The sequence below is a fragment of the Pseudonocardia sp. NPDC049154 genome (assembly GCF_040648315.1).
In the GTDB taxonomy this organism is placed as follows: Bacteria; Actinomycetota; Actinomycetes; order Mycobacteriales; family Pseudonocardiaceae; genus Pseudonocardia.
In genome coordinates this window covers 1-55,796 of sequence record NZ_JBEZDN010000040.1, presented here as the reverse complement: position 1 = coordinate 55,796, position 55,796 = coordinate 1, and the positions used below count along the sequence as shown (strand labels likewise).

Genomic DNA, 55,796 nt, shown 5'->3' with positions numbered 1-55,796 from the left:
GGAGCACCTCGTTGACGTCAGCTCCCGGTGGCCTCGACGCCCGAGGAGGACGCCGACGTCGTCCTCCTCGCCCGCGCCGCCCTCCGCGAGCCCGGGCCGCTGCGCGCCGCCCACGAGCTCGGCGTCCCGTACTCCGCCGCCCCGTACCCGGTGCAGTACGCCCGGGGCGCCTGGCGCTGACTCACCCCACGTGCACCGCGGGCCGCCTACGGAGGTCGGGCTCGGCCTCGCGGAGGATCTCGCGGGTCACCGGGGCCACCTCGCCCTGGCCGGTGAACAGGTAGCGCAGCAGGTGCAGGACGGGGTTGCCCTCGGTCCAGTCGAAGTAGACGTGCGGCGGCGTCCCGGTGAGGTCGCGGATCGTCATGAGGAGGGCAGCTATCGCGTTCGGCGCGGAGGGGGCCTCGGTGCACAGGACGCGGTACGGCCCGCGCTGCTCGCCGACGACGCTGAGCGACGTCTCGAACTCCGACGGGTCGGTGATCCGGACCTCGACCAGCAGCACCTTGTCGGGGTCGGGGATGTTGTGGTCCTCGCGCTCCTCGGCGAGCTTCTCCCGGTACTCCTCGTCGCGGGCGGGGCTGGAGGCCTCCCCCGGTCGCGGTTCGTGCGCGACGAGCCGGACCGGGCCCGGGGCGCACGAGTCGAGGAAGCCGCGGGCGGCGTCGTCGAGCTCGACGTCGGTCACGCGCAGCTCGAAGGCGCGGACCACCCGCGAGGCGAACGAGACCACGAGGATCCCGACGATGAAGCAGGCCGCGATCTTCACGCCCTCCGGCCGCTCGGCGATGTTCAGGACCGTCGTGTAGACGAAGACGAGCGACACCACCGCGAAGCCCGCGAAGATCCTCCGGCTGCTCCTGCGCCGCGCCGAGAGCGTCACCGCGATCGCCGCCGAGGTCATGAGGACCAGGACGCCGGTGGCGTACGCGCCGCCCTGGGCGTCGACGTCCGCGTCGAACAGCACGGTGACCAGGAACGCGATCGCGGTGACCACGAGCACGAGCGGCCGCACCGCCCGCGCCCAGTGCGGCGCCATGCCGTAGCGCGGCAGGTAGCGCGGCACGAGGTTCAGCAGGCCGGCCATCGCCGAGGCGCCGGCGAACCAGAGGATCACGATCGTCGACAGGTCGTACACCGTGCCGAACACGGGTCCGAGGTCCTCGTGTGCGAGGTAGGCCAGGGCACGGCCGTTCGCGGGGCCGCCGGGCGCGAGCTCGGGGGCGGGAACGAGGAGCGTCACGACCACGCTCGACGTCACCAGGAACGTGCTCATGATCAGCGCGGCGGTCGTGAGCAGCTTCCGCGCCCCGGCGATCCGGCCCGCGGGGCGCTGCTCGGTGTCGTCGGGCCCGCCCTTGATCAGCGGCATCACCGAGACGCCGGTCTCGAAGCCGGACAGGCCCAGCGCGAGCTTCGGGAACACGACCAGCGCCACCGCGACGGCCAGGAACGGGTTCGGGTACTGCACCTCCAGCAACCGCGTCCAGTCGGCGACGACGTTCGGCTCGGTCGCGATGCGCCGCAGCCCGTCGACGATCACCACGGCGTTGAGCCCCAGGTAGACCGCCACCAGCACGACGGCGATCCGGATCGCCTCGCCGAATCCGGCCAGGAAGACCGCGGCCAGCAGGGCGAGCAGGAAGAGCGTGATCCCGACGTTGTGGCCGTCGAACAGCTGCGGGACCAGCGGGTTCTCGATGACGTGCGCCGTGGCGTCGGCGGCCGAGAGTGTCATCGTGATGAGGAAGTCCGTAGCGGCGAAGCCGAGCAGGACCAGCACGAACACCTTGCCGCGCCAGAAGGGCAGCAGCCGCTCGAGCATGGCGATCGAGCCCTCGCCGCGCGGGCTCTCGCGCGCCACGCGGCGGTAGACGGGCAGGGCGCCGAGCAGCGTGACCAGCACGAGGACGACGGTCGCCAGCGGGCTCAGCACGCCGGCCGCCAGCGCCGCGATGCCCGGCTGGTAGCCCAGGGTGCTGAAGTAGTCGACGCCGGTGAGGCACATGACCCGCCACCACGGGTGCCGCTTCTCCGGCTCGGGCGGGTGGCTGTGCGGACCCTGCCGCGAGCGCCGGCCCTCGCCCTGCAGCAGCCAGCCCCCGACCCGGTGCCTGCGGCTCTCGATCACGCCCACGGCGGCAGCATCCCCCTGATCGCGGCCCCGAGCCAGGTGGTCGGCGTTTCGTCCCGTTCGTGTGGAGCTCGCCGGAGTGGCCGTCGGACGACGGCCACGGAGCAGGGCACCCTTCGGCCGGTACGTCAGAACGGTGGTCGGGTGCCGGCCACCTCGTACGCGGCGACGTCCGCGTGGCGGAACTCGATGCCGGTGTCCGACGCGTGGGCTCGCGGGCGCCATGCCTCGATCACGTCCTACGTTTCCGACGACTCCAGTACTGGACCTTGAGCTGCGACTTTACCTTGTGTTCGAACATGCGTTCGAGTACGATCGGGTCATGCTCCCCAGCCCGGTCGCCGACGCGCGGCGGCTGCTCGACGAGGCCGTCGAGGCGCTCGCGGCCGCCGCCGGGCAGGGCGCGGCGGCGGAGTGGGTGGAGACGTTGCGGGCCGGCGAGGCGGTGGGCCGGCGGCTGGACCAGATCAGCGGGCAAGCGGTCGCGGCTCTGGACCGGCAGGGCAGCTTCGCCGAGCACGGCTACGCCTCCCCGACCCGGGCGCTGCAGGATCTGCTGCGCCTCGACCGCGGCGTGGCCGCGCAGCGGGTCGCGGTGGCCGAGGCGGTCGGCCCGCGGAGCGGGCTCGACGGCGCGGTGCTGCCCGCGCGGCTGCCGGCCACCGCGGACGTGTTCGCCGCCGGGGACACCTCCCTCGCCCACGTCGCGGTGATCGTGCGGCTGCTCGCCACCCCACCGGCCGGGCGGCTGCCCCCGGAGACCTGGGCCGGCCCCGAGGCCCAGCTGGCCGACGCCGCCGCGCTGTACACCCCCCGCGAGCTGCAGCAGTGGGGCACCGCGCTGCGCGACGCGTTGGACGCCGACGGCCCCGAACCCGACGACACCCCACCACCACAGGTCAACGAACTGCGCCTGACCCGGTTCGCGTCCAAGCCCGGTGGCCGACTGACCGGCCGCTACGACGACGCGGCGCTGTTCGCGGCGATCGCCACCGTCCTCGACGCCCAAGCCGCCCCGCTCACCGCCGACGACGACCGCAGCAGTGCCGAGCGCCACGCGGAGGCGTTGGCCGAGGTGTGCGAGTGGGTGCTTGAGCACGGCGAGCTGCCCGCGGTCGGCGGGCGTCGGCCCGTGCTCACCGTGCAGATCCGGCTCGAGGACCTGGAGACCCGCGCCCGCGCCGGGATGCTGGAGTTCGCCGGGCAGCTCAGCCCGACCGCGCTACGCCAGTTGGCCTGCGACTGCGGCGGGGTGCCGATGGTCCTCGACGGGCACGGCCAACCCCTCGACGTCGGCCGGCTCACCCGGTCGATCCCCGACGGGCTGCGCCGCGCGGTGACCTCCCGGGACGGCGGCTGCGCGCACCCCGGCTGCGACCGGCCCCCGCCCTGGTGCGAAATCCATCACGTCATCCCTTGGGAACACGGAGGCCCGACGGCCCTGGGCAACCTGGTGATGCTCTGCAAGGCCCACCACCGCCAGATCCACTCCACCGACTGGGTCGTGCGCCTGCGCGACGGGATCCCGGAGTTCATCCCGCCCGCCTGGATCGACCCCGAGCAGAGACCACGACGACGCCCCCGAACCTGGGAGCTCGCAGAAGCCCGCGACGGACCGGCCCGGATCGCCGAGTTCGCCTGATGCAGCCGGTGAGCCGCACGCTCCGCCGCACACGGCCTCGGGCACCATGAACCCGTGACCGAGGGCGCCGCGTGAACCGCACCGCGGCGACCCTGCTGTCGCTCCTGCTCGTCGGCGTGCTCGTGGTGGGCGGCGTGATCTGGTGGTCGAGCACGCGTCCGGAACCGGGATGCGTGGTGACGGCGGCGGGGCGGTCGGTGTCGCTGACCGTCCGGCAGGCGGGGTACGCCGCGACGGTCGGCGGGGTCGGGTACGCGGAGGGCCTGCCGGACCACGCCGTGACAGTCGCGATCGCGACCGCCCTGCAGGAGTCCCGGCTGGAGAACCTCCCGGGCGGCGACCGCGACTCGGCCGGGCTGTTCCAGCAGCGACCGAGCCAGGGCTGGGGCACGTACGCGCAGGTCACCGACCCCGTGTACGCCGCCCAGGCGTTCTACCGGGCGTTGAAGAAGCTCCCGGACTGGCAGGACGTGTCCGTGACCGAGGCCGCCCAGCTGGTCCAGCGCTCGGCCGCGCCGGACGCCTACGCGCAGTGGGAGCCGCAGGCGCAGGCGATCGCCGTCGCGCTGACCGGCCAGGCGCCCGCGGCGCTGCGCTGCCAGGACCTGACGCCGCAGACCCCGCCCGACGACGTCGCCGCGGTCGCCGCGCAGGAGCTCGGCGCGGCGCGGCTCAGCGGGCCGCAGCCGGCGCAGCGCGGCTGGGCGATCGCGAGCTGGCTCGTGGCGCACGCCGCCCGGTTCGGCCTCTCCGAGGTGACCTACGACGGCCGCACATGGTCGGCCGAGGAGGGCACGTGGACCTCCGCCGGGCCCGCCGACGGCCGGCTGTCGATGGTCCGCGCCCAGCCCTGACCGATCGACCCGCGCGGTCGTCAGGGGCAGGCCGGGGCCGCACGCCGGGCCGCGCGGGCGAGCGCCAGGCGCAGGACCAGCGCGGTGGCGGTGAGCGCCACGATGACCAGCGCGTACACCTCGGCGGTGATCCGCAGGCCGAACGCGGTGCCGGCGAACCCGGCGACCACGGCCGGGACGCTGAAGGCCACGTAGGAGATCACGAACGCCACCGCGAACAGCGCCCCGCGCTCGTGCGGCGCGGCGATCCGGGCGAACGTGCCGAAGGTCGCCAGCGCCGCGGCCCCGAACCCGACGCCCGCGACGACGGTCCCGAGCGCCGCGACGGCGATCAGCCCGGTCGTCACGCCGAGCAGGGTGACGAGGGTGCCGAGGCCGAGGAGCGCGGCGGCGGGGGCCAACAACCGGACGGCCGGCCGGTTCCGCAGCAGGAAGGCGGTCGCCGCGCCGGTGCCGCACAGCAGCGTCACGACGAACCCGCCGACGAGGTGGTTGCGCAGGTCGAACAGCCCCGCCGTGACCGACGGCCCGAGCGAGAGGTAGAGCCCGCCGAGCGCCCAGCTGGCGATCATCACCGGCACCACCGGGACGACGTCGGCGCGCAGCCGGGCCGGGACGCCCACGTTGGGTCGCAACGACGCCAGCGCGCCCGGCCGGCGGGCGGACGTCTCGGGCATGAGCGCGACGATCACCGCGGCCAGCCCCATCCCGGCCAGCAGCAGCGCGTACACGAACCGGGTCGGTGCGGGCCCGAACTCGACGAGCGCCCCGCAGCCCAGCGCGCCCAGCGCGAGCCCGGTCGTCGGGGCCACGGAGTTGACCACGCCCGCACGGCCCGGGGCGCCCGGGGACTCCAGGTCGACCAGGGCGGCGCCCAGCGTCGTCATCGCGACACCCGTCGCCACGCCCTGCAGGAACCGCGCCACCGACAGCACGAGCACGTCCCCGGCCAGCACGAACAGCACCAGCGCGACGATCTCCAGCAGGATCGCGCCGAAGAGGACCGGGCGGCGGCCCACGTGGTCGGACAGCGCGCCCACGACCAGCAGCGAGGCCAGCAGGCCGACCACGTAGACGGCGAACACCACCGTGAGCACGGTCGGCGTGAAGCCCCACAGCTGCTGGTAGACGACGTAGAGGGGGGACGGCGCGCTCGACGCGGCCAGGAACAACATGATCATCGCGGTCACCCCCGCGAAGTACGGCCCCCGCAACCGGATGCGCTCGGCCGTCGCCCCGGCTGCCTCTGTCGTGACCGTCATGCTCGCCTCGCAAGTTCGTGCAGCGATCTGTGCGTTAACGCTGTCGACGGTAGCACGAACGCACAAATCGTTGCGTTAGCTTGTCGCAGCGATCGGTGCCATAATCGCCCGCATGGCTGCATCCACGCCGGTCACGCGCCCTGTTCGCCGTCGAGCGCGAGGAGCGCCTGCGCCGCGCCGAGGGCCGCGGTGGCCGCGGCGGCCTCCGGCTCCGCCCCGCCGCTGCGCCCGGTCAGCTGGGCCGCGACCACCGGCCAGGCCGGATCGAGGTCGCCCCGGCCCAGCTCGACGCACCGCAGGCACGGCGAGCGCCCGACCAGGACCAGCGGTCCCACCACCCCGATCCCCTCGCGGACGAGCACCGGCAGGTGGTCGGTCGCGGCCGCCGCGAGCTCGGTGACGACCTCCGGCTCGGGAACCACCGCGTCGGTGAGCACCACCAGATCGGGGCTCCGGCCGGGCGGCAGGGCACTCGTGGCAGTGCCGGCCCGGACCCGTTCGACCGCTTCGGCCGCCGCGTCGGCCCGAGGCCTGCCCACCGACTCCTCCCCGTACCCGCAGCCGACGTCGGCGCTCGCGACGTGCCCCCGTGCCAGCACCTGCACCGCACCGACACCGGCTCGCGCGAGCGCCATCGCCACCCCGACGGCCAGCGGCCCGTCTCCCCGCACCTGCACCGCGCTCGCCGCCCGGAGCTCGACCCGCCGCTCGCCCCCGGCCGGGTCGACCAGCGCGCCGCGCGCCACGAGGCCGCGCAGCACGGCCTCCGCGAACTCCACCCCGACCCCGCGGGCGGCTGCCTCGGCGACCCAGTCCAGCGCGACCGCCGGGGCACGCAGTCGCTCGAGCAGGGGCAGCAGCGCGGCCGGCAGGCCGTCCACCACGACGTTGCCCCGCGGCGCCAGCCCGACCTGGCGCGCGCGGGCACCGCGGGCGAGCAGGGGCCGGTGCGGGGCGAGGACCAGCCGGCGGGGAAGGGAGGTGAGTGCGCGGATCACGGGACCGAGCATGGTCGGCGGGCGGCGGTCCCGCGAACGGTTGTCCACAGGTACGCGGATCTGTGGACAACCCGGGCGCCCGAGGTCCTCCGCTCCCGCCCGCCCGTCGCGGGGCCTAGGGTGGAGGAATGGCGAGCCCCGCGGTCGTCGAGGTGAGACGGAGTCAACGGCGGCGTCGGATGGTCAGCGCGCGGCGCGAGGGTGACACGGTGATCGTGTTCATCCCGGGCTGGATGAGCGAGGCCGAGGAACGGCGCTGGGTGGACGAGATGGTCAACCGGCTCGAGAAGAGCGAGGCGAAGCGCCGCTCACCGGGCCGGCACGGCGACGGGGCACTGCTCGACCGCTGCCTCGAACTGTCGAAGCGGTACCTGGGCGGCCGGGCCACACCGGCGTCGGTCCGGTGGGTGCCGCCGATGCGCACCCGCTGGGCCTCGTGCACCCCGCAGGACCGCACCATCCGGATCAGCGAGCGGCTGCGCGAGGCGCCCGGGTGGGTGGTCGACTACGTGCTGGTGCACGAGCTGGCGCACCTGCTCGCCCCCGGGCACGACGACTACTTCTGGTCGCTCGTGCACCACTACCCGCGCACCGAGCGCGCCATCGGCTACCTGGAGGGGCTGTCCGCGGCCGCGGGTCTGGGCCTGGTCGGCACGGACGGCGAGGACCTGCCGGATGCGGAGGACGAGGGCGCCGCGGACCCGGACGAGGCGGCCGCCAGCATCGGCTGACCAGGGGCCATCTCCCACCGAGCGCCGGCCTACGGTCCGGACACCCGCCCGACCCGGCACACCCCGCGCCACACCCGTGAGGTGCGCCGCACACATCGTCGACGAGGTGTGCGGCGACCGTCGGGGTATGGGAGCAGGGGCGCGGTGTCGGGCCCCCGCAGCGCCCGGCCTCCGCCCGCCAACCGGTCGTCGGGATGCGCGGTGCCATCCCGGACGGACGGCCGCTCGAGGGAGACGGCATCCTCCGTGCCGGAGCAGCCCATCGCCACCGCGGACGGTCAGAGTGGGCCTTGAGCACCGTGATCACCGACTGCGGTGTGTCCCGGCCACCAGCGGTCGCCAGGTACCGCACGCGGTGATCGTGGATCCCCGCGCGGAGGTCAGGCCTTCGGGCCCGACCCGCTCTCGTCCCCCTTGCCGGACTCGTCGTCCGGACCGTCAGTGGCGTCGGAGGCGTCGGAGGCGTCGGAGGCGTCGGAGGCGTCGGGGGCGTCGGGGGTCTCCGGCTCCTCCGGCTTCTCCTGCTCCGCGGCCTCGGCGGCCTCCGCGGCGAACTGCTTCTCCAGCTCAGCGATCGGGTCGGCGGTGTCGCGGTGCTGCACGAAGCCGGCGGGGTCGTCGAGGTCGTCCGAGTCCGGCAGCAGGTCCGGGTGGGCCCACACCGCGTCCCGGCCCTCGATCCCGCGCTCCTCGCCGAGCAGCTTCCACAGCTCGGATGCGGCGCGGAGCTTCCGCGGCCGCAGCTCGAGCCCGACGATGCTGGCGAAGGCCTGCTCGGCCGGACCGCCGGAGGCGCGGCGGCGACGCAGCGTCTCGCGCAGCGCGCCCGCCCCGGGCAGCCGCTCGCCGACGCCCTCGGCCACGACGGTGTCCACCCAGCCCTCGATCAGGGCGAGCAACGTCTCGAGCCGGGCCAGCGCCGCCTTCTGCTCGGGCGTGGTCTGCGGCTCGAACATGCCGGACTGCATGGCCTCCTGGATCGAGGCCGGGTTCGACGGGTCGATCTGGCGGGCCATGTCCTCGATGCGCGAGGTGTCGACGGTGATGCCGCGGGCGTAGTCCTCCACCGCGCCGAGCAGCCGCTCCCGCAGCCACGGGACGTGCGCGAACAGCCGGTGGTGCGCCGCCTCGCGGGCGGCCAGGTAGATCATGACCTCGCTGGCCGGGCGGTCGAGGCCCGCGGTGAACTTCTCGATCGCCTCGGGCAGCAGGGCCGCGGTGCGCTCGGGCCCGACCGGGAAGCCGACCTCGGTGCCCGTGAGCACCTCGGCCGCGAGCTGGCCGAGGCCGCTGCCGAGCTGGCTGCCGAAGGCGAGCCCGCCCATCTGGCCGATCATCGCGAGCATCGGGCCGGCGGCGCTGCGGATCTCCTCGGGCAGGCCCTCCACCCACGCGCCGGACACGCGCTGGGCGACGGGGTCGCACAGCCGCTTCCAGGTGGGCATGCTCGCCTTCACCCAGTCCGTCGGCGTCCAGGCCACCGTCTCGGTCGCGCCGGCGGGGAACTCCGTCGCCGGGTCGAGCCAGAGCTCCGCCAGCTTGAGCGCGTCGGCCACCGCGGTGCGCTGCGCGTCCGTGAGCGACGAGGTCTTCTGTGCGAGCTGCTGGACGGCCATCTGCGCGGCCAGGTCGTAGTTGACCGGGCCGCCACCGCCGCCGGTCTGGCTCGCGCTGGACAGCATCTGCCCGAGCTGGCTCAGCATCTGGCCGAGCTGGCCGACGTCGAAACCGCCCGGGCCGCCGCCGGGCATGCCGGGCATGCCGGGCATCCCCGGGAGGCCGGGGAACTGACCGCCGCCGGGCAGGTTGCCGAAGCCGAAGGGGTCCTTCGGGCCCTCGTTGCCGCCCTCGCCCTCGCCCTCGTCCCGTCTGCGGTCGCGGTCCGGGTCGCGGTCGGAGGGGCCGAATCCGAACGGGACGTCACTCATACCGACCACGGTACGCGGCCCCCGGGGGCCGCGGCGTAGGTTCGCTCTCCGTGAGCCGCCGGACGTCGACGCTGGTCGCCGCCGTGCTCCTGGTGATGGTGGTGGTGGGCGTCGGGACCGTCGTCCGCGTGCCCTTCGTCGCCCTGGGGCCGGGACCGACCTACGACACGCTGGGCGCCGTGGACGGGACGCAGGTCGTCGCCGTCGACGGGGCGCCCACCTACCCCACCTCGGGGCACCTCAACATGACCACGGTCTCGGTCAACGACGGCGTGACCGGCCTGCAGGCCCTCGGGTTCTGGCTGGCGCCGGACCGGCGGCTGGTGCCGCGGGACACGGTGTTCCCGCCCGGGCGGTCGACCGAGGAGGTCGACCAGGAGAACGCGGAGCAGTTCACGGCGTCGGAGACGAACGCCGAGATGGCCGCGCTGTCCGAGCTGAAGCTGCCCACCCGGGCCACCGTGGCCGACGTCGTGCCCGGCTCGCCCGCCGAGGGCGTGCTGCAGCAGGGCGACACGATCGTCGCGGTGCGCGGGACCCCGGTCGCGACCCCGCAGGCCGTGGCCGACGCGCTGAACGGCACGCGGCCGGGCGAGCCCGTCGTCGTCACCTACCGGCGCGGCGACGCCCAGCAGGACGCCACCATCACGCTCGGCTCCAGCCCGGACCGGGAGCAGGGGATGCTCGGCGTGCGGCCGGGCGTCCAGCCCGCCGCGGGGACCATCACCATCAGCCTCGGCGACATCGGCGGTCCGTCGGCCGGGCTGATGTTCGCGCTCGCGGTCGTCGACAAGCTGACGCCGGGGGAGCTGAACGGCGGGCAGTTCGTCGCGGGCACCGGCACCATCACCGCGGACGGGACGGTCGGGCCGATCGGCGGCATCCCGTTCAAGATGCGCGCGGCCCGGGACGCGGGTGCGGTCACCTTCCTCGTGCCCGGCGACAACTGCGCCGAGGCCGTGCAGAACGCGCCCGACGGGCTGCGCCTGGTCCGGGTGACCACGCTCGCCTCCGCGGTCGACGCGCTGGAGACGCTCGACAGCGGCGGGCAGGCTCCGCTGTGCACCCCCTGACGAGTGGCTGAGCTGGGCGGATCCGCACTGTCGGGCGGACGCGGTACGGTCGCCCGCGAGCGGACACGGAACGGACGAACCGTACGAACGGTGCGGGCACACGGGACACACGGGAACTCCACACCCCGTCCGTAGAGTTGACGCACCAGAACCGACCCTCGAGGAGTTGCCGTGGCCATGCGGCCCCCGGCGGGAGCACCGTCGTTGTCCCGCCGTACGCGGATACTGCTGATCGCGGCCGCGGTCCTGGTGGTGGTGCTGCTGGGCGGATCCCGGCTGGTCGACTTCTACGTCGACTGGCTCTGGTTCGGCGAGACCGGTTACCGCGGCGTGCTCGGCACCGTGATCGGCACCCGGATCGTCCAGTTCGTGATCGGCGGGCTGCTGCTCGGCGGCGCGGTCTGGCTCACGCTGTGGCTCGCCTACCGGTTCCGCCCGGTCTTCGTGCCGGTCAACGGGCCGGAGGACCCGATCGCCCGGTACCGCACCGTGATCATCTCGCGGCTGCGGCTGTTCGGGATCGGCATCCCGGTGATCGTCGGCATCATCGCCGGCCTGGCCGCGCAGGGCGACTGGCAGACCACCCAGATGTTCCTGAACGGCACGCCGTTCGGGCAGACCGATCCCGAGTTCGGCAACGACATCGGCTTCTACGCCTTCACGCTGCCGTTCATCCGGATGCTGCTGAACTGGCTGTTCGTCACGGTCGCGATCTGCTTCGTGGTCGCACTGATCGCGCACTACGTCTTCGGCGGGATCCGGCTGGCCGGCCGCTCGGGCCAGGTCTCGGCGGCCGCGCGGGCGCAGCTGGCGATCCTCGCGGGCGTGTTCGTGCTGCTCAAGGCGGTGGCGTACTACCTCGACCGGTACGAGCTGCTCTACTCCGACCGCAACCAGAACTTCTTCGGCGCCACGTACACGGACCTCAACGCCGTGATGCCGGCCAAGATCATCCTGCTGGTCATCTCGATCATCTGCGCCGCGGCGTTCTTCGCGGCGGTGTTCCGGCGGAACCTGCAGCTCCCGGCCATCGCGGTGGTGCTGCTGGTGCTGTCGAGCGTGCTGGTCGGGGCCGCGTGGCCGGCCGTGCTGCAGCAGTTCGTCGTCGCGCCCAACGCGAACGAGCGCGAGGCGCCGTCGATCGAGCGCAACATCGCCGCCACCCGGCAGGCCTTCGGGCTCACGGACGACACGGTCACGATCGAGCCCTACTCGGGCACGTCGTCCGCCACGTCGGCGCAGGTCCGGGCGGACACGGACACGATCCCGAACATCCGCCTGCTCGACCCGGGCAAGCTCACCAAGACCTTCACCCAGCTCCAGCAGCGGCGGAACTTCTACGGCTTCCCCGAGAAGCTGGACATCGACCGCTACACGGTCAACGGGCAGAAGCAGGACTACGTGGTGGCCGCTCGTGAGCTCGACTCGAGCGCGCTCGTCGGCAACCAGCAGGACTGGATCAACCGGCACCTCGTCTACACCCACGGCAACGGCTTCGTCGCCGCGCCGGCCAACCAGGTCAACGCCGCGCTCGAGGACACCGGCGGCCAGGGCGGCCTGCCGAAGTTCACCGTCAGCGACACCACGACCGAGGGGCAGATCCCGGTCTCCGAGCCGCGGATCTACTACGGCGAGCTGATCACGGACTACTCGATCGTCGGCGCCGAGGAGGGTGCCGCGCCGCGCGAGTACGACACCGACAGCGCCCAGTACACCTACACGGGCAAGGGCGGCGTCTCGCTCGGCAACCTGTTCAACCGGCTGGTCTTCTCGCTCTACTACGGCGAGCGGAACATCCTGTTCAACAGCTCGATCAACGACAGCTCGAGGATCATGTACGACCGGGACCCGCGGGACCGCGTCGAGAAGGTCGCCCCGTGGCTGACCGTCGACAACGACCCGTACCCGGCGGTCGTCGACGGGCGCATCCAGTGGATCGTCGACGGCTACACCACGCTGCGGAACTACCCGTACGCGGAGCAGGTGCCGCTGGGCGACACCACGCAGGACAGCCAGCTCGGCCTGCAGGGCCAGCGCCTCCCGAACGACACCATCAGCTACCTGCGCAACTCCGTGAAGGCGACCGTCGACGCCTACGACGGCACCGTCACCCTCTACGCGTTCGACGACAAGGACCCGGTCCTGCAGACCTGGATGAAGACGTTCCCGGGCACGGTCAAACCGGCGTCGGACATCAGCGACCAGCTGCGCGAGCACTTCCGGTACCCGGAGGACCAGTTCAAGGTCCAGCGCGAGCTGCTGACCCGCTACCACGTCGACAACCCGGGCGAGTTCTTCTCCACGGTCTCGTTCTGGGACGTCCCGTCGGACCCGACGGTCCAGGGCAACACCGGCGCCTCGCAGGACGCGCAGCCGCCGTACTACATGCTCACGGGCCTCCCGGGGCAGAGCGGCTCGAGCTTCCAGCTCACCAGCGCCCTCGTGAGCCTGCGGCGCCAGTTCATGGCCTCGTACATGTCGGCGAGCTCGGAACCGGACACCTACGGCAAGATCACCGTGCTCCAGCTGCCGGCGGACACGCAGACGCTCGGCCCGCAGCAGGTCCAGGCGCAGTTCCTCGGCTCGCCGAACGTGTCGTCGGAGCTGAACCTGCTGAGACAGAACCAGACCACGATCGACTACGGGAACCTGCTGACGCTGCCCGTGGCGGGTGGGCTGCTGTACGTCGAACCCGTGTACATCGAGCGGGCCGGGCAGGACTCCTCCTATCCGCAGCTCGCCCGCGTGCTGGTGAGCTTCGGAGGGCGCGTCGGCTACGACGCGAACCTCGCGACGGCGCTGGACCAGGTGTTCGGGGCGGGTGCCGGTGCCGGCGCCGCGGCCACGACACCGACCCAGGGCACCACGCCGCAGGCGCCGTCGGCGGGGTCGCCGACACCGAACACCGGGGCGAGCCCCGAGCTGGCCTCCGCGGCGAACGAGATCTCGGCGGCCCTGGCCCAGCTCAAGTCCGCGCAGCAGTCGGGCGACTTCACGGCACAGGGTGAGGCGCTCGCCGCCCTCGACGCGGCGGTGAAGAAGTTCCAGGCGGCCCAGAGCGCCGCCCCGGCGCCCTCGGCCACCCCGGCCCCCTCGCCGGGCGGCTGAAACCCGCACAGCGCCGCAGACGGGCGGTCCCGGTCACCGGGGCCGCCCGTCGGCCTTCTCGGAGCAGGCACAGCGGGCCGAGGGATGTGAGCAGGCTTACCGGATCCGGTCCGCGGCCCGCTGACCGGCGAGAACGCCTCAGCGCGGGCAAGAGCGCGGCGTCGTTGCAGGTCAGAGGGCCGGAGGTCGAAACCGACCCCCCGTGCACATGCCGTTCGCGAGCGTGTAATGTTCTGGGCACAACAGCAACACAGCAGTGCGAAGCCCGGAAGGGCAGACCACAGCGACGCGGGGTGGAGCAGCTCGGTAGCTCGCTGGGCTCATAACCCAGAGGTCGCAGGTTCGAATCCTGCCCCCGCTACCACGTCGAAGGCCCCCAGGCGATCTGCCTGGGGGCCTTCGCCATGTCGGGCCGGTTCAGGGGCGGGGCGGCGCCGGCTCCCGTCCCCGGCGCAGGCGCCACCAGATCGAGGGCCGCGGCCTGTCGAGGGGCGGGACGAGGCGGATCTCGGCCCAGTCGTGGTCGGAGAAGTAGGCGGCGCGGCGCCGCCGCCACTCGTCGGCGAGCTCGCGCAGGTCGTCGAGGGGGAGCGCGGGTTCCCGGAGCCGGCGCACGGCCGCGGAGAACCAGCGCACCAGCTCGTGGCAGAGGGGTTCCGGCACGTCGGCGTAGGTGCACTCGAGGTGGAGCACCGCGGCGTCGCAGCCGATGCGGTACGCCAGCTCGGCCTGGTCGGCCTCGGGGTGCCGGGGCCGGTCGGCGGCGGTCCTCACGACCCGGCCCGGTGCGGGCGCGGGACCAGCGCCTCCACCTGTGACCGCGCTCCGGAGTTGGCGGCCCGCACGAGGTCGACGACGATCTCGTGGTCCGGCGAGAGGTGGCAGACCGGGTCCGTGCGGGCGGCGTCGCCGGTGAGCTGGAACGCCTGGCAGCGGCAGCCGCCGAAGTCGATCTCGCGCCGGTCGCAGCTCCGGCAGGGCTCCGGCATCCAGTCGGTGCCGCGGAACCGCCGGAACACCGGCGAGTCCGTCCAGATCCGCTCGAGGGAGTCCTCGCGGACGTTCGCGCGGGGGAGCGGCAGCGTCTGGGCAGCGGGGCAGGGCAGGGCGTCGCCGTTGGGGGCCACGGTGAGCTGCCGCGCGCCCCAGCCGCCCATGCAGGGCTTGGGATAGCGCTCGTAGTAGTCCGGGAGCACGTAGACGACGTCCATCCGGCCGGCCAGCCGCGCGGCGGCCTCGGCGACCACCTTCTCGGCCCGGTCGAGCTGCTCGGCGGTGGGCAGGAGCGCGGCGCGGTTGCGCAACGCCCAGCCGTAGTACTGGGTGTTGGCCAGCTCGACGCGGTCGGCGCGCAGCTCCTCGGCCAGCCCGACGATGGCGGTGAGTCCGTCGATGTTCTGCCGGTGCAGCACGACGTTGACCGTGAGCGGCCAGCCGAGCTCCTTCACGATCCGCGCCGCGGCGATCTTGCGCGCGAACGACGGCGTCCCGGCGATCCGGTCCGACGCGCCGGGCTCGTCGGCCTGGATGCTGATCTGCACGTGGTCGAGACCCGCCTCGTGCAGCTCCTCCGCCCGGCGCCGGGAGAACCCGACGGCGCTGGTCACCAGGTTCGTGTAGAGGCCCAGCCCGGTGGCGTGCCGGACGAGGTCCACGAGGTCCCGGCGCAGCAACGGCTCGCCGCCGGAGAGGTGGCACTGCAGCACGCCCAGGTCCCGGGCCTCGTCGAACACCCGGAGCCACTCCGCGGTGCCCAGTTCGTCCCGGTACCCGGCGAGGTCGAGCGGGTTGGAGCAGTACGGGCAGGCCAGCGGGCAGCGGTAGGTCAGCTCGGCCAGCAGCCCGAAGGGCCTATTCATCGTCGCCTCCGGGTCGATCACCACGCCGCCGGTCGACCCCATCGGTCCCCTCCACCTCGATCACCACGCAGCGCCGCTCGACGAGGCCGTCGAGGAAGCGCTGCACGTCGGCCTCGTCGACCCGGTCGTAGCGGCCCCGCAGCTCCTCGACGATCCCGGCGACCGTCCGCTCGCCGTCGCACAGGCCGAGGATCGCCGCCCCCGTGTCGTTGAGGACGACCACGGCCTCCGGGCGCAGCAGGACGTGCCGCTCCCGCGTCCGGTCGAAGGTCAGCCGGACGTGCCGGGCGAGCCGCGGCCGCCCGGAGGGGGACACCGCGCCGGTCACCACGGCGTCGGGCGAGCTCATCGGCGCCTCACTCGGGGTAGGCCCGGTCGACGGCGTCCATCAGGCTCCAGAGCACGTCGCACTTGAACGACAGCGCGTCGACCGCGCGCTCCTGCTCCTCGGGGGTGCGGCAGTGCGTGGTCACCACCTGCAGGGCGTGCTCGGAGTCCCGGGGCGCCTGGTGCAGCCGGTTCCGGAAGTAGGTCAGGCCGTCCCGGTCGATCCACGGGTAGTATCGCTCGAACGCCGCGAGCCGCTCGGCCATCAGGTCCGGCGCGAAGAGCTCGGTGAGCGACGACGCCACGGCCTCCACCCACGGCCGGGTGCGGGCGAAGGTCACGTAGGCGTCGACGGCGAACCGGACCCCGGGGGCCAGGTGCCGGTGGTCGAGGACCTCCTCGCGGGTCAGCCCCACGGCCTCGGCGAGGCGCAGCCAGGCCTCGATGCCGCCCTCGGTGCCGGTCGTGCCGTCGTGGTCGACGATGCGCCGGATCCACCGCCGCCGGACCTCGAGGTCGGGGCAGTTGGCGAGGATCGCCGCGTCCTTGCGAGGGATGTTCTCCTGGTAGCAGAAGCGGTTGGCCACCCAGCCCCGGATCTGCCGGGGGCTCAGCAGGCCGGCGTTCATCCGCACGTGGAAGGGGTGCTGGTCGTGGTAGCGGTGCGACCGCGCCCGCAGCGCGTCGACGAAGCCCTCCGTGGTCCCGGTCCTGTCGGTCGTGGCCGTCATGGCACCCCCTAGACCTCCACCTCGAGGCCGTCCGTGGCGATCTCCGCCCCGTGCCGCTCGACGGCCCGGCGTTCCGGGGAGTCGTCCAGCAGCACGGGGTTGGTGTTGTTCAGGTGGACGTAGATCGTCCGTGCGACGGGCAGCGCCGCGACCTGCGCGAGGCTGCCGCCGGGACCGTCCATCGGGACGTGCCCCATGTCGCGCGCGGTCTTCGACGCGAGGCCCAGCCGGACCATCTCGTCGTCGCTCCAGCACGTGCCGTCGAGGAGCAGGCAGGCGCAGTCCTGCAGCTGCGCGAGCACGCCGGCGCTGATCTCCTGCACCCCCGGCAGGTACACCGCGGCACGGCTGGTGCGGGTGTCGGTCAGCCGGTACCCGACGACGCGGCCCTCGGCCCGCCCGGGACCGAAACGCGCCGCCTTCCTCGTGGGGACGTCGAAGGCGCGGTAGGAGAGCCCGTCGCCGAGCGCGACGTCGGCGCCCGGGACGACCGGGCGCCAGTCGACCGCGCAGTAGCGCTCGAGGGTCCGGAGCAGCGCGGACCCCTCGCACAACGTCTCGCGTACCGCGGGGGTGGCGTGCAGCTCCAGCGCGCGCGCCTCGCGCAGGAGCAGGAGGCCGAGCGTGTGGTCGAGCTCGGCGTCCGTGAGCAGCACGGCCCGCAGCGGCGTCGCCCGGCCCGCGTGCGGGTGCAGGGCGGGGAACGCCTCGATCTGCGCCCGGACGTCGGGCGAGGCGTTGAGCAGGTACCAGGAACGCCGGTCCGCGCTCACCGCGACCGAGGACTGCGTGCGGGGCACGCACGGCCGCGAGCCGTCGCGCACCGCCCGGCATCCCGGGCAGCCGCAGTTCCACTGCGGGAACCCGCCGCCCGCGGCCGCTCCGAGCACCCGCAGCCACATCCGGCACCTCCACGAAGGGGAGAGGTGCGCCGGGCGGACCCGGCGCACCTCTCGATCCCGTCAGTCCTCCTTCCGGGCGACGTACATCGTCACCTCGGGGGCGACGCCGATCTCGTCGAACTCCGGTGGCTCCCACTCGGTGAGCTGGGACTCCATGGATTCACCTCCCCTCTGCGCCCGATGTGCGGCACAGGAACGGCACGGGACCTACTGGGTCTGGGACTGCTCCGGCAGGGCGAAGGCGATCAGCGCGCTGCCGTGACCGGCGCCGAGCATGCCGGGGAGGAACCCCTCGGCCCAGCCACCCCAGCCGACCGGCACGACGACGTACTGCCGGCCGTCGACCGAGTAGGTGGTCGGGCTGCTGTGGTGGCCGCTGCCGCACTGGAACTGCCAGAGCTGCTCACCGGTGCGGGCGTCGAGCGCGTTGAACTCGCCCGACGGCGTGCCGGCGAACACCAGACCACCGGCGGTGGCCAGCACCGACGCGCACATCGGCAGTTCGTTGCGCCAGCGCCACTTCTCCTCGCCGTTGGCGTCGAACGCGCTGACGTAGCCCGCCATGTCCTCGATGTCGACCTGAACGCCCGCGCCCCAGTAGGGGATGCTCTCCTTGAACTCACGGCGGCGCCGGGTGGCCGTGGCGCCGACGTCCTGGATCGGTACGTAGAACAGCTCGGTCTCCGGGCTGTAGGCCGCGTGCGTCCACTCCTTCGCGCCGGCCGGACCGGGGTAGAAGTGGACCGGGTCGCCCTCCTTGTCGGGGTACCGCGCGGGGGTCACCTTGCCGTCGCGGGTGATGTTGCCCCAGTCGATCCGGTCCACGAACGGCGTGATCTGGACCAGCTCGCCGTTCGTCCGGTCGACGACGAAGAAGTAGCCGTTCTTGTCGAAGTGCCCGAGCAGCTTGCGCCCCTCGTGCTCGAACAGGATGCACTCGGCAATGCTGTCGTAGTCCCAGACGTCGTGCGGGGTGCACTGGTAGTGCCAGCGGATCTGCCCGCTGTCCGCGTCGACGGCGACGATGCTGTCGGTGAACAGGTTGTCGCCCTCCCGGACCTCGCCGTCGAAGTCCGGAGCCGGGTTGCCCGTGCCGATGTACAGCAGGTTCGTCTCGGCGTCGAAGGTGCCGGTCAGCCAGCAGTTCGCCCCGCCCCGGGCCCACGCCTGGCCGTCGGACGGCCACGTCTCGGAACCGGGCTCGCCCGGCTTCGGGATCATGTAGCAGCGCCACACGTGCTCGCCGCTCTCGAGGTCGAAGGCGTCCAGGTGGCCGCGCACACCGAACTCGCCGCCGGAGCTGCCGACGATGACCATGTTCTTCACGATCAGCGGCGCGACCGTCGCGCTCTCGCCGGCCCGCACGTCGCCGTAGGTCTTGTCCCAGATCTTCTTGCCGGTCACGGCGTCGAGCGCGATCACGTGGGCGTTCGGGGTGACCGAGAAGACCTTGCCCTTGGCCACGGCGACGCCGCGGTTCACGTTCCCGCAGCACAGCGACACGTCGAACGGCGTGGCGTGCTTGTAGCGCCAGATCTCCGTCCCCGTCTTCGCGTTGAGGGCCCACACCCAGCCGTCCCAGCCGGAGACGAACATGATCCCGTCGACGACGATCGGGCTGGCCTCGAAGGCGTACGTCGACGCACCCGCGATCATGCCGCTCGTCCCGGACTGGAAGATCCAGGCAGGGCCGATGCTCTTGACGTTCTCGGTGTTGATCTGGTCCAGCGGGCTGAACCGCTGGCCGTCGTAGGCGCCGTAGTAGGTGAGCCAGTTCTGCGGCTCCGAGCGGGCGTCGAGGATGCGCTCATAGGTCACGTTCTCGACGACCGGCGGTGCGTCGCCGTGCTTGCCGCTCAGATCGCCCTGGTCGATGGCCTCGCCGGCGTCGACGTACTCGACGGTCATGGTCTGCTCCTTCCTACGGCCGCGGCTGTTCGGGTCGGTCGAGGCGGGCCTCGGGCGGGACGTCGCCGAGGACGACGATGGCGCCGGTCAGCCCGCGGCCCTCGTCGTTGCCGGTGGGCGAGCTGAACCAGTAGTAGCCGGGGCCGTCGAGATTGAGCTTCGCCCGGCCGCGGGAATGGTTGACCAACCAGATGAACTTCCGGTCGCCATTGCTGGGGAACAGCGCGCAGTGCGTGTTCAGGTCGTCGTTGAAGATCTCGATCTCGAGATCGCCGCCGTGCGGCATGACGATGACGGCGGGGTCCCATGCGATCTCGTCCGGGTTGATCCGGAGGCGGATGTGCATGGTGCCGTCTTCCCGCTCCTTGGCCTGTTCGACGTTGCCGGTCGTGATGACACGTCCGATGGGGCCCTTGTTCTGGTGGTCCAGTCCCAGCTTGTGCATCAGTTCCGCCCGATCCTGGGCGCTACTGGTCGTCATCGGCTCCGCCTCCTGGTCCGCGCCTGTCGCGTGTCGTCCGCCTCGCGCATCCGGCCGCCCGCCGGTCCCGGTTCGGGTGTCGCGCTCCACCCGTCCGGGGCGCGGCGACGAGCCGGAGTCACGGGCATCGGTCGCTGTCGGTCGTCTCGAATGCCGTCCGGAAATGTGCACGACGATCGCCGGGAACGGCGTTCGCCGTACGTGATCGGACCCGCCCCGAATTCGTTCCCCGGCGGAGGAAAACGTTACGCTCGTCACAGGAGCAGCGGCAAGGTCACGTACTGGTTCGCGGTGCCGGGAGCCGTTCGTTCGGTCCGAGCTACCGTTCCCCCGCGATCCGGTGCCGCCGGAAGATCGCGGATCCGGCTCAGATCCCGAGCGCGCGCCGCACGCCGGGGGCGTTGCGTCGCGACACGGGCACGCGGTCGCCCGCCTTGCTGTCGAGGACGAGCGACAGCTCCCCCTTGTCCCCGCGCTCGACCTCCCGGACGCGGTCGAGGTTCACCACGTACCGGCGGTGCACCCGCAGGAACCCGGCGTCGGCGAGCTCGTCGTCGAGCCGGTCGAGGCCGGCGGAGGCGGCGCGCAGGCGCCCCTCGTCGGTCGAGAGCCATACGTCGTTGCCGTCGGCCTCGGCGAGGTAGACCTCCGACGGCCGCAGCAGCACCAGGCGGTTCTCGCGCAGGGCGACGAGCCGCCGCCGCGGATCCCGGGGCTCCCGGGGCCGGGTCGGCGCGTCGAGCTCGCCCACCAGCTCCCCGTCGACCACCCCGAACGAGAGCAGGCTCCCCACCATCCGCCCGGAGACGAAGACCGGGCGGACGCCGACCGGCGTCGGCTCGTCCGCGAGATGGGTGAAGACCTGGGTCGCCCCCACCCAGTCCGGATTGTGCGCCGCCTGCCGGTCGGCGTAGCGCGCGATGCCGATCAGGTCCGGAAGCCCCGGGTTCCAGCGCACCGTGGGGTCGATCGCCGGGGTGACGGCCGGCACGCCCATGAGCACGCTCGCCGTCTCGTCGGCGATCACCACCTTGCCGGCCGTGTCCATCGCGGCGAGCGCGATACCGGGACGGGCCCGGGCCTGCGTGAAGGCCGCGACCAGCGCCGTCCCGCTGTCCCGGGCCCGGTTGCGCAGCGTGCGCCGGGTCGTGGCGACCGCCTGCGAGAGCCACGCGCCCGTCGCGTCGGGGAGGGCGGTGCGCCAGCAGGAGATGTTGAGGACCGCGATCGGGGCCCGGGTCACCACGTCGCGCACCGCGATGCCGGCGCACACCCAGTTGTGGAAGGCCTGGCACCAGTGCTCGGCGCCGCGGACCAGGACCGGGCCGTGGCCCTCCAGCGCCGTGCCCATGCCGTTCGTGCCCGCCGCACACTCCGACCAGCAGTACCAGGGCGCCAGGTTGGAGTCCGACGCCCGGCCCAACGTGGTGTGGTTCCCCCACGCGGCGAGGATCCGGCCGGTGGCGTCGGCGACGGTGACGATGCCGCTGAGGTTGTCGACGTCCTGGGCCACGGAGGCCGCCAGTCCGCCCAGCTCGGTGAACACGACGTCGTGCTCGAGGGTGTGGTCGATCTGCTCGACGGCGACCGGTGCGGCGCGCAGGAGCGGGTCGACCCGGTACTGCTCCCGGCAGCGGTGCCAGGAGACCACGACCTCGGGGCGGACCCCGGGGACGCTGTCCTCGCCGTCGACGAACCGCTCCCACGCCGCGAGCACGGTGTCCCGGTAGGGGGTCGCCGCCGTGGGACCGAGCCGGTGTACGTCGTTCATGTGGGGACCACTCGTCGTTGAGCGCAGCCAGGGAGGTCCCACTGTAGGCACCGGCGGGGCCGTGCGTCAGCCGACGAAAGGGCCCCCGGGACGAAGTCCCGAGGGCCCTTTCGGGTCAACGCCCGGGCCGGGCGCGCCCCGACGGGTCGGCGATCAGACCAGGTCGTACCGGTCCGCGTTCGCGACCTTGACCCACGCCGCGACGAAGTCCTGCACGAACTTCTCCGCCGCGTCGTCGCTCGCGTAGACCTCGGCGAGGGCCCGCAGCTCGGAGTTCGAACCGAAGACCAGGTCGACGCGGGTGCCGGTCCACCGGACCTCGCCGGTGGCGCGGTCGTGGGCCTCGAACAGGTCGTCGTCGCCGGCGACCGACCTCCACTCGACGTCCATGTCGAGCAGGTTCGTGAAGAAGTCGGTGGTCAGCGTGCCGGGCCGGTCGGTGAACACGCCGGCCTTCGAGCCGCCGGTGTTCGCGCCCAGCACGCGCAGGCCGCCGACCAGGACGGTCAGCTCCGGCGCGCTCAGGCCGAGCAGGTTCGCCCGGTCGACGAGCAGGTACTCGCCGGGCAGGCGGTGCCCCTTGCCGCGATAGTTGCGGAAGCCGTCCGCGGTGGGCTCGAGGTGGGCGAAGGAGTCGACGTCCGTCTGCTCCTGGGTTGCGTCGGTCCGGCCCGGGGTGAACGGCACCGTGACGTCGTGCCCCGCGTCCCGGGCGGCCTTCTCGACCGCGGCCGCTCCGGCCAGCACGACCAGGTCGGCGAAGGAGACCTGCTTGCCGAACGACGCCCGGACGCCCTCCAGCGCCCGGATGACCTGGGCGAGCTCGTCCGGGTCGTTGACCTCCCAGCCGCGCTGCGGCTCGAGGCGGATGCGCCCGCCGTTCGCGCCGCCGCGCTTGTCGCTGCTGCGGAACGACGAGGCCGCGGCCCAGGAGGCCGACACCAGCCGGGAGACGGAGAGCCCCGTCTCGAGGATCTTCGCCTTGAGGGCGGTGACGTCGTCGTCGGACAGGGTGTAGCCGTTCGCCGCCGGGACCGGGTCCTGCCAGAGCAGCTCCTCCTGCGGCACCAGCGGGCCGAGGTAGCGCTGGATCGGGCCCATGTCGCGGTGGGTGAGCTTGTACCAGGCGCGGGCGAACGCGTCGGCGAACTCCGCCGGGTTCTCGTGGAACCGGCGCGAGATCGGCTCGTAGATCGGGTCGAACCGCAGGGCCAGGTCCGTGGTCAGCATCGTGACCGGCCGGTCGAGCTCACCGGTCTCCGGGTCGGGGATCCTGTTGTCCCCGGAGCCGTCCTTCGCCACCCACTGCCAGGCGCCGGCCGGGCTCTTCGTCACCTCGTACTCGTAGCCGAACAGGTTGTCGAAGAAGCCGTTGCCCCACTGCGTCGGCGTGGAGGTCCAGGTGACCTCGAGGCCCGAGGTGATGGTGTCGCGGCCCTTGCCCGTGCCGAAGCCCTGCTTCCAGCCCAGGCCCTGCTGCTCGATCGGGGCGCCCTCGGGCTCCGGGCCGACGTTGTCGTCGACGTCCGGGTTCGCCGCGCCGTGGGTCTTGCCGAAGGTGTGCCCGCCGGCGATGAGGGCGACGGTCTCCTCGTCGTTCATCGCCATCCGGCCGAAGGTCTCGCGGATGTCGCGGGCCGCGGCGACCGGGTCCGGGTTGGCGTTGGGGCCCTCCGGGTTGACGTAGATCAGCCCCATCTGGACGGCGCCGAGCGGCTTCTCCAGCTCGCGGTCACCGGTGTAGCGCTCGTCGCCGAGCCAGGTGCGCTCCGGGCCCCAGTAGACGTCCTCGTCCGGCTCCCAGACGTCCGTGCGGCCGCCGGCGAAGCCGAAGGTCTTCAGGCCCATGGTCTCCAGGGCGCGGTTACCCGTGAAGATCATGAGGTCGGCCCAGGAGACCTTCCTGCCCCACTTCTTCTTGACCGGCCAGAGCAGGCGCCGGGCCTTGTCCAGGTTGCCGTTGTCCGGCCAGCTGTTGAGGGGGGCGAAGCGCTGCATGCCCGCGCCCGCCCCGCCGCGGCCGTCGTCGACGCGGTAGGTGCCCGCGCTGTGCCACGCCATCCGGATCATGAACGGGCCGTAGTGCCCGAAGTCCGCCGGCCACCAGTCCTGGGAGTCGGTGAGGACCGCGTCGACGTCCCGGGCCAGCTCGTCCAGGTCGACGCTCAGGAACTCCGCGGCGTAGTCGAAGTCCGCGCCCATCGGGTTGGCCACGGCCGGGTGCTTGCGGAGGATCTTCAGGTTGAGCTGGTTGGGCCACCAGTCGGTGTTGCTCGCACCTTCGGTCGGGTGCCCGAGACGGCCGGCGTGCACGGGGCAGCCGCCCGCCTCGCCCGTCTGCATCTGCTTCTCGACCGTGGTGTGGTCCTCGGACGACGACACTGCGATCCTCCTGCGTTCGGGGCGTGTGGTGGGCCCAGGTGCGGCGGAGTCTGGCGAACTCTCTGGAACCAATCAAGAACGTGTCGCAGTCTGAGACCACCCACGTGCCGCGGCCAGGCCCGCTACGCCATGCCCGACGCGGCCAGCGGGTCGTAGCCGGGCGTGCGGAGGAGGGCCTGCAGCTGGCGGCGGCGCACCCCGACGTTCGACCCCTCGATCACCGGGTAGGCGAGCGCCTCGTTCAGGTACCGGAGCAGCGGGAACGCCGTGTCGTAGGCCGACACGCCCACGATCTTGACCAGGTCGGTGATCACGTCGACGGCGGTCTCCGAGCCGAACACCTTCGCGTGCAGCGCCCACTCCGGTCCGTGCGGGTCCCCGGCGAGCGCGGCGTCGAGGGCCCGCCAGGACAGCAGTCGGACGGCCTCGATGCGGCCCTTGGCGTCCGCGAGCACGTCGGCGACGGACTGGTGCTCGACGATCGGCACCGCGCCGCCGCGCTTCTCGGTGGTGGCGAACCGCAGGGCCACCTCGAAGGCCCGGCGCATCGCCGCGACGGCGAACGTGCCGATGGAGGCCCCGCTGCCAACGAAGGCGTCGCGGCACAGCTCCACCCCCTGGCCCTCGCGGCCGAGCAGGTTCGCCCGGGGCACCCCGACGTCGACGAGCCGGACGGTCGCGGTGAGGCAGCCCCGCAGCGCCGGCAGGTCGTGGTACTCCTCCACCTCGACGTGGCCGGCGAGGTGCTCCCGCTCGGCGACGACGAGCGAGACCCCGCCGGGCGCGCGGCAGACGATCGTCATGAGGTCGGGGCCGTCGCCGTCCCAGCCCGGCAGGTGCGACGCCCACGCCTTCCGCCCGTTGATCACGTAGTGGTCGCCGTCGGGCACGGCGGTGGTGCGGGTGCCCTCGGCGGGCGGCGGCGCGTCGAAGTTGGCGCTGCCGCCGGGCTCGGAGTAGGCCATCGCGGCCACCGGCGCGCCGGAGTCCGCCAGGAAGGGAGCGACGAAGCGCGCGATCTGCTCGGGCGTGCCGACCTCGTAGACGGGTGCGAGCGCGATCAGCGGGCCGGCCATCGAGATCACGAAGTCCGGGCTGTGGACCGCCCATTCCTCGATCAGGATCGCTGCGTCGACCCCGCCGCCCGCGGCGCCGCCGAAGGGCGCCGGGATCAGGCCCTTGAGGAAACCGGCGGCGACCGCCTTCTCGAAGGCGGGGCGGGCCAGGGCGGCGCGGCGGACCGGGTCGGGCTCGGCGCGGACGGCGTCGGCCAGGTCGCGCAGGTTCGCCTCGGCGAACTCCCGCGCGGCGTGCTTGAGCCCGACCTGCTCGGGGGAGAGGGAGAAGGAGACGGACACCGGGACCTCCGACGTCGGTGTCGGTGCCGGACGGCGTCCGGCGGGAGCCCCCAGGCTCCCGGCGCGCGGCGCGGCGGTCTCGTCAGTCCGTGCGCGGGACCTGTGCAGTTCGTGCAGGTCCGCGCAGCTCACTCGGGGCGTAGCCGTGGGCGCGGCGGAAGGCCCGGCTGAAGGAGGCCGGGTCGACGAAGCCGACCGAGGAGGCGATCTGGGTGACCGTGCGGGTGTCGGCGGGGTCGGCGAGCAGCGCGGCGGCCTGCTCGAGGCGCAGCCGTCGGACGGTCGCGGCGAACGTGTCGCCGGAGCCGGCGAAGGCCGCGTGCAGGGTCCGCGGGGAGACGGCGAACCGGCGGCACACGGCGGCCACGGACAGGGCGGGGTCGCCCAGCCGGCCGCGGACGTACCGCAGGACCGCGGCCCGCAGCAGCTCCCCGGCCGGGGCCTGCGGGCCGGGTGCCGCCGCGGCCGTGACGGCCGCGGCCAGGGCGAACTCCAGCTCGGCGGCGGCCGGGCCGGCGTCGTCGACCTCCCAGAGCGCACCGATCATCGCGCTGACGACCCCGCCGGCGCCGCGCCCGTCCCACCGCGCGCCGAGCCGGGGCCGCAGCCGGCGGCCGTCGAGCAGCTCGTGGGGGAGCCGGTAGGAGACCATCCGCCAGGGTGCGTCGAAGTCGAACCGGTACGGCTCGGTGGTGTCGACGACGGTGAACTCGCCCGGCCCCACGATCGCGTCGGCGCCGCCCTGCCGGACCCGGCACCGGCCCGCGACCTGCAGGTTCAGGAAGTAGAAGGCCCCGTCCGTGCGGGCGACCTCGGCCGGCCCGTGCAGGGTGGCCTGCGGCTGCGACGCGATGTGCGCGCGCACGACCTGCTGCAGCGGCCGCGTCTCGACGCGGGCGGCGAAGCCGGGTGCGGCGCGGTCGGCCCGGCGCGGGGTCAGGGGCACGAAGGCGCGGCAGATGACCTCGTGCCAGTACCCGAACTGCTCGCGCTCGGGCCGGGCGGCGACGTCCCAGACGGCCATCCGCCGACCTCCTCGCGCCCGGCGCGGGCGGCGGGGTCGCCGCCCACGCCGAATGCTCGTCCGGCACGCCGGTGCCGGTCAACCGGCCGCGGTCAGGAGTCCTCGTGAACCGTGATCGCTCCCGCGGGGCAGACGTCCGCGGCCTCGCGGACCGCCGCGTGCTGCCCGGTGTCGGGCTCGGCCTCGAGCAGCACCACGATCCCGTCGTCCTCGCGCTGGTCGAACACGTCCGGCGCGAGCATCACGCACTGCCCGGCGCCGCAGCAGCGGTCCTCGTCGACGGTCACCTTCATGCTCGGTCTCCTTCGGTGGCAGTGGGCCCGGTGGGGCCGGCAGGGACCGTGGCCGGGGCGAGCCAGAGGCCGACGATCGCGTCGACCAGGCCCGTGGCGGTCGCGTCCCAGGTGGTCCGGGGGGTGGGGGCGCCCTCGGCGAGGGCGCGTTCGCGGGCGGCGCACACGTGCACCATCAGCAGGCGGGTCATGTCGCCGCGCTCGAGGCGGACCTCGGCGGGCAGGTCGGGCAGGCAGCGGTCGAGCCCCTCGGCCGTCGCGAGCAGCGCCGGCGAGCCGAGCGACTCCTGCGTGACGATCTCGCGGTAGGCGGGCTCGGTGGTGAGCTGGGCGTGGAAGCGGGCGAACCAGGTGGGCGGGCCGAGGCCGTCGAGGTAGTCGGTCAGCGGCCGGACCAGGCACGCGACCCAGTCCCGGACGTCCGTCGATCCCTCGGTCGCGGCGAGCGCCTCGGCCCGCAGGCCCTCGATCCGCGTGGTGTGCCGCCGCACCACCGCCCGGACCAGGTCCTCCTTGGCGCCGAAGTGGTAGCCGACGACGGCGGTGTTGCCCTGCCCGGCCGCCTCGCCGATCTGCCGGTTCGACACCGCCGCCACGCCGCGCTCGGCGAAGAGCCGCTCGGCGGCGGCGAGGATCAGCGCCCGGGTGGCCTCGGCGCGGCTCGCCCGCGGACCCGTCACCACGACATCCCCGTTCACCGCCTCACCAGCGCACCGGGAGCTCGCGCAGCCCGCCGACGGCCAGGCCCTCGACCCGCTGCAGCTCCTCGACCGGGACGGCCAGGTCGAGCCCGGGCAGCCGGCGCAGCAGCACCTCGAGGGTGACCTGCAGCTCGGTGCGGGCGAGCGCCTGGCCGAGGCAGGAGTGCGGGCCGGAGCCGAAGCTCAGGTGCGGGTTGGGCGAGCGGGTCAGGTCCATCTCCTCGGCGCCGTCGAACGCCCGCGCGTCGCGGTTCGCGGCCCCCATGCTGCACATGACGGTGGTGCCGGCGGGCAGGGCGGCGCTCCCGAGCTCGACGTCCTCGGCGATGTAGCGGGGCATGCCGATGCCCGGGTTGGCGTCGAAGCGCAGCGACTCCTCGACGGCGGTGCGCACCAGGGACGGGTCGGCCAGCAGCTGCTCCCAACGGCGGCGGTCGGCGAGCAGCATCGCGACCATCTTGCTGATCATGTTCGCGGTGGTCTCGTGCCCGGCGACGAGCAGGCCCTGGCCGGTGCCGACGAGCTGGGCGTCGGTGAGCAGGGTGCCGTCCGCGGTGGGCTCGGTGGTCAGCTCGCTGAGCAGGTCGTCGCCGGGCTGCGCGCGCTTGGCCTGCACGTGGGCCTGCATGTAGCCGAGGAACTCGGTCTGCGCCGCCACGATCTCGTCCCGGCTGTACCGGGTGAGGTTGAGCAGCGTGTCCGACCAGTAGGAGAACTTGTCGCGGTCGGAGTCCGGCACGCCGAGCATCGTGCAGATGACCCAGACCGGGAGCGGGAAGCCGAGCGCGGCCTTGAGGTCCGCCGGCCGGCCGTGGGCCTGCATCTCGTCGATCAGCGAGTCCGCCATCTCCTCGATCCGCGGCCGGAGCGCGGTCATCCTCCTGGCGGTGAACCAGCGCATCACCAGGCGCCGCCACTGCTGGTGCGCCGGGCCGCTCTGCGGGAGCGCGCTCGCCATGTCGCTGTCGAACACGCCGCCGGAGTCGGAGATCCGCGCGCCCTGCCCGCCGCCGACGCGGGGGAAGCGGGGGTCGGAGAGGACCTGCTTGACGTCGTCGTAGCGGGTGAGCAGCTGCGCGTGGTCACCGCTGGGCAGGGTCACCGTGGCGACGGGACAGCGGTCGCGCAGCTCGGCCCACTCCTTCGGCGGCTCGAGCGGGTCCGGCGCGGGCAGCGGGTAGCGCAGCTCGTCGGTACCGGGCTCGGAGAGGGTCACAGCGGTCCTTCCGGTGGTGGGCGGTCGCTCGTCCCACTGTAAATCAACCGCTTGATTTGATGCACCACGTGGAAGGTCACGCCCGGAACGGGAACCCCGGCGCGCGCCGGGGTTCTCGCCGTCGTCACTCGCCGGGCGTCAGTCGAACAGGTCCGGGTCGGTCCGCACGACCTCGTCCCACAGCGGCTGGAAGGCGAACCAGCCGGCGTAGTGCCCGCCGGTCTGCTCGCGGGTGAAGCGCGCGTTCGCCGGGTCGACCAGCGTCGGCGTCCCGGCGGCCTCGGCGAGCAGCTGGGCCTGGCAGTTGCGCTCGGTGCTGATGAACCACCACGCCGCCTCGGCCACGGTGTGTCCGACGGTGAAGATCCCGTGGTTGCGGTGGAAGCACATGGCGTTGTCGCCGAGGCCCTCGGCGAGCAGCCGGGCCGCCTCCTCGTCGACCACGACCGCGCCCGCCCCCTCGGTGACCACCGAGTGGTTCTCGTAGAGCGCGCAGGCGTCCTGTGTGATCGGGTCGAGCGGCCGGCCGAGCGAGGACCAGGCCTTGCCGTACACCGAGTGCGCGTGGCACGCCGCGACGACGTCCGGCCGGGCCTCGTGCACGGCCGAGTGGATCACGAACCCGGCCCGGTTCACCGGCTTGTCGCCGTACCGGACCGTCCCGGTGTGGTCGACGAGGATCAGGTCCGAGACGCGGATGTGGCGGAACGACATGCCGAACGGGTTCACCCAGAACATGTCCTCGTGCTCCGGGTCGCGCACCGTGATGTGCCCGGCGACGCCCTCGCCGAAGCCGAACCGGCCGAAGATCCGGAACGCGCCCGCGAGCTGCTGCTTGCGGTGCAGCCGCTCCTCCTCGACGGTCGCGAACTCGGGCGGGCGCGGCAGGGCGATGCCCTCCTGGGTGGGCTCGAAGGAGGGCATCCCGCCGGCAGCGGAACCGGGCGCGGTGTCGGGTGCGGAGGTGGGTGCGGACGTCGTCGGTGCAGCCATCCTCCGACGGTGCGCCTCGCCGCCCCGGCCCGTCAACGGCTGGCCCGGCTCCCGCCGCGCCGGTGCCGGTGGGCCGGGCGTTAGGGTCGCGGCCGTGAGCACTGCGGTCGTGGTCGGAAGCGGCCCCAACGGGCTCACGGCGGCGGCGCTGCTGGCGCGCGCGGGCGTCGAGGTCACCGTGCTGGAGGCGGCGGCGGAGATCGGCGGCGGCACGCGAACGGGCGAGGCGATCGTGCCCGGGCTGCTGCACGACCACTGCTCGGCGGTGCACCCGATGGCCGTCGGCTCGCCGGCGCTGCAGGACCTCCGGCTGGAGAAGTACGGCCTCGAGTGGCGGTGGCCGGAGATCGACTGCGTCCACCCGCTCGACGACGGCACGGCCGGCGTGCTGCACCGCTCGGTCGCGGAGACGGCCCGGGGGCTGGGCCGGGACGGCCGCCGCTGGTCCGCGCTGTTCGGCCGGCCCGCCGCGCGCTACGACGCCCTGGCCGAGGACGTCCTCGGCCCGCTGCTGCGGGTCCCGTCGCACCCGCTCGACCTCGCGCGGTTCGGCCCGCCCACGCTGCTGCCCGCGACCGTCCTGGCCCGCGTGTTCGCCACGCCGCAGGCGCGGGCGCTCTTCGCCGGCGTCGCGGCGCACGCGTTCCACCCGCTGGAGCGGCCGCTGACCTCGGCGATCGGCCTGGGCATCCTCACCGCCGGGCACCGGCACGGCTGGGCGGTCGCGGCCGGCGGCTCGCGCGCGATCTCCGACGCGCTCGCCGCGGTGCTGGCCGAGCACGGCGGGCGCATCGAGACGGGGGTCCGGGTGACCTCCGCGGCGCAGCTGCCCGCCGCCGACGCCGTGCTGTTCGACCTGGCTCCCGGCGCGGTCGCCGACATCCTCGGCGACCGGCTGCCCCGCCGGGTGGCGCGCGCGTACCGGCGCTTCCGGCACGGGCCGGGGGCGTTCAAGGTCGACTTCGCGGTCGAGGGCGGGGTGCCCTGGCGGAACCCGGCCGCCGCCCGCGCCGGCACGGTGCACCTGGGCGGGCCGCTGGAGGAGGTCGCGGCCGGGGAGCGCGAGATCGTCGCGGGCCGGCTGCCGGAGCGGCCGTTCGTACTGGTCGGGCAGCAGTACCTCGCCGACCCGGGCCGCTCGGTGGGGGACGTGCACCCGGTCTGGGCCTACGCGCACGTCCCTCACGGGTACGCGGGCGACGCGACCGAGGCGATCACCGCGCAGCTCGAGCGGTTCGCCCCCGGCTTCCGCGACCGCGTCGTCGGGACCGCGGTGCGGACCACCACGGAGCTGGCCCGGTACAACCCGAACCTCGTGGGCGGCGACATCGTCGGCGGGTCGACGCGGGCGGTGCGCCTGCTGCTCGGCCCCCGCGCCACGCTCACCCCCTACGACACCGGCGTGCCCGGCGTGTACCTCTGCTCCGCCGCCACCCCGCCGGGTGCCGGCGCGCACGGGATGTGCGGGGCGCACGCGGCCGAACGGGCCCTGGGACACCTGCGCCGCTGACGTCGGCCCGGTCGTCGGTACCGCGCCCGCCGATCCGGCCATGGCGACGCCCACCGGACGAGCGGGACGGATCGGCGCGGAACGGCCACCGCCGACCGCAGTCGGCGCGCGACCGGTCCCGACGGGGCGGATCACCGCACTACGGTCGGCCCGATGAACCGAGCGCTGGCCTCCCGGCTGCTGGTGGGGGTGCTGGCCCTCGAGATCGTCGTCCCGGCCGTCTCGCTCGCGACCACCTCCACCCCGCGGCACTACGCCTGGAGCATGTTCGTCGAGTCCTCGACCGACTACCGCTACGTCGGCGAGACCACGGACGGCACGCACGTCCCGCTCGACCCGGGCGAGGTGGGCCGGCCGTGGGCCGGCATCCACTACGGGCCACAGACGCCGGAGCGGCTGTGCGCGCGGCACCCCGAGCTGAAATCGGTGACCCGGTTCTACGACACCGACACCGAGAGCGTGCAGCCGTGCGGATGATCCCCGAGACCGTGCCGGGCCGGCCGCTCGCCGCCTACCGGATCGTGCTGGGGCTGGTCGCCGTGGTGCGCGCGCTGGCCCTCACCGCCAACCCGTACCTCGGCAACCGCCCCCACCCCCTCTACTCCTTCCTCCCGGCGTTGCCCACGCCGGTGTGGACGGTCGTCGGGCTGGTGATGCTGGCCGCCGCCGTGCTCGTCGTGCTGGGCGTGCGGGCCCGCCCGGCCGCCGCCACCGTCGGCCTCTGCGTCCTGCTGTTGATGTGGGGCGCGGGCTACTACGGCAACGGCGCCTACCTGCTGGCCACGATGTCGCTCCTGATCTCCTGCACGCGCTGCGACACCGACTTCGCGCTGCGCCCGCGCCGGTACGCCGACGGCGTCTGGGCGCCGCCGGTCTACCTCATGCGGGCCCAGATCACGATCGTCTACGTCTACGCCGCCCTCGGGAAGCTCAGCCTCGACTTCCTCTCCGGCAACGGACTGGCGTCATGGGGGATCGACTCGGCCCTCGCGCCGCGGTTCCTGCTGGTCCTGCCGGTACTGGTGGCGATGGCCGTCGGCGCGGTGGCCACGGAGCTGTTCGTCTCCGTGGCGCTCTGGTTCCGGCGGACGCGGCCCGTCGCGATCGCGCTCGGGCTCCTGCTGCACCTGTGCATGATCGGCTGGATCAGCGACAGCCTGATCGCGGTCGTCGAGCTGACCTGCTTCGCGGCCACCACGACCGGCGGCTACCTGCTCTTCGTCGACCGGCTGCCGCGGTTCGTGGAGCGCCGGATCCCGGAGGGCGCTCCGGCGTCCGGTTAACGCCGACCCCCGGTTCCGACGAGGACGGGCCGTGGAGGCGCGGCGGGTCGGGAGCCTGCGGTGGTACGGCGTGCTGCTCGTGCGCGTCGCCGCCCTGGTGATGACGGGTGTGGTGCTGCAGACGGCCGGGTCCGCCGCCTGGAACGATCACGTGCTCGGCATGCGCGGCGAGCCCGACCGGGGGACCGTCGTCGCCGTCCGGCACACGTCACCGGGCCGGGCCGACCGCGTGGAGGTCGACACGGCCCGGTTCGGCGGCACGGCCTGGGTCACCACGCCCCGCAAGGACCTCGACGTCGGCGACACGGTCGACGTCGTCGTCGATCCCCGCGACCCGGCCCGGGCCGAGCTCGCCGGGGACGGCTGGCCCTGGCGGCAGATCGTGATCCCGCTGACCGGGCTGCTGCTGATCGCCGTGTTCGCGGGGAAGTACGGGCGGTGGCGCGACCCGGAGCCGCCCGCCGCCACCGACGAGCTGGTCCGCGGCGGTGCGACCTGAGTCAGGCGTCCTCGAGGTACCGCTTGGCCAGCCCACCGAGGGTCTCCTCGAACTCCGCCACCGTGCGCCGGATGATCTCCGCGACGGGCTCGACCCGGCCGATCCGGCCGGCCACCTGGCCCAGCTGGGCAAGGCTCGCGTTGAGGTCGCCGTCCCGGTAGAGCCCGTGGATGTTGCCGAGCAGAGCCATCGGGTCGCCCTCGGTCGCGATCTCGAACGGCGCGGTGGCCTCGGTCCGCAGCACCCGGACCTGCTTGCCGTTGTGCTTGTTGATCAGCATGGTGTCGGTCTCGGCCGCCGCCACCACGGCGTCCTTCATGTTCCGGTGCACCGGGGACTCCTCGGTCGCGACCATGCGCGTGCCCATCTGGACGCCCTCGGCGCCGAGGGCGAACGCGGCGGCCATCGACCGGCCGTCGGCGATCCCGCCCGCGGCCACGATCGGTACTCCGACCTGGGCCGCGACCAGGGGGAGCAGCACCATCGACGAGACCTCGCGGGGCGCCTTGAACCCGGCGCCCTCGCTGCCCTCGACCACCAGCCCGTCGACGCCGGCCTCGATCGCCTTCTGCGCGCCGCGCAGGGACGGGACGACGTGGAAGACGGTCAGGCCCGCCTCCTTCAGCCGGGGCGTGTGGGCGGTGGGGGAGCCCGCGGACGTCGTCACGAAGCGGACGCCCTCCTCGACGATCATGTCGACGATCGCGGGGTCCTTGACGAAGGCGAGCGGCAGGTTCACGCCGAACGGCTTGTCGGTGAGGTCGCGCGTGCGGCGGATGTCCTCGCGCACCTCGTCGACCCCGAGCGAGCCGGGGACCAGGCCCATCGCGCCGGCGTCGGACACCGCGGCGACGAGCCGGGGTTTGGCGATGTAGCCCATCGGGGCCTGCAGGATCGGGACGTCGACGCCCAGCAGCTGGGTCACGCGGTTGGCGAAGGTCACCACCGCAGGCTAAACGAACGTTCACTTAGTGACCAGGGTCCGCGGGAAACGTCCCCGGTGCGAGGATCGGGACATGGCAGCCACGCCGATCCAGGACGTCCCGATCGCGACCGAGCCGATCCGGCTCGGGCAGTTCCTCAAGCTCGCCGGCCTCGCCGAGGACGGCGTGCACGCCCGGGAGCTGGTCGAGGCGGGCGAGGTCATGGTCGACGGCCGCGCGGAGACCCGCCGCGGCGCCCAGCTGCGCCGCGGGCAGGTCGTGGCGGTGCACGGCCGGCGGGCGCGCCCCGTCGGGTAGCGGGGCTACCAGCCCAGGGCCTGGTGCAGCCGCTCCTCCATGACCGGGGCGAGCGAGGTCATGTACGTGGCCGAGACGTGGTTGAAGTCCATGTAGACGAGCACGTTGCCGATCTCGGCCGGGCAGAGCGCGGCGTCGCACAGGTGGTCGGAGAAGTCCAGGAAGGTCACGTTCGGCGGGACGTCCGGGACCAGCTGGTACGGCGGGATCGGGCCGTAGACGTCGGCGCGCTGCAGGCCGCACTCGGCGGCCCCGCGGCCGCGCTGCTGCAGGCAGTCCAGCGGGCTGAACGACGTGTCGAAGCGCGGGTTGTCCCGCGCGGCGATCACCGGGATGCCGAGCTCGTTCATCCGCTGCCAGGCGGCGACGAAGCCGGGCGGGGTGACCTCGGTGAGCCCCGCCCGGACGTCCCGGCTGGCGAGGGTGAACACGGCGTCGGGATGCAGGTCGGCGATCTCGTCGACCACCGCGGCGTTCCAGTTCAGGCAGTCCAGGTTGGCCGGGTCCACCTCGGACGCGGTGGAGAAGGGGCAGGCCCCCTTCAACATGTCGATCAGCTCCCAGTTGTTCCGCTGCGCGACCGGGGCCAGCGCGGCGGTGTACTGCTGGGAGTGCGAGTCCCCGACGACGACTATCCGCTTGGCCGGCGGGACCGCGGGATCCGGCCGGGGCATCGTGCAGGCCTCGGAGGTGGGGTAGCGGTTCATCGGGGCGCAGGCCCAGTCCTGGACCGGGTAGAAGTCGTTCGGCGCCGTGACCATCGGCGGGATCAGCTCGACGGCCGGGTCGACGTCGTCGATCGAGCCGGCGCGCACGGCCATCGCCCCGGGATGGTCGGCGTCGCCCACCACTGCGGTCTCGTTCGCCCGCTGGGCGGCCTCGAACTGCCAGACGCCGCCGGCGAGCAGGACGACCGCGAGCCCGGCGGCCGCGCCCCGCCAGCGCGTCCGGTCGGTGAGCGGCGCCCGCCGGATCGGCTCCTCGATCAGGTGGTGGGTGAGCACCGCGAGCACGACCGACAGCGCGACGATGGCGAGCCCGCCCCGCAGCCCGACGGTCTCCTGGTCGCGGACGACCAAGAAGAAGATCAGCACCGGCCAGTGCCACAGGTACAGCGAGTAGCTCAGGTCGCCGAGATAGCCGACGGGCCGCGAGGCGAGGATCCGGTCCGCGCCGATCCGGCTGCCGGTCATGCCGGCGATCAGCACCAGGCACGCCGCGCCGGTGGGCCACAGCGCCGCGATGCCGGGGAACACGGCGTCGACCCGCAGCAGCGCGCCGCAGGCGACGAGCCCGACGACGCCGAGCCAGCCGAGCACGATCCGCCAGCGGCGGGGCAGGGTGATCGCGTCGATCGTCAGCGCCAACAGGCCGCCCAGTGCGAACTCCCACACGCGGGTCAGCGAGTGGAAGTAGGCGAGCGGCTGGTTGGTGATCGTCAGCGCGACGGAGAAGGTCAGCGACGCGGCGAACAGACCGCTCAGGGTGAGCAGCAGGTGCCCGCGCAGCCGCTCCCTGGCCTGCCCGGCGACCAGCGCCACCACCGCGATCAGCAGCGGCCACACGACGTAGAACTGCACCTGGATCGACAGCGACCAGAAGTGCTGGACCACGCTCTGGGTGTTGTGCTGGGCCGCGTAGTCCACGGAGTCGGCGGCGAGCTGCCAGTTCTCCAGGAACACGGCCGAGGCGAACAGCTCGTGCAGGGTCTGCTGCCAGCGGGCCTCGGGGAGCAGCAGCGCACCCGCGACCGCGCTCACGAGCAGCACGGTGAAGGCGGCGGGCAGCAGCCGCGCGGCCTGGCGCGCCCACGTCGGCCGGAAGCGGAGCCGGCCGCGGGCGGCGGCCCGGAAGAGCTGCCCGGTGATGAGGAAGCCGGAGATCACGAAGAAGACGTCGACGCCGCCGGAGACCCGGCCGAACCAGACGTGGTAGGCGACGACGAGGAGGACCGCGAGCGCGCGCAGGCCCTGCAGCTCGGGGCGGAAGCGCCGGGCACGCTCCGTGGCCGGGGCGGCGGGCGTGCGCGGGACGTGCGGGACGGGACCGGAGGCGGGATCGACGGGGTCGGGCCGCATCGCTGTCATCCGGTCCCTCCGCGGTCGCCTCCTCCGGCCCAGCTCGTACACCCGTCCGGCCCCGGCGGGCGCTCCGGGCGGGCCCCGCGTCGGGGGCGGGGGCGAGGGGGAGGCAGGGCCGGCTCGTCACCCCTCGTGACGATCCGGGTCGTTCGTACTCTAGATCGGCAGACCGGGTCCCGCTCGGCGGGACCCGGCTCCGGCGGCATCGGTGCTGATCGCGGGCGGTGGGCTCAGTAGCCCACGTAGCCGCCCGAGCCGTTGCTGCGGCCGCCGGCCTCGAGGGTGTCGATGCCGTAGTTGGCGATCATGTAACGCACGCCCGCAGTGATGTTGGCGACCGGGTCGGTGATCGCGCGGTCCGCCAGGCTGGGGTGCACGTAGGCCCGGAAGGTCGAGGGGATGACCTGCATCAGGCCCTGCGAGGGGCGGCCGGCGCGGGCGTTGGAGTCCCACAGGTTGATCGCGCGCGGGTTGCCGCCGGACTCCGCCATGATGACCCTCTTGACGCCCGGCGCGAGGTCCTGCGGGAGATCGCAGATCTCCAGGGCCTTGGCGATCCAGCCGTCCACGCCGCCACGGGCGATCAGCGCGTCGAGCTCCGCGCGGGCGGCCGCCTCCGCGGCCTCCTTGGCCTGCTGCTCCGCGATCCCGTCCGCGATCCGGCCGGCCTTGTCCAGCGAGGCCAGTTCCACGTCCGGGGTCGCCCCGGGGTCGGCCTCGGACGAGCCGGAGTGGTCGATGCCGGCGACCGAGTAGGCGACCGGGCTCAGGTGCGCACCGGTGAGCGGGACGTCCGCCGGGTCGACCTGCAGGGCCTCGGAGTTCGCGGCCAGCTGCGTGGCGGCCGTGGAGGTCTCCGCGGCGTCGGCGATCGCCGGGGCACCGGTGGAGGTGACGGCCGCGAACGTGCCCGTCGACAGGACGCCGAACGCGGCGCCGACGGCAGCCGTCGTGGACGCGACGGTGCGCCGGGGGGCGACGCGACCGGGGGCGGTCGCGTGCCTGGCGGCGTGCCTCGCGGGGACCCGGTGGGGAGCCGGGTCTCCGGTGACACGCCGGCCGCCTGGGGAGCGGTGGCCAGCCAAGGTGTTGAGCCTTTCGCGTTCTCTGCACGTCACGGACCGCCTCGGGCGACCCGGGTCGGGGGTCCCGGGGAGCCGGTCGGGGACTCCGGCTCCACTGTCGCTCGTGATCGGACCGTGATGACTGCCCGGGACACTACGGATGGTGAACCCCCGGACACAACCCCCGGGGGCTGCCTGTCGCCGCTGCTCCGCGGCCGTTCGTCGCGCCGTCCACCGGCAAGGTGTTCTGCGTCTCCTGCGGTGAACGGTCACCGGGCGCGACCGGACGCTACCGGCGCGTAGGGTGGACGTGAATCGAGCTTCAGCTTCTGGGAGGCCCCGTGCACGCGAAGGACCTGCTGACCATCGGGGAGGTCGTCACCCGCAGCGGCTTCCCGCACTCGGCGCTCCGGTTCTACGAGCGCGAGGGGCTCGTGAGCGCCACCCGGACGTCGGGCGGTCAGCGGCGCTACGAGCGGGGCGTGCTCCGCCGGCTCGCGTTCATCCGGGCCGCCCGCTCCATCGGCATCGGGCTCGACGACGTCCGCGCCGCCCTCGACGAGCTCCCCGCCGACCACACGCCGACCAAGACCGACTGGACGCGGCTGTCCAAGACCTGGCGGGGCCGGCTCGACGAGCAGATCGACGCCCTCGTCGCGCTGCGGGACGGGCTCGACTCCTGCATCGGCTGCGGCTGCCTCTCCCTCGCCCGCTGCCGGCTGATGAACCCGGAGGACCGCGCCGCCTCCGCGGGCGACGGCGCCCGCATGCTCCCCGCCGCCCTCCGCCGCGGCCCCACCCCCTGACGCCCGCGAGCCCGCGACCCGCGCCCCGGCCCGCGAGTCGGCAGTTCCGGCACCGCGAGTCGGCAGTTCTGGCACCGCGAGTCGGCAGTTCTGGCACCGCGAGTCGGGAGTTCCGGCACCGCGAGTCGGGAGTTCTGGCACCGCGAGTCGCGCTCTGGCCTCCCGCGAGTCGCGCCGGGTCTCAGCCCGCCATCCGCTCGGCGCGGAGGGCGGAGCGGCGCACCTTGCCCGTGTCCTCGCGGAGCGGGTGGTCCACCCGCTCGATCGTCGCGGGCACCTTCTGCCGGGCCAGTCGCCCCGCGACGTGTGCGCGCAGCTCGTCGTCGGTGACGGTCGAGCCGGGATCGAGCTGGACGATCGCGTGCACCCGCGAGCCCAGGTCGTCGTCGGGCAGCCCGATCACGCACGACGACAGCACGGCCGGGTGCGCGTCGAGGGCGGCCTCCACCTCGGCCGGGTACACGTTGGACCCGCCGACGAGGATCATGTCGCTGCGCCGGTCGGCGAGGTACAGGTAGCCCTCGGCGTCCATCCGGCCCATGTCGCCGAGCGACTCCCAGCCGTCGCGGCCCCGCGCGACCGCGCCGAGGTACCGGTACGGCGACTCGGGCACCTTCATCCACACCTCGCCGACCTCGCCGACGGGCAGCGGCCGCCCCTCCTCGTCGCCGATCCGCATCTCGCCGGACACCACCTGCCCGACCGAGCCCGGGTGGGCCAGCCACTCCACGCCGTCGATCATGCAGCTGGCCTGCGACTCGGTGCCCGCGTACAGCTCGAGCACGGTCTCCGGCCCGAACCACTCGAGGCACCCGCGCTTGACGTGCTCCGGGCACGGCGCCCCGACGTGCAGCAACGTGCGCACCGACGACACGTCGGCGGCGGTCCGCACCTCCTCCGGCAGCCGCAGCAGCCGGCCCATCAGGGTCGGCACGGCGTAGAGCCAGGTCACGCGGTGCCGGTCGACGGCCTCGAGCACGGTGGCGCCGTCGAAGTGGTCGAGCACCACCACCGTGCCCCCGCGCAGCAGGCTGATCAGCGAGAACATGAACGGCGCGTTGTGGTAGAGCGGCGCGGTCACGGCGAAGACCTCGCCGTCGCCCTCGAGGCGCAGCCGTTCGGCCGCCTGCGTGACGACCCCGTACCGGCCCTCGTTCCCGGCCAGGATGATCTTCGGTCGCCCGGTGCTCCCGCCCGAGGTCGGCGCCTTCCAGCTCGGCGGCACCGCGGGCGGCAGCGGGCCGGGGCCGAGGGTGGGGTCGGGCGCCCAGTCGGCGGGCAGCGAGGGGCGCCCGTCCGGCGTCGGCAGCCCGACGACGACGGGCGGGTCGGCGATCTCGATCAACGCCTCGAGCTCGGCGGGCGGCAGCTTCGCCGAGACCGGCTGCGGGATCGCGCCGAGCTTCCACGCCCCGACGACGGCGGCGTAGAAGGCCGCGCCGTTCGGTAGCCCGATGGTGACCAGCGACCCCTCGCGCACCCCGAGCGCGGCGAGCTCCCGGGCGGCCCGGCCGGAGCCGGCGGCGAGCTCGGCGCGGGTGGTGGTGCCGGCGGGATGGAGGAGGGCGATCGCGTCGGAGTCCTGCTCCGCGAGCAGGTCGATCGTGCGGCCGAGTGGGGTCTCGTCGGGGATCACCACCCGATCCTGCGCCTTCGCGGCGATGATGCACATGCCTCCTCCGCTCGGAGGTGGTGCTGGCCTCCCCGACCCGGGCCCTCCGCCGGCGAAGACTTCCCGGTATGCGACTCGTGCCCGCCGCCCTCTCCGCCGCCGTGCTCGGTGCCGTGCTCGCGACCAGCGCGTGCGGCGCGGCCTCCGCCGATCCCCGCGTCGACGCGCCGGCCCCGACCGTCCAGGCGGTGCCGGCGGCCCAGCCGGCCCCGGCGGCCGCCCGGGAGGTCCTGCCGCAGCGGGAGGCGGCCGCGCCGCCGCGCCCCGTGTCGTCGGGCGGCGCGTCGCGGGCCCCGGTCTCCGACCCCGGCATGGACGCCGCCGCCGACGGCCTGCGCCCCTTCCTGCTCACCCCCGCGGAGATCGGCCCGCAGTTCACGGCGGGGGAGGAGCCGCGGCCGGACCCGGCGACCCCCGCGTTGTGCGGCGGGCCGGGCGTCGTCGCGCAGTTCCCGTTCGCCGTGCGGGTCGGCACCGCCGCGGAGAGCACGAACGGCCTGGTCCAGGAGACCGTCAGCGTCTACGGCGACGAGGCGGGCGCCGCCGAGGCCTACCGCGCGTCGGTCGCGGGCATGTCCTGCTCGGAGGACCACGTGGACGGGCGACCGGCCGTGATCGCGCCCGCCGAGGACCTGCGCGCCGACCTGGGCCACGACGAGGCGACCGGCTGGCAGATCGGCGGCGAGGGCTTCGACGTCGTCATGATCTCGGTCCGCGAGGGCGAGGTCGTCATGAACTTCACCGTGCTCGCCCCCGAGGACGGGCTGCCCGCGCTGCCGGACCCGCTCACGGTCGCCCGGGCGGGCACGCAGAAGCTGCTGGGGTGAGACGCCGGTCACCCGCGATGCGGAGGAACCGCCGTTACCGTGGGGTGGTGACCGACGCCCCCGCCGTGCCGACCACCTCCGCCGACCGCTGGCTGCGCTTCGAGGGCCTCGACAACATCCGCGACGTCGGCGGCCTGCCGCTCGTCGACGGCGGGCACACCCGCACCGGCGTGCTGCTGCGCAGCGAGTCGCTCGACCACGTGACACCGGGCGACGTCCGGCAGCTCGTCGACGGCCTCGGCCTGCGGCTGATCCTCGACCTGCGGACCGACCGCGAGATCGCCGAGCACGGCGAGACCGAGCTCGCCCGCGCCGGCGTCGAGACCGTGCAGTTCACGTTCATCCCCGAGTCCGGGCGGGAGCTGCCCGAGGTGGGCGACGACGTCCACCCCATGGTCGCGAACTACCTCGGCTACCTGCGCGACCGCGGACCGAACGTCGTCGGCGCCGTCCGCCGGCTCGCGACCACGGACGGGACCGCGCTGGTGCACTGCGCCGCGGGCAAGGACCGCACCGGGACCCTGGTGGCGATGGTGCTCGACGCCGTCGGGGTCGAGCGGGAGGCCGTCGTCGAGGACTACGCCCTGTCCGCCACGAAGATCGAGGCGATGTTCCGGCGCTGGACCTCCCTGTCCGGGGAGGAGATGCCCGGGCCGGACGAGATCGACCGGCACAGCCCGCGCGCGGTCGCGATGGAGCAGGTGCTGGCCACGCTCGACGAGCGTGACGGCGGTGCGGTCGGCTGGCTGCAGGCCAACGGCCTCACGGACGACGAGCTCACCGCCCTGCGCAACCGGCTGGTCTAGGGGAGCTCCTCGATCGGGACCGCGCCGTCGAGCTTGCGGAGGGCGCCGGGGTCGCCGGTGACGGCCGGCCAGCCCCGGTGCCGGGCGGTGGTGACGACCTGCCCGGCCACGATGTCGTCCTGCCCCGTGGCGGCGAGCAGCAGCCCGGACTCCTGGGCCATCGCCGGGCTCAGGTCGTGGATCACGGTGTTGGGCAGGCCGAGCAGGACCTGCAGGGCGGCGTGGTGCTCGGGCTCGAGCTGCGACCACGCGCGGCCGAGCGCCGCGGACGGCACCGCGAGCACGAGGTTCTCCTCCACGGCGGCCCACACGAGGGCGCGCATGTAGACGGGCCGGCCGGTCGCGAACGCCCGGAGCGCGCTGGCGTCCAGCACTCTTCCGCCGATCATGTGCGCGCCCTTCAGCCGACGGCCACGGGAGGCACGAGCCGGAGCGACCTGCGCGCCGCGTCGAGCTCGTCCGCCGGTGGGGGACCTCCGTACAGGTCGGCCAGAGTAGCGAGCGACCGATCGCGCGACTGCCGTGCCTGCACGGCCTCCGCGACGTACGCCGACAGGCTCGCCGCACTCCCGTTGCGGACCGCCTCCCGTGCCTCCGCGACCAGTTCGGCCGGCAGGGTGACGGTCACCCGCTCGCTGCGCATACCGTCAGGCTACTGGGCGCATATCGGGCCGTCGACCGGAAGCCCCGCCGCCGAACGAGGGCGCAGCGCGGCCGATGCAGGTTACCGACGGGTATGCCAGGCTGGGCGCCGGCGCGGCGGCCGACAGGGACCGCGCCGCACCCGGTCCGCACCGCAGGAAGGTCTCGACGATGGACCTCACCTTCACCGCCGCCGAGGAGGAGTTCCGCAGCGAGCTGCGCTCCTGGCTCTCGGCGAACATCCCCGACGAGTGGCGCCGCCCGGGCTTCTGGGAGTCGCTGCCGGACGACGAGAGCTTCCGGCTGCGCCGCGACTGGGAGCGCGACAAGGCGCTCGCCGGCTTCGCGGGGATCCAGTGGCCGACCGAGTTCGGAGGCCGCGGCGGCACGCCCGGGATGAAGGCGATCTACGACGTCGAGATGGTACTGGCCGACGCGCCGCGCACGGTCAACCCGCTCGGCCTCACCTTCCTCGCGCCCACCGTCATGGCCATCGGCACGGACGCGCAGAAGAAAGAGATCATCGGCCCGATGCTGCGCAACGAGGTGATCTGGTGCCAGGGCTTCTCCGAGCCCGGCGCCGGGTCGGACCTCGCGGCGCTGTCCACCCGCGGCGTCCGCGACGGGGACGACTTCGTCGTCAACGGGCAGAAAGTCTGGACGACCAACGCCGTGCACGGCGACAAGATCTTCACCCTGGTGCGCACCGAGCCGGGCAGCCAGAAGCACCGCGGCATCTCGATGCTGCTCATCGACATGCACCAGGCCGGCGTCGACGCCCGGCCGCTCAAGCAGATGTCCGGCGCCAGCGAGTTCGGCGAGGTCTTCTTCGACGACGCCCGGGTGCCGGCCACGGACGTCCTCGGCGAGATCGGCGAAGGCTGGCGCACCGCGATGCTGCTGCTGTCCTTCGAGCGCGGCGCCTCGGGCATCTCGCAGTACACCGAGTTCCGCCGGCAGTACGACGAGATCGCCGCCGTCGCGAAGAAGCTCGGCCGCGACACGGACCCGGTGATCCGCAACAAGCTCGCCCGTGTCCTCACCGAGCTGGAGTGCCTGCGGCTGCACTCGATGCACGTGCTCACGCAGACCGAGCAGGGTCGCGACCTGGGCTTCGAGGCGTCGATGACCAAGCTGCAGTGGTCGGAGGCCTTCCAGGACCTCTGGGAGGTCTACGACGACGTCCTCGGCGAGGACGACACCCTCGAGGCGCTCGGCGACCTCGACCTGCGCCCGTTCAACGCGCAGGCGATGTGGTCCCGGTCGGTCACGATCTGGGGCGGATCGTCGCAGGTGCAGCGCAACGTCACCGCCGAGCGTGTGCTCGGCCTGCCCCGGTAGGAGCCCGGCATGTTCTTCGCCCTCACCGAGGACCAGCAGGAGTTCGGCGCGGCGGTCACGACCTACCTGGCCGAGCGGTTCGACAGGGAAGCCGTGCGTCGCGTCTTCGAGGACGCCGACGGCGACGGCAACCCCGAGTCGCTGTGGAAGGCGGCCGCCGAGCAGGGCTGGCTCGCCGTCACCGTCCCCGAGGAGCACGACGGCCTGGGCCTCGGCCTGGTCGAGGCGCAGGTGATCGCGCGGGCGCTCGGCGCCGGCGTCGCGCCCGGCCCGTGGCGCGGCACCGTGCTCGCCGCCGAGGCGATCCGCCTCGCGGGGTCGGACGAGCAGAAGGCGGCCTGGCTGCCGCGGCTCGCCTCGGGGGACGCGATCGGCGCCGTCGGGCTGCGCGGCGACGCCCCCGGCGTCGTCCCCGCGGTGGAGTACGGCGTGATCGCCGACGTCGTGGTCGTCCGGACCACCGGCGGGCTCGGCCTGGCCACCGGCGCGCAGGCCACTCCGATCGGCTCCTACGACCGCACCACACGCCTGGCCACCCTGAACGTCGCCGACGTGGAGCCGCTGCCGGGCGACGCGGTCGGCCCCCTGACCGCCCGCGCGACGGTGCTGGTCGCCGCCGACCTGGTCGGGATCGCCCGCGAGGCGCTGAGCCGGACCGTCGCCTACGACCGCGAGCGGGAGCAGTTCGGCGTGCCGGTCGGGTCCTTCCAGGCGCTCAAGCACGCGCTGGCGGACATCCACGTCGGCGTGACCATGGCCGAGCACGCCGCCCTCTACGCCGCCCACGCCGTGGACGCCGGGCTCGACGACGCCGAGCTGGCCGTCGCCGTCGCCAAGGCCAAGGCGAGCGAGGTGGCCCTGCAGTCGACGGCCGCGATGATCCAGTACCACGGCGGCATCGGCTACACGTGGGAGCACGAGGCGCACTTCTTCTACAAGCGCGCCAAGCGCCTCGCCGGCCTCTACGGCGGGGTGGACCAGCACCGCGAGCGGATCGCCGCGCTCACCCTCTGACGTCCGGCGGCCCGGCGGCGCGCCCGATGGCGGCCGCCGCCGGGCCCCGGCACGATCATGGGATGCAGAGCTACCGGGCCGTCGCCGACCCGACCCGCGCCGCCGAGGCCTCCGCCGGCACGCTCGCGGCGGCCGCACCCGCGCCGTTCACGATCGACGTCCGCTTCACCGGCGGGCTCGGCGCGCGTCAGCAGGCCGCCTTCGCGGCCGCGGCGGACCGCTGGACGCGGATGATCGTCGGCGACCTCCCGGCCGTCGTCGTGGACGGCGAGACGATCGACGACGTGCTGATCCTCGCCTCGGGCGCGGACATCGACGGCCCCGGACAGGTCCTCGGCCAGGCCGGCCCCACGCAGCTGCGCCCGGTCTCCGCCGGGCTGCTCCCCGCCGTCGGGCAGATGCGGTTCGACACCGCGGACCTCGACCGGATGGAGACCGAGGGCACGCTCGACGACGTCATCACCCACGAGATGGGCCACGTCCTCGGCATCGGCACCCTCTGGTCCCGGCTCGGCCTGCTGTCGGGCGCGGGCACGGACGACCCGGTCTTCACCGGCACCGGGGCGGTCGCGGAGTGGACCGCGCTCGGCGGCAGCGGCGGGGTTCCCGTCGAGAACACGGGCGGGCCCGGCACGCGGGAGGGGCACTGGCGGGAGTCGGTCTTCGGCGACGAGCTGATGAGCGGCTTCATCGCCGAGGCCGGCAACCCGATCTCCCGCGTCTCCGTGGCCGGCCTGGGCGATCTCGGATACCTCGTGGACCTCGGGGCGGCGGAGCCCTACCGGCTGCCGGCCGGCGTGGAGGGGCTTCCCGCGATCGTCGGCAGGCCGGGACGGCGGTGCCGGGTCGGGCGCCCCACCGCGCACGTCCTGCCCGAGACGGCCCTCCGCGTCTGACCCGCCCCGCACCCCACCCACCGCGGGCGAGGTGTGGGCCGGTGTCCGCGGGGTACGCACCTCGGTTGCGCCACCGTCGTGACCGTCCGAACTCGCAGGTCGGGGGCCACTGTGGAATGCGGAACCCCTCCGCTCGTGGGACCGTAAGGGGATGCCGGCCCCACCCGCAGTCAACGCCACCGCCGCGGCCCTGCTCGGACTGCTCCACAGCGGTCCGATGACGGGCGGCCAGCTCGTCGCGGCTGCCGGCGAGCGCTTCGGTTCATTCTTCACCGTGACCCGCAGCCAGGTCTACCGCGAGCTGCCGGTGATGGCCGAGGCCGGCCTGCTGCGGCTGGGCAAGCAGGGGCCGCGGGCGTCGCAGCAGTACGTGATCACGGCGGCGGGCAAGCGGGCGTTCAAGGCGTGGCTGCACCACGGCAGCGGCGGCGACGCGCTGCGCAGCCCGCTGGTCCTGCGGCTGCTGCACGCCGGCCAGCTCACCGTGAAGCAGCGGGCCGAGCTGGTCAGCACCTCGCGCGAGGTCTACACGGCGCGGCTCGCCGAGTCCCGCGCCACCGCCCGGGGCGAGGAGGACCCGTACCGCAAGGCGGTCGCGGACTTCACCGTCGCGCACACCCGGGCGATGGTGAAGCTGCTCGACGCGATCCCGCTCGACTGACACCCCGGCGGCGCACCCGGACCCCAACCCTCCCGCCGCACCGCCCTCGCGTGCCCGCGTAGCCTGGAGCGTTGTGAACCCCGACGTGGCAGCCGACCTGAAGGACCTCGCAACCACTCTGGAGGGCATCGAGGCGGTCACCGACGTCCCCGCGCTCAAGGCGGAGATCGCGGACCTGGAGGAGCAGGCGGGCGCCCCCGACCTCTGGAACGACACCGAGGCCGCGCAGAAGGTCACCAGCCGGCTCTCGCACGCCCAGGCCGAGCTGCGCCGGGTCGAGGACCTGCGCCGCCGGCTCGACGACCTCCCCGTGCTCTACGAGCTGGCCGAGGACGAGGGGGACGAGTCCGCGATCGCCGACGCGGATCGGGACCGCACGAAGCTCCGCGAGGAGATCGCCTCGCTCGAGGTCCGGACCCTGCTGTCCGGCGAGTACGACGAGCGCGAGGCGCTGGTGACGATCCGCTCCGAGGCGGGCGGGGTCGACGCCGCGGACTTCGCCGAGATGCTCATGCGCATGTACCTGCGCTGGGCCGAGCGGCACGGCTACGGGGTGGACGTCTACGACACCTCCTACGCGGAGGAGGCGGGCATCAAGTCCGCGACCTTCCAGGTCCACGCCCCCTACGCCTACGGCACGCTGTCGATCGAGCAGGGCACGCACCGGCTGGTCCGCATCTCGCCGTTCGACAACCAGGGCCGCCGGCAGACGTCCTTCGCCGGCGTCGAGGTCACCCCGGTCGTCGAGTCGACGGACCACGTCGAGATCGACGAGAAGGACCTGCGCGTCGACGTCTACCGGTCGTCCGGGCCCGGCGGGCAGGGCGTCAACACCACGGACTCGGCGGTCCGGCTGACCCACATCCCCACCGGGATCGTGGTGTCCTGCCAGAACGAGCGCTCCCAGATCCAGAACAAGGCGACCGCGATGGTCGTGCTGCAGGCCAAGCTGCTCGCGCGCAAGCACGAGGAGGAGCGGGCGCTGATGGACTCGCTCAAGGACTCCGGCTCCAGCTGGGGCAACCAGATGCGCTCCTACGTGCTGCACCCTTACCAGATGGTCAAGGACCTGCGGACCGAGTACGAGGTCGGCAACCCGGGCGCGGTGCTCGACGGCGACATCGACGGCTTCATCGAGGCGGGCATCCGCTGGCGTCGCAACCAGCAGCTCGAGGCGGAGAACGCGTAATCGGACGAGCGGTAGCGCCGCTGCGCCGAGGGGGCCTGTCGGGTGACGGCCCGGTCATGATCCGCCGGTAACGTCCCGGCCGTGATCCGGCTGGAGCGCGTCACCAAGATGTACAAGACCTCGACGCGGCCCGCGCTGGACCGCGTCTCGGTCGAGGTGGGCAAGGGCGAGTTCGTCTTCCTCATCGGGCCGTCCGGCTCCGGGAAGTCGACCTTCCTGCGGCTCCTGCTGCGGGAGGACGTCCCGACCCGCGGCAAGATCTGGGTGACCGACCTCGACGTCGCGAAGCTCCCGCGGCGCAAGGTGCCCCGGCTGCGGCAGCGCATCGGCGTGGTGTTCCAGGACTTCCGGCTGCTCGCGAACAAGACCGTCGGCGAGAACGTCGCGTTCGCGCTCGAGGTGATCGGCAAGTCGCCGTCGACGATCCGCAAGGTCGTGCCCGAGGTGCTCGAGCTGGTCGGGCTGGAGGGCAAGGCCGACCGGATGCCCCACGAGCTCTCCGGCGGCGAGCAGCAGCGCGTGGCGATCGCCCGTGCGTTCGTGAACCGCCCGCTGGTCCTGCTGGCCGACGAGCCCACCGGCAACCTCGACCCCGACACCAGCCAGGACATCATGCTGCTGCTCGAGCGGATCAACCGCACCGGCACGACGGTCGTCATGGCGACCCACGACCACTCCATCGTCGACTCCATGCGACGGCGGGTGGTCGAGCTGGACATGGGCCGGGTCGTCCGGGACGAGGCCCACGCCGTGTACGGGGTCGGCCGCTAGTGCGCCCCGTCGACGTACTCCTCTCCGCGGAGGCGGCATGAGAACCGACTTCGTCGTCCGGGAGGTCGCCACCGGCCTGCGCCGCAACGTCACGATGACCGTGGCGATGGTGCTGACCACCGCGATCTCGCTGCTCATGGTCGGCACCGGCCTGCTCGCGGTGAAGACCATCGACGCCACCGAGGCGATCTACTCCGACCGCCTGGAGATCCGGGTCGCGCTCACCCAGGACGTGTCCACCGCGGACACGGACTGCACCCAGCCGATCTGCGCGGGCCTGCGGTCCACCCTGGAGAACTCCCCGCTGGTGGCGGGGGTGACGTACGAGAACCAGCAGGAGGCCTACGAGCGCTTCCAGGAGCTGTTCGCCGGGCAGTCGGTCGCCGAGCTCGCCCGGCCGCAGTCGCTGCCGGCCACGCTGCGGGTCAAGCTCGTCGACCAGGACGGGTCGACCGAGGCCGGCGCGGCCGCGGTGAAGCAGGCCATGGAGAACCAGGTCGGCGTGCGGACGGTGATCGACCAGCGGGACGTCGTCGCCAAGCTGTTCGACTTCCTCGGCGGCGTGCGGAACGTGACCTTCGCGCTGGCCCTGGTGCAGGCCGTCGCGGCGCTGATGCTGATCTCCAACACGGTCCAGGTCTCCGCCTACACCCGCCGCACCGAGGTGGGCGTGATGCGGCTGGTCGGCGCCACGCGCTGGTACACGCAGCTGCCGTTCCTCGTCGAGGCCGTGATCACCGGCGTGATCGGCGCGGTGCTCGCGGGCGTCGGGCTGCTCGTCGGGAAGATCGCCTTCATCGACTCCCTGCTGGCCGGGATCGCGCAGAACGGCGTGATCCCGCCCGTCACGCTCGCCGACGTCCTGACGGTCTCGGTGTACCTGGTCCCGATCGGCGCCGTCATCGCGGGGATCACCGGGTACGTCACGCTCCGTCTCTATGTGAAGGTGTGACGGGACGACCTCCGCGTAGGCTGGAGGGGTGAAGGAGAAAGGCCGCAAGGTGATCGCGCAGAACCGGCGCGCGCGTCACGACTACGCGGTGCTCGAGGAGTTCGAGGCCGGTGTGGCGCTCATGGGCACCGAGGTGAAGAGCCTGCGGCTGGGCCGGGCCTCCCTGGTCGACGCGTACGCCACGGTCGACGAGGGCGAGGTGTGGCTGCGCGGCCTGCACATCCCCGAGTACACGCACGGCAGCTGGACCAACCACGAGCCGCGGCGCACCCGCAAGCTGCTGCTGCACAAGTACGAGATCGAGCGGCTGATCGGCAAGATCCGCGAGGGCGGGCTGACGCTCGTCCCGATGTCGCTGTACTTCAGCGACGGCAAGGTCAAGTGCGAGCTCGCGCTGGCCCGCGGCAAGAAGAGCTACGACAAGCGGCAGGACCTGGCGAAGAAGGACGCCGAGCGGGACATGGCCCGGGCCATCGGCCGCGCCGCGAAGGGCCGGGCGAGGTCGCTCTCGTGACCCTGCCCGCCCTGCCCGAGCCCCCGTCGTCGGACGACGACATCCCCCGCTGGATCGCCGACCTCGGCCTGCCCGGGCTCGTCGACATCCACGTGCACTTCCTGCCCGAGCGGGTCCTGCGCAAGGTGTGGGCCTACTTCGACCAGGCCCGCACGCACTACGGCAGGGACTGGCCGATCCAGTACCGCACCCCCGAGCCCGAGCGGGTCGCCACGCTGGAGAAGCTCGGCGTGCTGCGGTTCGCGCCGCTGGTCTACCCGCACAAGCCCGGCATGGCGGCGTGGCTGACCGAGTGGGCGGCCGAGTTCGCCGCCGCCACCCCGGCCGCGGTCCGCACGGCCACGCTCTACGCCGAGCCCGGCGTCGAGGAGTACCTGGGCGCCGCCGTCGAGGCCGGGGCCCGGGCGGTGAAGGTGCACGTCCAGGTGGGGGCGTTCGACCCCCGCGACCCCCTGCTCGACGGGGCGTGGGGCCTGCTGGCCGAGGCCGGCGTCCCGGTGATCGTGCACTGCGGGCACGGGCCCATCCCCGGTGAGCACACCGGGCTCGACGTCTTCGGCGAGGTCCTGGCCCATCACCCGCGGCTCACCGCGGTGCTCGCCCACGCCGGGATGCCGGACTTCCACGCCGCGCTGGAGCTGGTGCACCGCTACGAGAACGTGCACCTCGACACCACGATGGTCGGCACGCCCTATGCCGAGGCGTTCGCGCCGCTGCCGGCGGACTGGCCCACCCGGCTCGCCGAGATCCCCGGCCGGGTCGTCCTGGGCAGCGACTTCCCGAACATCCCGTACCCCTACGCCGAGCAGCTCCGCGCGATCGCGGGCTGGGCCGCTGCGGCCGACCGGCTCGGCGAACCCTTCCTCCGCTCGGTCCTCCACGACACGGGCACCCGCCTCCTCCGCCTCTGACCCGTGAGCGCTGACTGCCGCTAGAGGGTCAGTCAGCACTCACGACCCCCAGTGACCAGCGCGAACGCTCACGGCAGCAGGACCAGCCGGCCCCCCACCCCACCGGCGGCGAGCCGCTCGTGGGCCGCAGCGACGTCGTCGAGCGGATAGGTGCCGGCCACGGTCAGGGTCAGCTCGCCCTTGGCCGCCAGCGCGGCGAGCTCGGCCAGGCGGGCGCCGTCCGGCCGGACCTCGGCCTGCACACTGCGGATCCCGCGCTCCGCCGGCACCGGCCCGGCGACGGTCACCAGCGTGCCGCCGTCGCGCGCGGGCGCGAGCGCGGCCGCGCCGGTTCCCGCCGTGTCGAGGACGGCGTCGACACCGGAAGGCAGTGCGTCCCGGCGGACGACCTCGGCCCCGTATCCCCGCACCGCGGCCTCGTCGCGGGCCGAGGCCGTCGCGACCACCGGCAGCCCGGCGCGCACCGCGAGCTGCACCGCGAACGCGCCGACGCCACCGGCCCCGCCGATGACCAGCAGGGACGAGCCCTCCGGCGCGGCGAGGTCGTCGAGCGCCGCGGCAGCGGTGAGGGCGTTGAGTGGCAGGGTCGCGGCCGCCGCGACCTCGACGCCCTCGGGCGCCGGCGCCACGTCCGCCGCCGGCACCACGACCTTCTCCGCCTGCGCCCCGACCGGCACGGCGAAGGCCGGGAGCATCGTGATCACGGCGTCGCCCGGCCGCAGCCCCTCCACCCCGGCGCCGACGGCGTCGATCCTCCCGGCGACGTCCCAGCCCAGCCCCCGCGCGAACGCCCCCTCGGGCGCCGGCGACAGCCCGGCCTGCACCGTCCACCCGGCCCGGGTGGCCAGGTCGACGGGGTTGACCGCGGCGGCCTCGACCGCGATCCGCACCTCGCCCGGCCCCGGTTCGGGCTCGGGTACCTCCGCGACCTCGAGCACCTCGGGGCCGCCGAACTCCCGGAACACCACTGCACGCATGTCGCTCACTCCTCGTCGTCGTGCTTCCGGAACTCACGCTAGGAGCGTTACTACCCAGCGGGTAGTAGTTACCTGGAAGTGCGTAGGAGAGCCGGAGGAGAGCCATGGCGACCACGACCGCGGCCCAGCGTCGCGAGGCCGACCGCGCGGCCTACGACGCCTTCCTCGCCGCCTGCCCCTCGCGGATGGTGCTGGACCGGATCAGCGACAAGTGGGTCGGGCTGCTGCTCGCCGCGCTGGCCGACGGCCCGAAGCGGTACTCCGAGCTCGGCAGGCGCGTCGCCGGCGTCAGCCCGAAGATGCTCACCCAGACCCTGCGCGGCCTCGAGCGCGACGGGCTCGTGGAGCGCGAGGTGACCGCGGCCGTGCCCGTGCGGGTAGACTACCGGCTCACGCCGCTCGGCGCCGGGCTCCACCGGGCGGTGCTGCACGTCAAGGAGTGGGCGGAGGCGCACGTCGACGAGGTGCTCGCCGCGCGTGATCGGTACGACGCCCGGTCCGACACCGAATCGGGATGAGTGCCGGGGTCGGGGGCGTTAGAATGAACCGACGGCCCGAGGTGCGGGTCGCGACAAGGGGGTGAACGGTCTCGACTCCTGAGGCGGACCGAGGGGAAGCGTGCCGAGGAAGACGACGATGACCTCGTTAACCATGCGTCGTAACCAAATAAGTGCCGACGAGAGTCGCACTGCCCAGGTTCAGGGCGCGCGCGCGGACTTCGCGCTCGCTGCCTGATCCAGTAAAGGGCTGTCGGCCCGGGGGTGTTCCCGCCCCGGTGTCCGGCATCAGCTAGGGGACTTCACCGTCCGGCCCGGTCGCCGGGGTCGGACGGGACAACCAACAGCGACTGGGATCGTCACACCGGCTCGTCCGTGAGATCGGTGGATCCGAGTAGAGACACAGCGGACTGCGCACGGAGAAGCCCTCGCAAAGCGAAGGAGGACCCGGGTTCGATTCCCGGCACCTCCACCCCTGGAGTTCAGGGCCCCGACCCGGACGGGTCGGGGCCCTGACCGTTCTCGGGGTCAGACCGTTCTCGGGGTCAGACCGTTCTCGGGGTCAGACCGTTCTCAGAGGCAGACCAGGCCCCACGGCCGGTCCCGGACCCGCGTCATCACCAGCGTCGCCCGGCGGGATCCGCGCAGCTTGAGCCGCTTGTGCAGGGCGTCGACGTCCCCGGCCAGGCCGCGGCGCCGGATGTCCACGGCGCCGACGTCGAGCTCGCGCAGCCGGCGGGGGAGCCGCTTCTGGTCCCACGGCCCGGAGTCGATCACCTCGAGCGTGCGGGCGAACGGCGTCGCGACCGGCTCGTCGGCCGACAGGAAGGCGATCCGGTCGTCGATCTTCCACGTCCCGGTGCGCCGGGCGAGCTCCTCGACGGCACCGGCCCGCGTGACGGCCGGGTTCGGGTCGAGCAGGTAGCGGCCCGGGTCGCGCACCGGGACCGGCTCGCCTGCGGCCGCGACGAGCGTGTCGCCGGAGGGCAGGACGGTCGCCCGGGCCCGCGTCGTCGCGAGGGCGGGGGACCAGGCCACGGCCTCCTTGAGGTCCCGGTCCACCGCCACGAACTCCAGCTCCCACCCCGCGGGGACGACGTCGTGGTCGAGGCCCGGGGCGGCCTTGATCCCGATCGCGGGGACCGGCAGGCCGACGCACCAGTCGAGCGGCGGCTCGCTGTCGCCGGTCCGCATCCGGCCGCGCGCCGAGCGCCGGGCCGGGTCCACGAACACCGCGTCGACGCCGGTCAGGTCGACCTCCCGGACGTCCGCGAGCAGGGTGTGTGCCTCGCCGCCGTACACCGCGGCGTTGTGGCGGGCCATCCACAGGTGCACGGGGTCGCGGTCGACGGCCAGGACGTCCCGGCCGGGGGCGAGGGCGAGCAGGTCGCCGCCGATGCCGCAGCAGAGGTCGGCGAGGCGGCGCGCCGAGGCGAACCGGGACGCCCGGTGTCGCGCCACGATCTCCGGCGACGCCTGCTCCCAGCCCGCGCGCGTCAGGAACATCGCGCTCGCCCGGTCGAACTTCCCCTCGGCCCGCTCGCGCAGCTGCGCCTGGGTGAGGGCCTCCGCGACCAGCGGCGCGGGGTACGTGCGGCGCAGTGCGGTCCCGAGCCGGAGGGCGGCGTCGTCGGTGAGCGGGCGCCCGTCGAGCCCGGCCGCGATCGCCGCGAAGAGCTCCGCGCCCGTCGGTCCCGCCAGTTCGTGCAGGCGAGCCAGCACCTCGTCCGTGTCCACCGCCGGGAGAGGCTACCGACATCGGCGTGCACGCCCCTTCCCGTCACCTGGTGACGATCCCGGCCCTTCACCCGATCGCGTAGCGTTGCCAACGATCGGGACGGAAGGGGCGACGTGGCCACGACGAGGGACGCCGTGCCGGCGCGCACACGGGTGCGCATGCCGCGGGAGATCTGGGTACTGGTCGTGGCGGCGTTCGTGGTCGCGATCGGCTTCGGCATCGTGGCGCCGGCGTTGCCGGCCTTCGCCCGCACGTTCGACGTCGGGGTGGCAGCCGCCTCCGCGGTGATCAGCCTGTTCGCGGCGTTCCGGCTCGCCTTCGCCCCGGTGAGCGGGCGCTTGGTCGGCCGGTTCGGTGAGCTGCGCGTCTACACCGTCGGGCTGGTGATCGCCGCGGCCTCGGTGGGGGCGACGGCGGCCGCGCAGAGCTACTGGCAGCTGCTTCTGTTCCGGGGCGTCGGCGGCATCGGTTCCACCATGTTCACCGTCTCGGCGATCTCGCTGCTGGTGCGGCTCGCGCCGCCCGAGGCTCGCGGCCGGGCGACGGGCATGTGGGCCACGGGCTTCCTGCTGGGCAACATCGCGGGGCCGCTGGCCGGCGGCGGCCTGATCGCGGTGAGCCTGCGCGCGCCGTTCCTTGTGTACGCGGCGGCGCTGCTGTGCGCGATGCTGGTCTCGGTCCCGCTGCTGCGGGGGCGGACGGGCGATCGCGCCGGGACCGATCCCGCCGAGGCCCCCGCCACCTTCCCGACGGCGATCCGGCACCCCGCCTACCGCGCGGCGCTGGTGGCGAGCTTCGCCAACGGCTGGACCGTGTTCGGGGTCCGCGTGGCGCTGGTGCCGCTGTTCGTGGTCGAGGCGCTCCGTCAGAGCGAGACGTGGGCCGGGTTCGCGCTCGCCGTCTTCGCGGCCGGCAACGCCGCGACCCTCCTGATCTCCGGCCGGCTCGCCGACCGCCGCGGCCGCAAGCCCCCGGTGCTGGCGGGTCTCGTGGTCTCCGCGATCGCGACGGGCCTGCTCGGATTCGCGCCGTCGTCCGGGCTGTTCCTGGCGTTGTCGCTGGTCGCAGGGGTCGGCAGCGGGCTGGTCAACCCGCCGATCACCGCCGCGGTCGCCGACGTGATCGGCAGCCGGGCCCGCGGCGGCACGGTGCTGGCGGGCTTCCAGATGGCCGCCGACGTCGGCGCCATCGTCGGGCCGCTGGCCGCCGGTGCGGTGGCCCAGGCGGCCGGCTTCGGGCTCGCCTTCGCCCTCACCGGCGTGGTTTCGGTGATCGCGCTGGGCTTCTGGCTCCGCGCGCCCGAGACGCTCCCGCGCCCGCACGACCACTGCGACGCCACCGCCGAGACGGTCGCGGGGGAGCGCGCCGTCGGGGCGGAGTGACGGGCGTGGCTCAGCGGGCCGCGAGGTAGGCCGGCCAGCTGCCGTGCGCGGTGACGTCCCGGGCCGTCCCGGCGGCCCAGCCCTCGCACACGATCCCGGCCACGGACCGGCCGTCGGCCAGCACGAGCGTGCCGACGGCCAGCGGCGCGGGCAGGGCGACGGCGAGCCGGCCGACCGAGGGGACGGGCAGCCGGAACAGCTCGACCTCCACCTCCGCGCCTCCGTCGGCGACCCGGACCAGCCCGCCGCGCAGGACCTCCTCCCCGGGCAGCGCCAGCAGCCGGTACACCGGGGCGGTGTGGCCGACCCCGGCGAACCGGCCCCCGAGGGCCAGCAGTTCGGGGTGCAACGGCTGGCCCCGCCGGTGGGCGGCGACGACCGCGAGAAGAACCGTGCTCACCGCGGCACCTCGGACACGTGCGCCGCGACGATCCGCCAGCCCCCGTGGCCGTCGAGATCCGGGAACCTGACCCAGGTCTGCGTCTGCCGGCCCTCGGTCGCGCCGCCCGGATAGCCGAACAGCGTGCTGACCACGGCCGACGCGTCGCCGGTCGCGAGCACGACGGTCTCCGCCAGCGTCCGGCCCGCCGGGACACCGGGGTTCGCCCGCCGCCACGCCGCGATCTCGTCCGCGCCGTGCTGCCGGTCGGCCACGCCGTAGCGGACGCAGCGCGGGTCGGCCCAGAACAGCGCGGTCAGGGTGGCGACGTCGCCCTCCCGCAGGGCCCGTTCGTAGCGCTCGAACACCGCGCGGACCTCGGCCACCACCTCCGGCGCGTCGATCCGGGACCCGGCCCCCGGTGCGGCGGGGACGCCCCCGCGGCGGACCCCACCCGTGCGGCGGGC

Annotated in this window: 55 protein-coding genes, 1 tRNA gene and 1 other RNA gene; 27 read left to right on the top strand and 30 right to left on the bottom strand. The window is 73.8% G+C overall.

Going from position 1 to position 55,796, the window contains the following annotated elements; translation table 11 throughout:
* Positions 1-27 precede the first annotated feature (27 nt).
* On the top strand, positions 28-180 hold the full coding sequence (locus AB0B41_RS20220; protein ID WP_358205369.1) for a hypothetical protein: 153 nt from the start codon (positions 28-30) through the stop codon (positions 178-180).
* 1 nt (position 181) lies between these two features.
* Here AB0B41_RS20220 and AB0B41_RS20215 read toward each other — a convergent pair whose 3' ends face one another.
* Positions 182-2,137: an amino acid transporter gene (locus tag AB0B41_RS20215; RefSeq protein ID WP_358205367.1), complete on the bottom strand. Its 1,956-nt coding sequence runs from the start codon at positions 2,135-2,137 to the stop codon at positions 182-184.
* Between the two features lie 319 nt (positions 2,138-2,456).
* Here AB0B41_RS20215 and AB0B41_RS20210 point away from each other — a divergent pair, with 319 nt between their 5' ends.
* The gene (locus AB0B41_RS20210) at positions 2,457-3,776 is read left to right on the top strand and encodes a DUF222 domain-containing protein (RefSeq protein ID WP_358205365.1); all 1,320 of its coding nucleotides are present in this window, start codon (positions 2,457-2,459) and stop codon (positions 3,774-3,776) included.
* Between the two features lie 71 nt (positions 3,777-3,847).
* A complete protein-coding gene (locus tag AB0B41_RS20205; RefSeq protein ID WP_358205363.1) occupies positions 3,848-4,630 on the top strand; it encodes a hypothetical protein in 783 nt (260 codons plus the stop codon).
* A 20-nt stretch (positions 4,631-4,650) separates the two neighbouring features.
* Here the strand turns inward: AB0B41_RS20205 and AB0B41_RS20200 are convergent, their stop codons facing one another.
* Entirely contained in the window at positions 4,651-5,892 is a 1,242-nt protein-coding gene (locus AB0B41_RS20200; protein ID WP_358205361.1) for an MFS transporter, read from the bottom strand.
* A gap of 131 nt (positions 5,893-6,023) precedes the next feature.
* The gene (locus tag AB0B41_RS20195) at positions 6,024-6,890 is read right to left on the bottom strand and encodes a hypothetical protein (protein WP_358205359.1); all 867 of its coding nucleotides are present in this window, start codon (positions 6,888-6,890) and stop codon (positions 6,024-6,026) included.
* 128 nt (positions 6,891-7,018) lie between these two features.
* On the opposite strand from AB0B41_RS20195, the gene AB0B41_RS20190 reads away from it, so the two are divergent.
* Positions 7,019-7,621 (top strand): M48 family metallopeptidase, encoded by a 603-nt coding sequence (locus AB0B41_RS20190; RefSeq protein ID WP_358205357.1) that lies wholly within the window; start codon positions 7,019-7,021, stop codon positions 7,619-7,621.
* Between the two features lie 380 nt (positions 7,622-8,001).
* Here the strand turns inward: AB0B41_RS20190 and AB0B41_RS20185 are convergent, their stop codons facing one another.
* A complete protein-coding gene (locus AB0B41_RS20185; RefSeq protein ID WP_358205355.1) occupies positions 8,002-9,549 on the bottom strand; it encodes a zinc-dependent metalloprotease in 1,548 nt (515 codons plus the stop codon).
* A gap of 50 nt (positions 9,550-9,599) precedes the next feature.
* On the opposite strand from AB0B41_RS20185, the gene AB0B41_RS20180 reads away from it, so the two are divergent.
* The 3 genes from AB0B41_RS20180 to AB0B41_RS20170 all read left to right on the top strand — a co-directional run bounded on the left by AB0B41_RS20180 (position 9,600) and on the right by AB0B41_RS20170 (position 14,094).
* Entirely contained in the window at positions 9,600-10,622 is a 1,023-nt protein-coding gene (locus AB0B41_RS20180; protein ID WP_358205352.1) for a PDZ domain-containing protein, read from the top strand.
* A 177-nt stretch (positions 10,623-10,799) separates the two neighbouring features.
* Positions 10,800-13,730 carry a UPF0182 family protein gene (locus AB0B41_RS20175; protein WP_358205384.1) on the top strand — a complete coding sequence of 977 codons (2,931 nt, stop codon included), beginning with the start codon at positions 10,800-10,802 and terminating at the stop codon, positions 13,728-13,730.
* A 287-nt stretch (positions 13,731-14,017) separates the two neighbouring features.
* Positions 14,018-14,094: transfer RNA gene (locus tag AB0B41_RS20170), tRNA-Met, on the top strand.
* A gap of 53 nt (positions 14,095-14,147) precedes the next feature.
* Here the strand turns inward: AB0B41_RS20170 and AB0B41_RS20165 are convergent.
* The 16 genes from AB0B41_RS20165 to AB0B41_RS20090 all read right to left on the bottom strand — a co-directional run bounded on the left by AB0B41_RS20165 (position 14,148) and on the right by AB0B41_RS20090 (position 29,676).
* A complete protein-coding gene (locus AB0B41_RS20165; protein WP_358205350.1) occupies positions 14,148-14,504 on the bottom strand; it encodes a hypothetical protein in 357 nt (118 codons plus the stop codon).
* Positions 14,501-15,589: a pyrroloquinoline quinone biosynthesis protein PqqE gene (gene pqqE / locus AB0B41_RS20160; protein ID WP_358205382.1), complete on the bottom strand. Its 1,089-nt coding sequence runs from the start codon at positions 15,587-15,589 to the stop codon at positions 14,501-14,503. The genes AB0B41_RS20165 and pqqE overlap by 4 nt, the downstream gene beginning before the upstream one ends.
* Positions 15,582-15,938 (bottom strand): pyrroloquinoline quinone biosynthesis peptide chaperone PqqD, encoded by a 357-nt coding sequence (pqqD, locus tag AB0B41_RS20155; RefSeq protein ID WP_358205348.1) that lies wholly within the window; start codon positions 15,936-15,938, stop codon positions 15,582-15,584. The genes pqqE and pqqD overlap by 8 nt, the downstream gene beginning before the upstream one ends.
* A gap of 7 nt (positions 15,939-15,945) precedes the next feature.
* Positions 15,946-16,647, bottom strand: coding sequence for a pyrroloquinoline-quinone synthase PqqC (gene pqqC, locus AB0B41_RS20150; RefSeq protein ID WP_358205346.1), 702 nt, complete (start codon positions 16,645-16,647; stop codon positions 15,946-15,948).
* Between the two features lie 8 nt (positions 16,648-16,655).
* Positions 16,656-17,549, bottom strand: a complete 894-nt coding sequence (pqqB, locus tag AB0B41_RS20145) for a pyrroloquinoline quinone biosynthesis protein PqqB (RefSeq protein WP_358205343.1) — start codon at positions 17,547-17,549, stop codon at positions 16,656-16,658.
* Between the two features lie 60 nt (positions 17,550-17,609).
* A complete protein-coding gene (pqqA, locus tag AB0B41_RS20140; protein ID WP_358205341.1) occupies positions 17,610-17,705 on the bottom strand; it encodes a pyrroloquinoline quinone precursor peptide PqqA in 96 nt (31 codons plus the stop codon).
* A 51-nt stretch (positions 17,706-17,756) separates the two neighbouring features.
* Positions 17,757-19,457 (bottom strand): PQQ-dependent dehydrogenase, methanol/ethanol family, encoded by a 1,701-nt coding sequence (locus AB0B41_RS20135; protein WP_358205339.1) that lies wholly within the window; start codon positions 19,455-19,457, stop codon positions 17,757-17,759.
* 13 nt (positions 19,458-19,470) lie between these two features.
* Positions 19,471-19,938 carry an MSMEG_3727 family PQQ-associated protein gene (locus AB0B41_RS20130; RefSeq protein ID WP_358205337.1) on the bottom strand — a complete coding sequence of 156 codons (468 nt, stop codon included), beginning with the start codon at positions 19,936-19,938 and terminating at the stop codon, positions 19,471-19,473.
* Positions 19,939-20,305: 367 nt separating this feature from the next.
* Positions 20,306-21,709 (bottom strand): LytTR family transcriptional regulator DNA-binding domain-containing protein, encoded by a 1,404-nt coding sequence (locus AB0B41_RS20125; RefSeq protein WP_358205334.1) that lies wholly within the window; start codon positions 21,707-21,709, stop codon positions 20,306-20,308.
* A gap of 153 nt (positions 21,710-21,862) precedes the next feature.
* Positions 21,863-24,052 carry a catalase/peroxidase HPI gene (gene katG / locus AB0B41_RS20120; RefSeq protein ID WP_358205380.1) on the bottom strand — a complete coding sequence of 730 codons (2,190 nt, stop codon included), beginning with the start codon at positions 24,050-24,052 and terminating at the stop codon, positions 21,863-21,865.
* 161 nt (positions 24,053-24,213) lie between these two features.
* A complete protein-coding gene (locus AB0B41_RS20115) occupies positions 24,214-25,449 on the bottom strand; it encodes an acyl-CoA dehydrogenase family protein (RefSeq protein ID WP_358205332.1) in 1,236 nt (411 codons plus the stop codon).
* 82 nt (positions 25,450-25,531) lie between these two features.
* Positions 25,532-26,473 (bottom strand): AraC family transcriptional regulator, encoded by a 942-nt coding sequence (locus AB0B41_RS20110; RefSeq protein ID WP_358205330.1) that lies wholly within the window; start codon positions 26,471-26,473, stop codon positions 25,532-25,534.
* 92 nt (positions 26,474-26,565) lie between these two features.
* Positions 26,566-26,766 carry a ferredoxin gene (locus AB0B41_RS20105; protein ID WP_358205327.1) on the bottom strand — a complete coding sequence of 67 codons (201 nt, stop codon included), beginning with the start codon at positions 26,764-26,766 and terminating at the stop codon, positions 26,566-26,568.
* Complete coding sequence (locus AB0B41_RS20100) at positions 26,763-27,446, bottom strand: helix-turn-helix domain-containing protein (RefSeq protein WP_358205325.1); 684 nt, start codon at positions 27,444-27,446, stop codon at positions 26,763-26,765. Before AB0B41_RS20100 ends, AB0B41_RS20105 begins: the two co-directional genes overlap by 4 nt.
* 22 nt (positions 27,447-27,468) lie before the next feature.
* Entirely contained in the window at positions 27,469-28,683 is a 1,215-nt protein-coding gene (locus tag AB0B41_RS20095; protein ID WP_358205322.1) for a cytochrome P450, read from the bottom strand.
* A 138-nt stretch (positions 28,684-28,821) separates the two neighbouring features.
* Entirely contained in the window at positions 28,822-29,676 is an 855-nt protein-coding gene (locus tag AB0B41_RS20090; protein ID WP_358205319.1) for a class II aldolase/adducin family protein, read from the bottom strand.
* Between the two features lie 94 nt (positions 29,677-29,770).
* On the opposite strand from AB0B41_RS20090, the gene AB0B41_RS20085 reads away from it, so the two are divergent.
* The 4 genes from AB0B41_RS20085 (at position 29,771) to AB0B41_RS20070 (ending at position 32,968) form a co-directional block, all read left to right on the top strand.
* On the top strand, positions 29,771-31,186 hold the full coding sequence (locus tag AB0B41_RS20085; protein ID WP_358205318.1) for an NAD(P)/FAD-dependent oxidoreductase: 1,416 nt from the start codon (positions 29,771-29,773) through the stop codon (positions 31,184-31,186).
* 153 nt (positions 31,187-31,339) lie between these two features.
* Positions 31,340-31,663: a hypothetical protein gene (locus AB0B41_RS20080; protein WP_358205316.1), complete on the top strand. Its 324-nt coding sequence runs from the start codon at positions 31,340-31,342 to the stop codon at positions 31,661-31,663.
* Positions 31,660-32,469, top strand: a complete 810-nt coding sequence (locus tag AB0B41_RS20075) for an HTTM domain-containing protein (protein WP_358205377.1) — start codon at positions 31,660-31,662, stop codon at positions 32,467-32,469. The genes AB0B41_RS20080 and AB0B41_RS20075 overlap by 4 nt, the downstream gene beginning before the upstream one ends.
* A 31-nt stretch (positions 32,470-32,500) precedes the next feature.
* A complete protein-coding gene (locus AB0B41_RS20070) occupies positions 32,501-32,968 on the top strand; it encodes a DUF3592 domain-containing protein (protein WP_358205314.1) in 468 nt (155 codons plus the stop codon).
* Between the two features lies 1 nt (position 32,969).
* Here AB0B41_RS20070 and AB0B41_RS20065 read toward each other — a convergent pair whose 3' ends face one another.
* Positions 32,970-33,911 carry a nitronate monooxygenase gene (locus tag AB0B41_RS20065; protein ID WP_358205312.1) on the bottom strand — a complete coding sequence of 314 codons (942 nt, stop codon included), beginning with the start codon at positions 33,909-33,911 and terminating at the stop codon, positions 32,970-32,972.
* 73 nt (positions 33,912-33,984) lie between these two features.
* Here AB0B41_RS20065 and AB0B41_RS20060 point away from each other — a divergent pair, with 73 nt between their 5' ends.
* On the top strand, positions 33,985-34,209 hold the full coding sequence (locus AB0B41_RS20060) for an RNA-binding S4 domain-containing protein (protein ID WP_358205310.1): 225 nt from the start codon (positions 33,985-33,987) through the stop codon (positions 34,207-34,209).
* 5 nt (positions 34,210-34,214) lie between these two features.
* Here AB0B41_RS20060 and AB0B41_RS20055 read toward each other — a convergent pair whose 3' ends face one another.
* Together AB0B41_RS20055 and AB0B41_RS20050 are read right to left on the bottom strand one after the other, a co-directional pair.
* Positions 34,215-36,296, bottom strand: a complete 2,082-nt coding sequence (locus tag AB0B41_RS20055; protein ID WP_358205308.1) for an acyltransferase family protein — start codon at positions 36,294-36,296, stop codon at positions 34,215-34,217.
* A gap of 224 nt (positions 36,297-36,520) precedes the next feature.
* Positions 36,521-37,375: a transglycosylase SLT domain-containing protein gene (locus AB0B41_RS20050; RefSeq protein ID WP_358205305.1), complete on the bottom strand. Its 855-nt coding sequence runs from the start codon at positions 37,373-37,375 to the stop codon at positions 36,521-36,523.
* Positions 37,376-37,695: 320 nt separating this feature from the next.
* On the opposite strand from AB0B41_RS20050, the gene soxR reads away from it, so the two are divergent.
* Positions 37,696-38,160, top strand: coding sequence for a redox-sensitive transcriptional activator SoxR (gene soxR / locus AB0B41_RS20045; protein ID WP_358205303.1), 465 nt, complete (start codon positions 37,696-37,698; stop codon positions 38,158-38,160).
* Between the two features lie 181 nt (positions 38,161-38,341).
* Here soxR and AB0B41_RS20040 read toward each other — a convergent pair whose 3' ends face one another.
* Positions 38,342-39,832 (bottom strand): AMP-binding protein, encoded by a 1,491-nt coding sequence (locus AB0B41_RS20040; protein ID WP_358205301.1) that lies wholly within the window; start codon positions 39,830-39,832, stop codon positions 38,342-38,344.
* Positions 39,833-39,900: 68 nt separating this feature from the next.
* Here AB0B41_RS20040 and AB0B41_RS20035 point away from each other — a divergent pair, with 68 nt between their 5' ends.
* Together AB0B41_RS20035 and AB0B41_RS20030 are read left to right on the top strand one after the other, a co-directional pair.
* Positions 39,901-40,659: a hypothetical protein gene (locus AB0B41_RS20035; RefSeq protein ID WP_358205298.1), complete on the top strand. Its 759-nt coding sequence runs from the start codon at positions 39,901-39,903 to the stop codon at positions 40,657-40,659.
* Positions 40,660-40,706: 47 nt separating this feature from the next.
* Entirely contained in the window at positions 40,707-41,465 is a 759-nt protein-coding gene (locus tag AB0B41_RS20030) for a tyrosine-protein phosphatase (protein WP_358205296.1), read from the top strand.
* On the opposite strand, the gene AB0B41_RS20025 is transcribed toward AB0B41_RS20030, so the two are convergent.
* Together AB0B41_RS20025 and AB0B41_RS20020 are read right to left on the bottom strand one after the other, a co-directional pair.
* Complete coding sequence (locus tag AB0B41_RS20025; RefSeq protein WP_037042731.1) at positions 41,462-41,854, bottom strand: hypothetical protein; 393 nt, start codon at positions 41,852-41,854, stop codon at positions 41,462-41,464. The two genes, AB0B41_RS20030 and AB0B41_RS20025, sit on opposite strands and share 4 nt — an antisense overlap.
* Before the next feature lie 11 nt (positions 41,855-41,865).
* The gene (locus AB0B41_RS20020) at positions 41,866-42,108 is read right to left on the bottom strand and encodes a hypothetical protein (RefSeq protein ID WP_037042729.1); all 243 of its coding nucleotides are present in this window, start codon (positions 42,106-42,108) and stop codon (positions 41,866-41,868) included.
* A gap of 170 nt (positions 42,109-42,278) precedes the next feature.
* On the opposite strand from AB0B41_RS20020, the gene AB0B41_RS20015 reads away from it, so the two are divergent.
* The 9 genes from AB0B41_RS20015 to AB0B41_RS19975 all read left to right on the top strand — a co-directional run bounded on the left by AB0B41_RS20015 (position 42,279) and on the right by AB0B41_RS19975 (position 50,356).
* Positions 42,279-43,448 carry an acyl-CoA dehydrogenase family protein gene (locus tag AB0B41_RS20015; RefSeq protein WP_358205294.1) on the top strand — a complete coding sequence of 390 codons (1,170 nt, stop codon included), beginning with the start codon at positions 42,279-42,281 and terminating at the stop codon, positions 43,446-43,448.
* Between the two features lie 9 nt (positions 43,449-43,457).
* Positions 43,458-44,462 (top strand): acyl-CoA dehydrogenase family protein, encoded by a 1,005-nt coding sequence (locus AB0B41_RS20010; protein WP_358205291.1) that lies wholly within the window; start codon positions 43,458-43,460, stop codon positions 44,460-44,462.
* Positions 44,463-44,524: 62 nt separating this feature from the next.
* A complete protein-coding gene (locus tag AB0B41_RS20005; RefSeq protein WP_358205289.1) occupies positions 44,525-45,358 on the top strand; it encodes a leishmanolysin-related zinc metalloendopeptidase in 834 nt (277 codons plus the stop codon).
* 151 nt (positions 45,359-45,509) lie between these two features.
* Positions 45,510-46,019, top strand: coding sequence for a helix-turn-helix transcriptional regulator (locus tag AB0B41_RS20000; protein ID WP_358205287.1), 510 nt, complete (start codon positions 45,510-45,512; stop codon positions 46,017-46,019).
* A gap of 73 nt (positions 46,020-46,092) precedes the next feature.
* Positions 46,093-47,208: a peptide chain release factor 2 gene (gene prfB, locus AB0B41_RS19995; protein ID WP_358205285.1), complete on the top strand. Its 1,116-nt coding sequence runs from the start codon at positions 46,093-46,095 to the stop codon at positions 47,206-47,208.
* 81 nt (positions 47,209-47,289) lie between these two features.
* Positions 47,290-47,979: a cell division ATP-binding protein FtsE gene (ftsE, locus tag AB0B41_RS19990; RefSeq protein ID WP_358205282.1), complete on the top strand. Its 690-nt coding sequence runs from the start codon at positions 47,290-47,292 to the stop codon at positions 47,977-47,979.
* A 37-nt stretch (positions 47,980-48,016) separates the two neighbouring features.
* Positions 48,017-48,931 (top strand): permease-like cell division protein FtsX, encoded by a 915-nt coding sequence (gene ftsX / locus AB0B41_RS19985; protein WP_358205280.1) that lies wholly within the window; start codon positions 48,017-48,019, stop codon positions 48,929-48,931.
* 28 nt (positions 48,932-48,959) lie between these two features.
* Positions 48,960-49,445 (top strand): SsrA-binding protein SmpB, encoded by a 486-nt coding sequence (gene smpB, locus AB0B41_RS19980; protein ID WP_358205278.1) that lies wholly within the window; start codon positions 48,960-48,962, stop codon positions 49,443-49,445.
* Positions 49,442-50,356: an amidohydrolase family protein gene (locus AB0B41_RS19975; protein WP_358205276.1), complete on the top strand. Its 915-nt coding sequence runs from the start codon at positions 49,442-49,444 to the stop codon at positions 50,354-50,356. The genes smpB and AB0B41_RS19975 overlap by 4 nt, the downstream gene beginning before the upstream one ends.
* Positions 50,357-50,424: 68 nt before the next feature.
* Here the strand turns inward: AB0B41_RS19975 and AB0B41_RS19970 are convergent, their stop codons facing one another.
* Positions 50,425-51,333: an NADP-dependent oxidoreductase gene (locus AB0B41_RS19970; protein ID WP_358205274.1), complete on the bottom strand. Its 909-nt coding sequence runs from the start codon at positions 51,331-51,333 to the stop codon at positions 50,425-50,427.
* Between the two features lie 104 nt (positions 51,334-51,437).
* Between AB0B41_RS19970 and AB0B41_RS19965 the strand changes: the two genes are divergently transcribed.
* Positions 51,438-51,851: a helix-turn-helix domain-containing protein gene (locus tag AB0B41_RS19965; protein WP_358205272.1), complete on the top strand. Its 414-nt coding sequence runs from the start codon at positions 51,438-51,440 to the stop codon at positions 51,849-51,851.
* Positions 51,852-51,908: 57 nt separating this feature from the next.
* Positions 51,909-52,305: a transfer-messenger RNA gene (ssrA, locus tag AB0B41_RS19960) on the top strand.
* Positions 52,306-52,403: 98 nt separating this feature from the next.
* Here the strand turns inward: ssrA and AB0B41_RS19955 are convergent.
* On the bottom strand, positions 52,404-53,567 hold the full coding sequence (locus AB0B41_RS19955) for a class I SAM-dependent methyltransferase (RefSeq protein ID WP_358205270.1): 1,164 nt from the start codon (positions 53,565-53,567) through the stop codon (positions 52,404-52,406).
* 114 nt (positions 53,568-53,681) lie between these two features.
* Here AB0B41_RS19955 and AB0B41_RS19950 point away from each other — a divergent pair, with 114 nt between their 5' ends.
* Positions 53,682-54,950, top strand: a complete 1,269-nt coding sequence (locus AB0B41_RS19950; protein WP_358205267.1) for an MFS transporter — start codon at positions 53,682-53,684, stop codon at positions 54,948-54,950.
* A 10-nt stretch (positions 54,951-54,960) separates the two neighbouring features.
* On the opposite strand, the gene AB0B41_RS19945 is transcribed toward AB0B41_RS19950, so the two are convergent.
* Both AB0B41_RS19945 and AB0B41_RS19940 read right to left on the bottom strand, forming a co-directional pair.
* Positions 54,961-55,350, bottom strand: coding sequence for a hypothetical protein (locus AB0B41_RS19945; RefSeq protein ID WP_358205265.1), 390 nt, complete (start codon positions 55,348-55,350; stop codon positions 54,961-54,963).
* The coding region (locus tag AB0B41_RS19940; protein WP_358205263.1) for an AtzH-like domain-containing protein at positions 55,347-55,796 on the bottom strand (450 nt) is incomplete at its 5' end. The genes AB0B41_RS19940 and AB0B41_RS19945, both read right to left, overlap by 4 nt.

Excerpts from the sequence above, each read along its gene's own strand:
- AB0B41_RS20210 (WP_358205365.1), top strand. The coding sequence starts at position 2,457 with ATGCTCCCCAGCCCGGTCGCCGACGCGCGGCGGCTGCTCGACGAGGCC.
- AB0B41_RS20200 (WP_358205361.1), bottom strand. The coding sequence starts at position 5,892 with ATGACGGTCACGACAGAGGCAGCCGGGGCGACGGCCGAGCGCATCCGG.
- AB0B41_RS20190 (WP_358205357.1), top strand. The coding sequence starts at position 7,019 with ATGGCGAGCCCCGCGGTCGTCGAGGTGAGACGGAGTCAACGGCGGCGT.
- AB0B41_RS20185 (WP_358205355.1), bottom strand. The coding sequence starts at position 9,549 with ATGAGTGACGTCCCGTTCGGATTCGGCCCCTCCGACCGCGACCCGGAC.
- AB0B41_RS20175 (WP_358205384.1), top strand. The coding sequence starts at position 10,800 with ATGCGGCCCCCGGCGGGAGCACCGTCGTTGTCCCGCCGTACGCGGATA.
- pqqE (WP_358205382.1), bottom strand. The coding sequence starts at position 15,589 with ATGAATAGGCCCTTCGGGCTGCTGGCCGAGCTGACCTACCGCTGCCCG.
- pqqD (WP_358205348.1), bottom strand. The coding sequence starts at position 15,938 with ATGAGCTCGCCCGACGCCGTGGTGACCGGCGCGGTGTCCCCCTCCGGG.
- pqqC (WP_358205346.1), bottom strand. The coding sequence starts at position 16,647 with ATGACGGCCACGACCGACAGGACCGGGACCACGGAGGGCTTCGTCGAC.
- pqqB (WP_358205343.1), bottom strand. The coding sequence starts at position 17,549 with ATGTGGCTGCGGGTGCTCGGAGCGGCCGCGGGCGGCGGGTTCCCGCAG.
- pqqA (WP_358205341.1), bottom strand. The coding sequence starts at position 17,705 with ATGGAGTCCCAGCTCACCGAGTGGGAGCCACCGGAGTTCGACGAGATC.
- AB0B41_RS20135 (WP_358205339.1), bottom strand. The coding sequence starts at position 19,457 with ATGACCGTCGAGTACGTCGACGCCGGCGAGGCCATCGACCAGGGCGAT.
- AB0B41_RS20130 (WP_358205337.1), bottom strand. The coding sequence starts at position 19,938 with ATGACGACCAGTAGCGCCCAGGATCGGGCGGAACTGATGCACAAGCTG.
- AB0B41_RS20125 (WP_358205334.1), bottom strand. The coding sequence starts at position 21,709 with ATGAACGACGTACACCGGCTCGGTCCCACGGCGGCGACCCCCTACCGG.
- katG (WP_358205380.1), bottom strand. The coding sequence starts at position 24,052 with ATGCAGACGGGCGAGGCGGGCGGCTGCCCCGTGCACGCCGGCCGTCTC.
- AB0B41_RS20110 (WP_358205330.1), bottom strand. The coding sequence starts at position 26,473 with ATGGCCGTCTGGGACGTCGCCGCCCGGCCCGAGCGCGAGCAGTTCGGG.
- AB0B41_RS20105 (WP_358205327.1), bottom strand. The coding sequence starts at position 26,766 with ATGAAGGTGACCGTCGACGAGGACCGCTGCTGCGGCGCCGGGCAGTGC.
- AB0B41_RS20090 (WP_358205319.1), bottom strand. The coding sequence starts at position 29,676 with ATGGCTGCACCGACGACGTCCGCACCCACCTCCGCACCCGACACCGCG.
- AB0B41_RS20080 (WP_358205316.1), top strand. The coding sequence starts at position 31,340 with ATGAACCGAGCGCTGGCCTCCCGGCTGCTGGTGGGGGTGCTGGCCCTC.
- AB0B41_RS20075 (WP_358205377.1), top strand. The coding sequence starts at position 31,660 with ATGATCCCCGAGACCGTGCCGGGCCGGCCGCTCGCCGCCTACCGGATC.
- AB0B41_RS20060 (WP_358205310.1), top strand. The coding sequence starts at position 33,985 with ATGGCAGCCACGCCGATCCAGGACGTCCCGATCGCGACCGAGCCGATC.
- AB0B41_RS20055 (WP_358205308.1), bottom strand. The coding sequence starts at position 36,296 with ATGACAGCGATGCGGCCCGACCCCGTCGATCCCGCCTCCGGTCCCGTC.
- AB0B41_RS20040 (WP_358205301.1), bottom strand. The coding sequence starts at position 39,832 with ATGTGCATCATCGCCGCGAAGGCGCAGGATCGGGTGGTGATCCCCGAC.
- AB0B41_RS20035 (WP_358205298.1), top strand. The coding sequence starts at position 39,901 with ATGCGACTCGTGCCCGCCGCCCTCTCCGCCGCCGTGCTCGGTGCCGTG.
- AB0B41_RS20025 (WP_037042731.1), bottom strand. The coding sequence starts at position 41,854 with ATGATCGGCGGAAGAGTGCTGGACGCCAGCGCGCTCCGGGCGTTCGCG.
- AB0B41_RS20020 (WP_037042729.1), bottom strand. The coding sequence starts at position 42,108 with ATGCGCAGCGAGCGGGTGACCGTCACCCTGCCGGCCGAACTGGTCGCG.
- AB0B41_RS20015 (WP_358205294.1), top strand. The coding sequence starts at position 42,279 with ATGGACCTCACCTTCACCGCCGCCGAGGAGGAGTTCCGCAGCGAGCTG.
- AB0B41_RS20010 (WP_358205291.1), top strand. The coding sequence starts at position 43,458 with ATGTTCTTCGCCCTCACCGAGGACCAGCAGGAGTTCGGCGCGGCGGTC.
- AB0B41_RS20005 (WP_358205289.1), top strand. The coding sequence starts at position 44,525 with ATGCAGAGCTACCGGGCCGTCGCCGACCCGACCCGCGCCGCCGAGGCC.
- AB0B41_RS20000 (WP_358205287.1), top strand. The coding sequence starts at position 45,510 with ATGCCGGCCCCACCCGCAGTCAACGCCACCGCCGCGGCCCTGCTCGGA.
- ftsX (WP_358205280.1), top strand. The coding sequence starts at position 48,017 with ATGAGAACCGACTTCGTCGTCCGGGAGGTCGCCACCGGCCTGCGCCGC.
- AB0B41_RS19970 (WP_358205274.1), bottom strand. The coding sequence starts at position 51,333 with ATGCGTGCAGTGGTGTTCCGGGAGTTCGGCGGCCCCGAGGTGCTCGAG.
- AB0B41_RS19965 (WP_358205272.1), top strand. The coding sequence starts at position 51,438 with ATGGCGACCACGACCGCGGCCCAGCGTCGCGAGGCCGACCGCGCGGCC.